The 56,130-nt window shown below is 67.3% G+C and carries 50 protein-coding genes and 1 pseudogene (1 of these 51 only partly in view); 18 read left to right on the forward strand and 33 right to left on the reverse strand.

All coding sequences use genetic code 11. The features are described 5' to 3' along the window. Positions 1 to 105, forward strand: a pseudogene (locus AB4Y92_RS16030) (IS1595 family transposase); the annotation flags it as partial. Between the two features lie 63 nt (positions 106 to 168). Here AB4Y92_RS16030 and AB4Y92_RS16035 read toward each other — a convergent pair. The 14 genes from AB4Y92_RS16035 to AB4Y92_RS16100 all read right to left on the reverse strand — a co-directional run bounded on the left by AB4Y92_RS16035 (position 169) and on the right by AB4Y92_RS16100 (position 15,256). After that, the gene (locus AB4Y92_RS16035; RefSeq protein ID WP_441820567.1) at positions 169 to 804 is read right to left on the reverse strand and encodes a hypothetical protein; all 636 of its coding nucleotides are present in this window, start codon (positions 802 to 804) and stop codon (positions 169 to 171) included. 407 nt (positions 805 to 1,211) lie between these two features. Further along, complete coding sequence (gene rnhB / locus AB4Y92_RS16040; RefSeq protein ID WP_441820568.1) at positions 1,212 to 1,844, reverse strand: ribonuclease HII; 633 nt, start codon at positions 1,842 to 1,844, stop codon at positions 1,212 to 1,214. A 70-nt stretch (positions 1,845 to 1,914) separates the two neighbouring features. Beyond that, the gene (gene lpxB, locus AB4Y92_RS16045) at positions 1,915 to 3,138 is read right to left on the reverse strand and encodes a lipid-A-disaccharide synthase (RefSeq protein WP_441820569.1); all 1,224 of its coding nucleotides are present in this window, start codon (positions 3,136 to 3,138) and stop codon (positions 1,915 to 1,917) included. After that, on the reverse strand, positions 3,135 to 3,620 hold the full coding sequence (locus AB4Y92_RS16050) for a hypothetical protein (RefSeq protein WP_441820570.1): 486 nt from the start codon (positions 3,618 to 3,620) through the stop codon (positions 3,135 to 3,137). Before AB4Y92_RS16050 ends, lpxB begins: the two co-directional genes overlap by 4 nt. Positions 3,621 to 3,630: 10 nt before the next feature. After that, positions 3,631 to 4,413, reverse strand: a complete 783-nt coding sequence (gene lpxA, locus AB4Y92_RS16055; protein WP_441820571.1) for an acyl-ACP--UDP-N-acetylglucosamine O-acyltransferase — start codon at positions 4,411 to 4,413, stop codon at positions 3,631 to 3,633. A gap of 4 nt (positions 4,414 to 4,417) precedes the next feature. After that, the gene (gene fabZ / locus AB4Y92_RS16060) at positions 4,418 to 4,873 is read right to left on the reverse strand and encodes a 3-hydroxyacyl-ACP dehydratase FabZ (protein ID WP_057943556.1); all 456 of its coding nucleotides are present in this window, start codon (positions 4,871 to 4,873) and stop codon (positions 4,418 to 4,420) included. 183 nt (positions 4,874 to 5,056) lie between these two features. Next, the gene (lpxD, locus tag AB4Y92_RS16065; protein WP_441820572.1) at positions 5,057 to 6,085 is read right to left on the reverse strand and encodes a UDP-3-O-(3-hydroxymyristoyl)glucosamine N-acyltransferase; all 1,029 of its coding nucleotides are present in this window, start codon (positions 6,083 to 6,085) and stop codon (positions 5,057 to 5,059) included. 26 nt (positions 6,086 to 6,111) lie between these two features. Further along, the gene (gene bamA, locus AB4Y92_RS16070) at positions 6,112 to 8,583 is read right to left on the reverse strand and encodes an outer membrane protein assembly factor BamA (protein WP_441820573.1); all 2,472 of its coding nucleotides are present in this window, start codon (positions 8,581 to 8,583) and stop codon (positions 6,112 to 6,114) included. Between the two features lie 134 nt (positions 8,584 to 8,717). Beyond that, positions 8,718 to 10,079 (reverse strand): RIP metalloprotease RseP, encoded by a 1,362-nt coding sequence (gene rseP / locus AB4Y92_RS16075; protein ID WP_441820574.1) that lies wholly within the window; start codon positions 10,077 to 10,079, stop codon positions 8,718 to 8,720. 7 nt (positions 10,080 to 10,086) lie between these two features. Then, positions 10,087 to 11,307, reverse strand: coding sequence for a 1-deoxy-D-xylulose-5-phosphate reductoisomerase (locus tag AB4Y92_RS16080; protein WP_441820575.1), 1,221 nt, complete (start codon positions 11,305 to 11,307; stop codon positions 10,087 to 10,089). A gap of 193 nt (positions 11,308 to 11,500) precedes the next feature. Further along, entirely contained in the window at positions 11,501 to 12,370 is an 870-nt protein-coding gene (locus tag AB4Y92_RS16085) for a phosphatidate cytidylyltransferase (protein WP_441820576.1), read from the reverse strand. Then, positions 12,367 to 13,134, reverse strand: a complete 768-nt coding sequence (gene uppS, locus AB4Y92_RS16090; protein WP_441820577.1) for a polyprenyl diphosphate synthase — start codon at positions 13,132 to 13,134, stop codon at positions 12,367 to 12,369. Before uppS ends, AB4Y92_RS16085 begins: the two co-directional genes overlap by 4 nt. Before the next feature lie 193 nt (positions 13,135 to 13,327). Then, complete coding sequence (gene frr / locus AB4Y92_RS16095; RefSeq protein ID WP_441820578.1) at positions 13,328 to 13,885, reverse strand: ribosome recycling factor; 558 nt, start codon at positions 13,883 to 13,885, stop codon at positions 13,328 to 13,330. Positions 13,886 to 14,173: 288 nt separating this feature from the next. Beyond that, a complete protein-coding gene (locus AB4Y92_RS16100; RefSeq protein WP_441820579.1) occupies positions 14,174 to 15,256 on the reverse strand; it encodes a cation diffusion facilitator family transporter in 1,083 nt (360 codons plus the stop codon). Positions 15,257 to 15,820: 564 nt separating this feature from the next. On the opposite strand from AB4Y92_RS16100, the gene AB4Y92_RS16105 reads away from it, so the two are divergent. Together AB4Y92_RS16105 and AB4Y92_RS16110 are read left to right on the forward strand one after the other, a co-directional pair. After that, on the forward strand, positions 15,821 to 16,207 hold the full coding sequence (locus AB4Y92_RS16105; protein ID WP_215055999.1) for a BlaI/MecI/CopY family transcriptional regulator: 387 nt from the start codon (positions 15,821 to 15,823) through the stop codon (positions 16,205 to 16,207). Position 16,208: 1 nt separating this feature from the next. After that, positions 16,209 to 18,299, forward strand: a complete 2,091-nt coding sequence (locus AB4Y92_RS16110; RefSeq protein ID WP_441820580.1) for a M56 family metallopeptidase — start codon at positions 16,209 to 16,211, stop codon at positions 18,297 to 18,299. Between the two features lie 334 nt (positions 18,300 to 18,633). On the opposite strand, the gene pyrH is transcribed toward AB4Y92_RS16110, so the two are convergent. Then, complete coding sequence (gene pyrH / locus AB4Y92_RS16115; protein ID WP_057943548.1) at positions 18,634 to 19,356, reverse strand: UMP kinase; 723 nt, start codon at positions 19,354 to 19,356, stop codon at positions 18,634 to 18,636. A gap of 360 nt (positions 19,357 to 19,716) precedes the next feature. Here pyrH and AB4Y92_RS16120 point away from each other — a divergent pair, with 360 nt between their 5' ends. After that, a complete protein-coding gene (locus tag AB4Y92_RS16120) occupies positions 19,717 to 20,409 on the forward strand; it encodes an AIM24 family protein (RefSeq protein ID WP_441820581.1) in 693 nt (230 codons plus the stop codon). A 433-nt stretch (positions 20,410 to 20,842) separates the two neighbouring features. On the opposite strand, the gene tsf is transcribed toward AB4Y92_RS16120, so the two are convergent. Together tsf and rpsB are read right to left on the reverse strand one after the other, a co-directional pair. Next, entirely contained in the window at positions 20,843 to 21,724 is an 882-nt protein-coding gene (tsf, locus tag AB4Y92_RS16125) for a translation elongation factor Ts (RefSeq protein WP_057943546.1), read from the reverse strand. Between the two features lie 265 nt (positions 21,725 to 21,989). Further along, entirely contained in the window at positions 21,990 to 22,844 is an 855-nt protein-coding gene (gene rpsB, locus AB4Y92_RS16130) for a 30S ribosomal protein S2 (RefSeq protein WP_215059202.1), read from the reverse strand. Between the two features lie 691 nt (positions 22,845 to 23,535). On the opposite strand from rpsB, the gene map reads away from it, so the two are divergent. From map to dapE, 7 genes are all read left to right on the forward strand, one after another. Further along, a complete protein-coding gene (map, locus tag AB4Y92_RS16135; protein WP_057943544.1) occupies positions 23,536 to 24,312 on the forward strand; it encodes a type I methionyl aminopeptidase in 777 nt (258 codons plus the stop codon). 53 nt (positions 24,313 to 24,365) lie between these two features. Next, positions 24,366 to 27,017 (forward strand): [protein-PII] uridylyltransferase, encoded by a 2,652-nt coding sequence (gene glnD / locus AB4Y92_RS16140; protein WP_441820683.1) that lies wholly within the window; start codon positions 24,366 to 24,368, stop codon positions 27,015 to 27,017. Further along, complete coding sequence (dapD, locus tag AB4Y92_RS16145) at positions 27,014 to 27,907, forward strand: 2,3,4,5-tetrahydropyridine-2,6-dicarboxylate N-succinyltransferase (protein WP_441820582.1); 894 nt, start codon at positions 27,014 to 27,016, stop codon at positions 27,905 to 27,907. The genes glnD and dapD overlap by 4 nt, the downstream gene beginning before the upstream one ends. 57 nt (positions 27,908 to 27,964) lie before the next feature. Next, positions 27,965 to 28,387, forward strand: a complete 423-nt coding sequence (locus AB4Y92_RS16150) for a hypothetical protein (RefSeq protein ID WP_441820583.1) — start codon at positions 27,965 to 27,967, stop codon at positions 28,385 to 28,387. 56 nt (positions 28,388 to 28,443) lie between these two features. After that, positions 28,444 to 28,902: a hypothetical protein gene (locus tag AB4Y92_RS16155; protein WP_441820584.1), complete on the forward strand. Its 459-nt coding sequence runs from the start codon at positions 28,444 to 28,446 to the stop codon at positions 28,900 to 28,902. Between the two features lie 112 nt (positions 28,903 to 29,014). Further along, positions 29,015 to 29,374 (forward strand): arsenate reductase, encoded by a 360-nt coding sequence (locus AB4Y92_RS16160; RefSeq protein WP_441820585.1) that lies wholly within the window; start codon positions 29,015 to 29,017, stop codon positions 29,372 to 29,374. After that, positions 29,371 to 30,525, forward strand: a complete 1,155-nt coding sequence (dapE, locus tag AB4Y92_RS16165) for a succinyl-diaminopimelate desuccinylase (RefSeq protein WP_441820586.1) — start codon at positions 29,371 to 29,373, stop codon at positions 30,523 to 30,525. The genes AB4Y92_RS16160 and dapE overlap by 4 nt, the downstream gene beginning before the upstream one ends. 58 nt (positions 30,526 to 30,583) lie before the next feature. On the opposite strand, the gene AB4Y92_RS16170 is transcribed toward dapE, so the two are convergent. Beyond that, positions 30,584 to 32,986 carry a penicillin acylase family protein gene (locus tag AB4Y92_RS16170; RefSeq protein ID WP_441820587.1) on the reverse strand — a complete coding sequence of 801 codons (2,403 nt, stop codon included), beginning with the start codon at positions 32,984 to 32,986 and terminating at the stop codon, positions 30,584 to 30,586. A gap of 335 nt (positions 32,987 to 33,321) precedes the next feature. Between AB4Y92_RS16170 and AB4Y92_RS16175 the strand changes: the two genes are divergently transcribed. Together AB4Y92_RS16175 and asnB are read left to right on the forward strand one after the other, a co-directional pair. Continuing rightward, positions 33,322 to 33,453, forward strand: a complete 132-nt coding sequence (locus AB4Y92_RS16175; RefSeq protein ID WP_441820588.1) for a hypothetical protein — start codon at positions 33,322 to 33,324, stop codon at positions 33,451 to 33,453. 123 nt (positions 33,454 to 33,576) lie between these two features. After that, positions 33,577 to 35,262 carry an asparagine synthase B gene (asnB, locus tag AB4Y92_RS16180; protein ID WP_441820589.1) on the forward strand — a complete coding sequence of 562 codons (1,686 nt, stop codon included), beginning with the start codon at positions 33,577 to 33,579 and terminating at the stop codon, positions 35,260 to 35,262. A gap of 210 nt (positions 35,263 to 35,472) precedes the next feature. Here asnB and AB4Y92_RS16185 read toward each other — a convergent pair whose 3' ends face one another. Next, on the reverse strand, positions 35,473 to 36,699 hold the full coding sequence (locus AB4Y92_RS16185; protein ID WP_441820590.1) for a polysaccharide deacetylase family protein: 1,227 nt from the start codon (positions 36,697 to 36,699) through the stop codon (positions 35,473 to 35,475). Positions 36,700 to 36,712: 13 nt separating this feature from the next. Continuing rightward, positions 36,713 to 37,879: a tetratricopeptide repeat protein gene (locus tag AB4Y92_RS16190; RefSeq protein ID WP_441820591.1), complete on the reverse strand. Its 1,167-nt coding sequence runs from the start codon at positions 37,877 to 37,879 to the stop codon at positions 36,713 to 36,715. A gap of 168 nt (positions 37,880 to 38,047) precedes the next feature. On the opposite strand from AB4Y92_RS16190, the gene AB4Y92_RS16195 reads away from it, so the two are divergent. Then, positions 38,048 to 39,871 carry a monovalent cation:proton antiporter-2 (CPA2) family protein gene (locus tag AB4Y92_RS16195; RefSeq protein WP_441820592.1) on the forward strand — a complete coding sequence of 608 codons (1,824 nt, stop codon included), beginning with the start codon at positions 38,048 to 38,050 and terminating at the stop codon, positions 39,869 to 39,871. A 43-nt stretch (positions 39,872 to 39,914) separates the two neighbouring features. On the opposite strand, the gene AB4Y92_RS16200 is transcribed toward AB4Y92_RS16195, so the two are convergent. From AB4Y92_RS16200 to AB4Y92_RS16210, 3 genes are all read right to left on the reverse strand, one after another. Continuing rightward, the gene (locus AB4Y92_RS16200; RefSeq protein ID WP_441820593.1) at positions 39,915 to 40,853 is read right to left on the reverse strand and encodes a TolB family protein; all 939 of its coding nucleotides are present in this window, start codon (positions 40,851 to 40,853) and stop codon (positions 39,915 to 39,917) included. Between the two features lie 76 nt (positions 40,854 to 40,929). Then, positions 40,930 to 41,547, reverse strand: coding sequence for a CGNR zinc finger domain-containing protein (locus AB4Y92_RS16205; RefSeq protein ID WP_441820594.1), 618 nt, complete (start codon positions 41,545 to 41,547; stop codon positions 40,930 to 40,932). Positions 41,548 to 41,731: 184 nt separating this feature from the next. Beyond that, entirely contained in the window at positions 41,732 to 43,108 is a 1,377-nt protein-coding gene (locus AB4Y92_RS16210) for a trypsin-like serine peptidase (protein ID WP_441820595.1), read from the reverse strand. Between the two features lie 187 nt (positions 43,109 to 43,295). Between AB4Y92_RS16210 and AB4Y92_RS16215 the strand changes: the two genes are divergently transcribed. The 4 genes from AB4Y92_RS16215 (at position 43,296) to sugE (ending at position 47,973) form a co-directional block, all read left to right on the forward strand. Beyond that, positions 43,296 to 43,670 (forward strand): hypothetical protein, encoded by a 375-nt coding sequence (locus tag AB4Y92_RS16215; protein WP_441820596.1) that lies wholly within the window; start codon positions 43,296 to 43,298, stop codon positions 43,668 to 43,670. Further along, complete coding sequence (gene rnr, locus AB4Y92_RS16220) at positions 43,654 to 46,095, forward strand: ribonuclease R (RefSeq protein WP_441820597.1); 2,442 nt, start codon at positions 43,654 to 43,656, stop codon at positions 46,093 to 46,095. Before AB4Y92_RS16215 ends, rnr begins: the two co-directional genes overlap by 17 nt. Before the next feature lie 430 nt (positions 46,096 to 46,525). Then, a complete protein-coding gene (gene rlmB / locus AB4Y92_RS16225; protein WP_441820598.1) occupies positions 46,526 to 47,281 on the forward strand; it encodes a 23S rRNA (guanosine(2251)-2'-O)-methyltransferase RlmB in 756 nt (251 codons plus the stop codon). 380 nt (positions 47,282 to 47,661) lie between these two features. Continuing rightward, a complete protein-coding gene (sugE, locus tag AB4Y92_RS16230) occupies positions 47,662 to 47,973 on the forward strand; it encodes a quaternary ammonium compound efflux SMR transporter SugE (RefSeq protein ID WP_057943530.1) in 312 nt (103 codons plus the stop codon). A 110-nt stretch (positions 47,974 to 48,083) separates the two neighbouring features. Here sugE and AB4Y92_RS16235 read toward each other — a convergent pair whose 3' ends face one another. The 10 genes from AB4Y92_RS16235 to pstA form a co-directional block, all read right to left on the reverse strand. Next, positions 48,084 to 48,695, reverse strand: coding sequence for a glycoside hydrolase family 19 protein (locus AB4Y92_RS16235; RefSeq protein ID WP_441820599.1), 612 nt, complete (start codon positions 48,693 to 48,695; stop codon positions 48,084 to 48,086). 289 nt (positions 48,696 to 48,984) lie between these two features. Next, positions 48,985 to 49,629: a ribonuclease T gene (gene rnt / locus AB4Y92_RS16240; protein WP_057943527.1), complete on the reverse strand. Its 645-nt coding sequence runs from the start codon at positions 49,627 to 49,629 to the stop codon at positions 48,985 to 48,987. Between the two features lie 74 nt (positions 49,630 to 49,703). Beyond that, on the reverse strand, positions 49,704 to 50,405 hold the full coding sequence (locus AB4Y92_RS16245; protein WP_441820600.1) for an HvfX family Cu-binding RiPP maturation protein: 702 nt from the start codon (positions 50,403 to 50,405) through the stop codon (positions 49,704 to 49,706). A gap of 62 nt (positions 50,406 to 50,467) precedes the next feature. Then, a complete protein-coding gene (locus AB4Y92_RS16250) occupies positions 50,468 to 51,256 on the reverse strand; it encodes an HvfC family RiPP maturation protein (protein ID WP_441820601.1) in 789 nt (262 codons plus the stop codon). Between the two features lie 3 nt (positions 51,257 to 51,259). Next, positions 51,260 to 52,144, reverse strand: a complete 885-nt coding sequence (locus AB4Y92_RS16255) for an HvfB family MNIO-type RiPP peptide maturase (protein WP_441820602.1) — start codon at positions 52,142 to 52,144, stop codon at positions 51,260 to 51,262. 28 nt (positions 52,145 to 52,172) lie between these two features. Beyond that, positions 52,173 to 52,643, reverse strand: a complete 471-nt coding sequence (locus tag AB4Y92_RS16260) for an HvfA family oxazolone/thioamide-modified RiPP metallophore (protein WP_441820603.1) — start codon at positions 52,641 to 52,643, stop codon at positions 52,173 to 52,175. Positions 52,644 to 52,854: 211 nt separating this feature from the next. Next, the gene (locus AB4Y92_RS16265) at positions 52,855 to 53,358 is read right to left on the reverse strand and encodes an RNA polymerase sigma factor (RefSeq protein WP_441820604.1); all 504 of its coding nucleotides are present in this window, start codon (positions 53,356 to 53,358) and stop codon (positions 52,855 to 52,857) included. Positions 53,359 to 53,724: 366 nt separating this feature from the next. Beyond that, positions 53,725 to 54,435, reverse strand: a complete 711-nt coding sequence (gene phoU / locus AB4Y92_RS16270; RefSeq protein WP_057943521.1) for a phosphate signaling complex protein PhoU — start codon at positions 54,433 to 54,435, stop codon at positions 53,725 to 53,727. A 163-nt stretch (positions 54,436 to 54,598) separates the two neighbouring features. Further along, positions 54,599 to 55,453 carry a phosphate ABC transporter ATP-binding protein PstB gene (gene pstB / locus AB4Y92_RS16275; protein WP_148648925.1) on the reverse strand — a complete coding sequence of 285 codons (855 nt, stop codon included), beginning with the start codon at positions 55,451 to 55,453 and terminating at the stop codon, positions 54,599 to 54,601. Further along, positions 55,446 to 56,130, reverse strand: partial view of a phosphate ABC transporter permease PstA gene (pstA, locus tag AB4Y92_RS16280; protein ID WP_441820605.1) — the 3' portion only. The gene runs 224 nt beyond the window's last position; the window shows 685 of its 909 coding nt (coding positions 225–909); its start codon lies beyond the right edge, outside the window — the gene reads right to left on this strand; the stop codon is at positions 55,446 to 55,448. The genes pstB and pstA overlap by 8 nt, the downstream gene beginning before the upstream one ends.

Genomic DNA, 56,130 nt, shown 5'->3' on the forward strand with positions numbered 1-56,130 from the left:
ACCACCTTCTACCTGCACCTCAAGGAGTGCGAGTTTCGCTTCAACCATCGCCACGACGACCTCTATCGGGCGACCCTTAAGTTGCTACGATCCAACCCCCTCTGAGGGGCGTTTGCTTCCTAAGACCCTTGAAAAAGGGGGGTAGGGGGATTTGCTTTTCCCCACCACTCAAGCCACCCGAAACACCGCCTCAGGACTGCGCCCATTGGCATAGTGGCTATCGCTGACCCGAGCGTGATGCTGCAACAACGCCAACTCAGCCAGCCGATCGCGAACCCAGGCCGCGCGCTGCTGCGTCACATCACCGTCGGGGTGCTCGACCCGCCGGTACGCGCAGAAATCGCGGAAGTCCTCCGCCTCGGCCGCGAACGCAGGCCAGGTCAGCTCGATCAGCAGCACGTCGTCGAGCAGGCCGAACAAGGGCACGCGGTCGGGAATCAGGTCGTCGTCGCTGTCCACGTAGGCGAACAGCTGATCCAGGCGCCGGCGCATTGCCGGTTCGCAGTCCCAGCCCGGATCGGCGACCATCGAGCGCAGGTCCTGCAGGCATTGCAGGCGCTCGTCGATCGCGCGCCGCGCCTCGCTGGCCGGCAGCGAAGCCAGCCAGCCGGCCAGGCGCTGCAGACGGGTGGCGTCCACGCGCGCGGCATCGGGATGCAGTTCGTGAACGAGCGCGTCGAAGGCGGCGATCGCGGCCGGGCTAATCGTCATCGCCGGCTCGTAGGGTTGAACGTAGTGAGGCAGCGCGCTTTCGCGTTCGAACGGAAACGGTTCGGGCGTGGGCGTGGGATGAGGCAGACGCATGGAACACCTCGCGTCCGGCCGGATCAGGCGGGGGCGGTGCGCGTCGCGGGCCGGTGGCGACGCGTAGCGGTTGCGGTCGATGAACGAACTTTGCGCCTGCCGCAAGTGTGAGCGCGCCGGTATGAAGTCGCTGTGACCTGTGGCACGGGTTACGCGTTCAGCCGACCGGGGGCGGGGTGGTGGGGAACTTTTGCGTTGCGCCGCCTTGCGTGCGCGAAGCCGGATATCCGGAGCGGAGCCTTCAGCGCCATCCTTCCAGTCCGTCATTCCCGCGAACGCGGGAATCCAGTGACTTCAAACGTTCTCGCACGAAAGGCCCTGGATTCCCGCGTTCGCGGGAATGACGAGCAAAAAAATCGCGGGAGTGGCGACAAAACAGCGGCGTTCTAGACCGCGCCGACAGACTCTCAGAACAAACTCAGCGTCTCCAACGCCGTGCGCACCGGCGCGAAGCTGCGCCGATGCTGCGGGCAAGGCCCATGCTGATTCAGCGCGGCCAGGTGCGAAGGCGTGGAATAGCCCTTGTGCTGATCGAAGCCGTAATGCGGGAAGGTTTCGTGCAGGCTGCGCATCATCCGGTCGCGCGCGACCTTGGCCAAGATCGAGGCGGCCATGATCGACGGCTCCAGCGCGTCGCCGCCGATCAGGGCCTCGCCGCCGCAGGGCAGGCCCTTGGGCAGGTGATTGCCGTCCACGCGCACGAATTCCGCCTGCGGCGCCAGCGCCTGCACCGCGCGGCGCATGCCGAGCATGGTCGCCTGGAAGATGTTGACCCGGTCGATTTCCTCGACTTCCACGAACTCGATGCGCCAGGCCACGGCGCGCTCGACGATCAGCGCGTACAGCGCTTCGCGCTTGGGCTCGCTGAGTTTCTTCGAATCGTCCAGGCCGTCGATGCGGCGGCGCGGATTGAGGATCACCGCCGCCACCGACACCGGCCCGGCCAGCGGGCCGCGGCCGGCCTCGTCCACGCCGGCGATCAGGCGCGGTTTCGCGCGCGGCCGGGGCGGGGCGGGGTCGGGGGCGATCAGGCTGTCCACGGTGACGGCGTTCTGTGCGGGTTCGGCGCCAGTGTATGCCGCCGCGGGCTCGCGGTCGCCACCGCCGGGCTCAGGCCGCGGGCCTGGGTTCGGCGATCAACTCGGCGATCGCATCGGCCGCGCGCGCCGAGGCGTCGCGCTTGAGTTCCAGATGGATGCGCTGGAATTTCGGCAGCAGCGCCGCGCTCGCGGTCGGGTCGCGCAGCCAGCGCAGCACCGCGCCGGCCAGATTCTCCGGCGTGCAGTCGTGCTGCATCAGCTCCGGCACCACCACCTCGCCGGCCAGCACGTTGGGCAGGGCGTAGTGATCGACCTTGAGCATGCCCATGCGCTTGACCAGGGTGTAGGTCAGCGGCGCGATCTTGTAGCCGACCACCATCGGCCGCTTGGCCAGCATCGCCTCCAGCGTCGCCGTGCCCGAAGCCAGCAGCACCACGTTGCTGGCGACCATCACCGTGCGCGCGCCGCGATCGACGATGCGCAGGGCGCGGCGCAGGCGCTCGCCGTCGGGATGGGCGGCGAGCACGCGTTCGAACGCCGCGCGCGCGCCGGCGTTGGCCATCGGCGCGACGATGTTGAGCTTGGGCTCGGCGCCGAGCAGGATCGAGGCGGCGGCGATGAAATCGCCGGCCAGGGTTTCGATTTCGCCCACGCGCGAGCCCGGCAGCATCGCCAGCACCGGCGCTTCCTCGTCCAGGCCCAGGTTCATCCGCGCTTCGTCGCGATCGGGATGGATCGGCATCTCGTCGGCCAGCGGATGGCCGACGAAACGCGCGTCCACGCCGTATTCGGCGTAGATCGGCGGCTCCATCGGAAACAGGCACAGCACGCGGTCGGCGCTGCGGCCGATCTTCTGCGCGCGTTTCCTGCGCCAGGCCCAGACCGAGGGGCTGACGTAATGCACGGTGCGCACACCGCGCTGCTTGAGCCAGCGCTCCACGCCCAGATTGAAATCGGGCGCGTCGATGCCGATGAAGGCATCCGGCTTCCAGTCGAGAATGCGCTGGCGCACGTCGCGGCGCAGGCGCAGCAGGCGCGGCAGGTGCTTGAGCACTTCGGCCAGGCCCATCACCGCAAGTTCGGTGGCGTCGAACCAGGTTTCCATGCCGGCCGCGCGCATCTGCTCGCCGCCGATGCCGATGAATTCCGCGCCCGGGTAGCGGCGCTTGAGTTCCTCGATCAATCCCGCCCCGAGCAGATCGCCGGAGGCTTCGCCGGCGATCAGGGCGAAGCGCGGCGGCGTGGGCGCGACAGGGAAGATTTCGTCGATCGGGCGGGGCGTCGCAGCGTTCATGGGGCGCGGTAGCGTTCCAGTTCTTGCTCGTATTGCACGCGGTCGAAGACGAAGCGGGCGACGGGCGTCAGGGTGGGAAGCGAACTGTCCGGCGCATTGTGCCCGGCCACGGGGCCATCGTCGTCTTCGAGCGTCACATCCTGCCAAATCACGTGATCGTCACCCACTTCCAAACGGCAGGAGATCACGCCGCAGTAGTCGCAACCGCAGTGGCAGCGGTATAGCACCAGACGGCCGCTGCCGAACTGATTGTGCGCCTCGACGCGGCTCAGGAACGCCTCGATCCCGCGGTTGCGTATCGGTTCCGGCGAGTCGGGATCGAAATCGGTGCCGTATTGCGACAGATTGCGGTCGATGCCGAGCCATTCGCACAACCGGCGCTCGTCGATGAAGAATTCGGCGAGCGTGACCTTGTAGTCGGCCTCGCCGATCCGGTAGTCCACGACGGTCTGTCCGAAACGAAGCCGATGGACCGTCGTCATCGCGAAGGTCTCAGCGCAACAACGGCCGCTCGCCGTTGCCGATGAAATCCAGCAACGCGCGCACATCGGCGCTGGTGGCGGCCATGTCTTCGAGCTTGACCCGCGCTTCTTCCAACGGCGCGCCGGACACGTACAAGGCGCGGTACGCGCGCTTGATCGCGCCGATGCGCTCGGCGTCGAAGCCGCGGCGCTTGAGGCCCTCGCTGTTGATGCCGCGCGGGCGGCCGTAGCCGTCCTGGGCGACCATCACGAACGGCGGCACGTCGCCGTTGACCAGCGCGCCCATGCCGATGAAGGCGTGCGCGCCGATGCGGCAGAACTGATGGATGCCGGAGAAGCCGCTCATGATCACCTGGTCTTCGACGGTGACATGGCCGGCCAGGGTGGAGTTGTTCGAGAACACGCACAGGTTGCCGATCGCGCAGTCGTGGGCGACATGCGTGTAGGCCAGCAGCCAGTTGCCGTCGCCGATGCGGGTGACGCCGCCGCCGTTGCCGGTGCCGCGGTTGACGGTGACGAACTCGCGGAACACGTTGCCGTCGCCGATGTGCAACTGCGTGCGCTCGCCGGCGAATTTCTTGTCCTGCGGATCGCCGCCGATCGCGCACTGCGCGTAGAAGCGGTTGTCGCGGCCGATCTTGGTCGGGCCGTGGACCACGCAATGCGGTCCGAACACGGTGCCTTCGCCGACTTCGACCTCATCGCCGATGTAGGTGAACGCGCCGACCACGACGCCGTCGGCGAGTCTGGCGCCGGGCTCGACGTAAGCGCTGGGATGGACGCTCGCGCTCATCGGTTCAGTCCTTGGCCTCGGCGCACATGATGTCGGCGCAGGCGGCGATTTCGCCGTCCACGCGCGCAACGCCGGTGTACATGGCCATGTTGCGGATCATGCGCTTGAGGGTGACTTCCAGTTCCAGCTTGTCGCCCGGGGTGACCATGCGCGAGAAGCGCGCGCCGTCGATCTTGACCAGGTAGAAGGAACGGCCGGCGGCGACGCCGCCGTGCGAGATCTGGGTCAGCAGGCCGCCGGCCTGGGCCAGCGCCTCGACCACCAGCACGCCGGGCATGACCGGGTTGCCGGGAAAGTGGCCGTTGAAGAAGGGCTCGTTGCAGCTCACGTTCTTGTAGGCGAGCACGCGCTTGTTGGGCTCGAGCTCCACCACCCGGTCGATCAGCAGAAACGGATAGCGGTGCGGCAACAGCTTCTGGATCGCCGGAATGTCGAGCGGGAGTTGCAGGGTCTGGCTCATCTTCGTGTTCGTCCTGTGTCCATCTGTGTCGCGCCGACGGCGGTCGCTTCCTGCGTTGCGGTCCGCAGTCCGTTGCGGCCTATCGAGGGTGGCGCGTGTTCGCGTGTATTGTCCCGCAGTTTCCCGCGCGGGTGTGGCGCCACCGTATGGAAACGGCCGGGACCGGGCCCGGCCGCCGGCCGCTCAGGCGTCGTCGCCGTCGCCCCCGCGGGCGCGCGTGCGCCGCGCGATCGCGTCGAGCTGCTTGAAACGCGCGGCGTTCTTGCGCCAGCTGCGATTGTCCATCAACGGGGTGCCCGAGGAGTATTCGCCCGGCTCGCGGATCGAGCTGGTGACCAGGCTCATCGCGGTGATGGTGACCTTGTCGCAGACCTCCAGGTGGCCGAGCACGCCGGCGCCGCCGCCGATCAGGCAGTAGCGGCCGATCCGGGCGCTGCCGGCCGCGGCCGAGCAGCCGGCCATGGCGCTGTGCGCGCCGATGTGGACGTTGTGGCCGATCTGGATCTGGTTATCCAGGCGCACGTCCTCTTCCAGCACCGTGTCCTCGATCGCGCCGCGGTCGATGCAGGTGTTGGCGCCGATCTCGCAATCGTCGCCGATAGACACCCCGCCCAGCTGCGGCACCTTGAGCCAGCGGCCGGCTTCCATCGCCAGGCCGAAGCCGTCCGCGCCGAGCACCGCGCCGGGATGGATCAGCACGCGCCGGCCCAGGCGCACGCGGGTCACCAGGGTCACCCGTGCGATCAGTTCGCAGCCTTCGCCGACCACGCAGTCTTCGCCGATCACGCAGCCCGGGCCGATCATCGCCCCGGCCTCGACGCGGCTGCGCGCGCCGATGCTGACGAACGGGCCGACGTGCGCATCGGCCGAGACCTGCGCGCTGGGATCGACCACCGCCAGGGCGTGGATGCCCGGCTCGCGCACCGGCTTGGGCTCGAACAGCGCCGACATCTTGGCGAAGGCGGAGTAGGGGTCGCGCGCGATCAAGGCGGTGCCGGCGTGAGCGGCGGCGTCGTCCTCGCGCATCACCACCACGCCCGCGTGGCTTTCGGCCAGCTGCGCGCGGTATTTGGGATTGGCGAGGAAAGCCAGTTGGCCGGGACCGGCCTTGGCGAGCGTGCCGACGCCGCTTACGCGGACGTCGGCATCGCCGTGCAGGCCGAGCGAGAAACGCTCGGCCAATTCGCGTGCGGTATAGGCGGGCGCGTCCACCGGGCCGTGCGGCTGGGACGCCGCGCTCAGAACGTGCCGCCGAAGGTGAACTGCAGACGCTCCAACTCGTCGCCGCGGTCCAGCTGGGTCTTGCCGTCCGCGCTGTAGATCGGGCCCTTCTTCTTGAACGGGAACGCGTAGCTGATCGAGATCGGGCCCATCGGCGAGCGCCACATCATCGCGATACCGGCCGAAGCGCGCAGGTCGCCGGCGTCGAAGGCGTCGTAATCCTTGTAGACGTTGCCGAAGTCCACGAACGCCGAAACACGCGCGGCCGGAGTGTCGAGCAGGGTCGGGAAGTACATTTCCAGCGAGCCGGTGGTCTTGAACGAACCGCCCAGCGGCTGGGTGTAGCTGCCGGCGACCGCGGATTCGCGCGGGCCCAGGGTGTTGTCGGTGAAGCCGCGTACCGAGCGCACGCCGCCGGCGTAGAAGTTTTCGAAGAACGGCAGACCGGTGGCGGTGACCTTTTCCGCCGGCAACGGGCCGTCGGGACCGTCGCGATCGATGATGCGGCTGACGTCCTTGCCGTAGCTGTCGCCGTAGCCCAGTTCGGCGCGGGTGTTGAGCACCAGGTGGCGCGACAGCGGCCAGAACTTGGAGAAGCTGTAGTTGAGCTTGTAGTACTCGACGGTGGAGCCGGGCAGGGTCGCTTCCAGCCACAGGCGCTGCTGGGTGCCGGCGGTCGGCGTCAGCGCGTGGTTGAGGCTGTTGCGGCCCCAGCCGATCTGCGCGCGCCACGCGTGGAAGGTGCGGTGACCCAGCGCGTCGAGGTAATCGACGATGCTCTTGGGCGTGTAGCCGTAGCCGGCGATGATTTCGTTGCTGTCGATGCCGATCAGGCCGGTGATCGAGTCGGTCTCGGTCAACGGCACGCCCAGCACGACTTGCGCGGTGCCGTTGGTGGTCGAGTACTGCGCGGTGTTGAAGTCGGAGTAGTCCAACTTGCGCCACGACAGGTTGTAGCCCAGCGACACGCCGTCGTCGGTGAAATACGGGTTGGTGTAGGAGAAGTCGAAGCGCTCTTGGTAATAGCTGCGCTGCGCCTGCACCGACACGCGGTTGCCGCTGCCGAGGAAGTTGTTCTGCGACAGCTGCACCTGCGTGGTCAGCTTGCCCAGCTGCGAATAACCCAGGCCGAACACGAAGCTGCCCGAGGTGGTTTCCTTGAGGTTGTAGATCACATCGACCTGATCGCTGGTGCCGGGAACCGGCTTGCTCTCGACGTCGACGGTTTCGAAGAAACCCAGGCCCTGCAGACGGATCTTGGAGCGGTCGATCGCGGCCTGCGAGTACCAACTGCCTTCGAACTGGCGCATTTCGCGGCGCAGGACTTCATCGCCGGTGCGCGTGTTGCCCTTGAAGATCACCCGGCGCACGTTGACGCGCGGACCGGGCACCACCTGCATGTTGATGCCGACGGTCTTGTTCTCGCGATTGACGTCCGGGATCGGATTGACCTGGGCGAAGGCGTAGCCGACGTTGCCTAGCGATGCGGTGATCGCCTCGGAGCTGATTTCCAGCAGTCGGCGCGAGAAGATCTGCTCGGGCTTGACGATGACCAGCTTCTCGACCTGCTCCTTGGGCAGGATCGTGTCGCCGGTGACCACCACGGTGGAGACCTTGTACTGCTCGCCTTCGCTCAGGCCGGCGCTCAGGAACATGTCCTGGCGGTCCTGGCTGATCGAGACCTGGGTCGAGTCGATGCTGAAATCGACGTAGCCGCGGTCCAGGTAATACGAGTTGAGCTTTTCCAGATCGCCGGAGAGCTTTTCGCGCGAGTACTGGTCGTCGCGGCGGTACCAGCTGAGCCAGTTGTGCTCGCGCGATTCCCAGCCGTTGAGGATGTCTTTCTGCTCGAACTTGTCGTTGCCGATCAGGTTGATGTGGCGGATCTTGGCCGCCTTGCCTTCCTTGACGTTGATCGTGATATCGACGCGGTTGCGATCCAGGCGGGCGACGGTCGGGGTGATCTCGACGTTGTACTTGCCGCGGTTGTTGTACTGGCGCGCCAAGTCCTGCGTGACCTTGTCCAGCGCCAGGCGGTCGAAGGTTTCGCCTTCGGCCAGGCCGATTTCCTTCAGGCCCTTGAGCAGGTCCTCGGACTTGATGTCCTTGTTGCCGCTCAGGGTGAGCTTGTTGATGGCCGGACGCTCGGTCACGGTCACCACCAGGATGTTGCCCTGGCGGTCGAGCTGCACGTCTTCGAAGAAGCCGGTCTTGTACAGCGCGCGGATGGCTTCGCCGGCCTTGGCCGCGTCCATCGTGTCGCCGCGCTCGATCGGCAGGTAGGTGAAGACGGTACCGGCCGAGATGCGCTGCAGGCCGTCGATGCGGATGTCGCCGACGGTGAACGAGCCCGGGCCGGGCGTGTTCGGGGTGGCGCCTTTGAGGGCGAACGGATCGGCGGACTGCGCCAACGCCGGAATCGCCGGGGCCGAGGTCATTGCCGTGGCAAGGGCGAGGGCGAGCAGGCGGCGATTAGGAATTCGCGTCATCATTACGTCCGTTGGGGGCTGGTCTGCCAGCGCTCGCGGAGCGGGCTGGCGGGGGTCAAGGCGGCAGGTTTCGGGCGGCTGGTTTGAAGCAGGCCAGGTGGAGCTAAAGCGTTCGATCGAGCGTCAGGCCGGCATCAGCGCACCAGGTTGTTCAAAATGTCGTTGTAGAACGCCAGGCCCATGAGGCTCGCGATCAACGCCAGGCCGACGAAATGCCCGGCCGCCATCACGCGCTCGCTGACCGGGCTGCCTTTGACAAGCTCGATAAGGTAATACAGCAGGTGTCCGCCGTCCAAGATCGGGATCGGCAGCAGGTTCAGAATTCCCAGGCTGAGCGACAGCATCGCCAGCAGCTGCAGATACCAGGCCGGGCCGTTGCTGGCGTAGGCGTTGGCGGCGCGGCCGATGGTCACCGGGCCGGCCACGGTGTTCTGCAGCGAGACCCGGCCGGTGAATGCGCGGCCGATCATGGCGAACAGCTCGCGGGCCTGATGCACGCTTTCGCCCAGCGCCGCCGGCAGCGCCTGGATCGGGCCGTAGCGCAGCACCGCGTCGCGGCGCGGCGGCTGCGGGGCCGCGGCCAGCACGCCCAGACCCCAGAATTTCTCCCCGGTTTCGCGCTGCATGCGCTTGGGCGCGATCTCCAGCGCCAGCCGGTCGCCGTTGCGGATGACCTCGATCATGGCCTTGCCGCCGCGCTCGCCCAGGCGGGCCACGGCCGGCGGCAGGTCGTTCCAGCTCGGGATCAGTTCGCCGTCCAGGGCGGTGATGCGGTCGCCTTCGGCCAGCACGCCCCAGGCCGCGGTGCCCGGCTCGATCCGGCCGATCACCGGCGGCACCAGCTCATGGCGCGCGCCCAGGCCGATGACCTGGACTGCGCGGCGCTCGTCGAAAGCGGCCGGCAGGCGCGAAAGCTGCAGTTCGCGGTTCAGTTCGGTGCCGTTGTCGGTGCGCACCTTGACCTGCACGTCCTCGCGGTCCAGAGCGTAGGGAATCAACGCCATCTGCACCTCGCTCCAGGTCGGAGTGGGGCGCTCGCCGATCTGCACCAGGGTGTCGCCGCGGCGCAGGCCGGACTCGGCGGCGATGCCGCTGGCGCTGCCGACCACCGGCGCGAAGTCCGGACGGCCGATCACGAACATGCCCCACAAGAACGCCACGCACAGGATCAGGTTGGCGACCGGGCCGGCGGCGACGATGGCGATGCGCTGCCACACCGGCTTGCGGTTGAAGGCCTGCGGCGCCAGCGCCTGCGTGATTTCGTACTCGCGCTCGTCGAGCATCTTGACGTAGCCGCCCAGCGGGATCATGCCGATCGCGTAGACGGTGCCGTCCTTGCCGGTGCGCTCGTACAAGGCCTTGCCGAAGCCTATCGAGAAGCGCAGCACCTTCACCCCACAGCGGCGGGCGACCCAGAAATGGCCGAATTCGTGGAAGGTCACCAGCACGCCGATGCTGATGATTAGCCACCACAACGAGCCCAGGATTTCGCTCATGGCTGTATCAGGCTCTGTAGGCTTGGGCTGCGTGACCGATCGCCTGCTCGGCATGGCGTCGGGCCTGGGTATCGGCCTCGCGCAACGCCGCCAGCGAACTGGCCGGGGTGGGCGGGAGCGCGGCGAGGGTGTCCTCGACCAGCGCGGGTATGGCTAGGAAACCCACGCGCCGCTGAAGAAAGGCTGAAACGGCCACTTCATTGGCGGCGTTGAGCACCGCCGGAGCGGTGCCGCCGGCGGCCAGGGCCTCGAAGGCCAGGCGCAGGCAGGGGAAGGCTTCCAGGTCGGGACGTTCGAAATCCAGGCGGCCGTGGGCCAGCAGGTCCAGTCCGGCCACCCCCGATTCGATCCGCTGCGGCCAGCCGAAGCCCACCGCCAGCGCGGTGCGCATGTCCGGCAGGCCCAGCTGGGCCAGGGTCGAGCCATCGACGAATTCGACCAGCGAATGCACCAGGCTTTGCGGATGCACCAAAACCTCGATGCGCTCGCCTTCCACGCCGAACAGGTGGTGGGCCTCGATGACTTCCAGGCCCTTGTTCATGAGCGTGGCCGAATCGACGGAGATCTTCGGGCCCATGGACCATTTCGGGTGGGCGACGGCCTGCTCGGGTGTGACCTGGGTCAGGTCCGAACGTGTACGGCCGCGGAACGGCCCGCCCGAGGCGGTCAGCAGAATCCGCTTCAAACCGGCGTGGGCGCGGGTATCGGCGCGTTCGCCGCCGGTCTGCGCGGTGGGCAGGCACTGGAAGATCGCGTTGTGTTCGCTGTCGATCGGCACGATGCAGGCGCCGGCCTCGTGCGCGGCCTGCATCAGCAGCTCGCCGGCCAGCACCAGGGATTCCTTGTTCGCCAGCAGCAGGCGTTTGCCGGCGCGGGCCGCGGCCAGCGTGGAGGCCAGCCCGGCGGCGCCGACGATGGCGGCCACGACCGTGTCGCAGACGTCCGAGGACACCAGTTCGACCAAGGCCTGGTCGCCGCAATGCGCCTGGGTGGCCAGGCCGCGTTCGCGCAGGCCTTCGCGCAGGGCGGGGAAGCCGGCTTCGTCGGCGATGACCGCGTGTTCGGGGCGATGGCGCTCGCACAGCGCGAGCAGCGCATCGACCTTGCCGCCGGCGGCGAGCACCGTGGCGCGCAGGTTCTCGCCGTGGCGGGCGATGACGTCGAGCGCGGAGGTGCCGATCGAACCGGTGGCGCCGAGCACGGCGATGTTGCGCGCGGGGGCGCTCATGCGAGGGCTCCGTTCGCGCTTGTCGCGGCGATGTGCGCAGAGGCAAGAGCGAATCCCCCCTGCCCCCCTTTTTCAAAGGGGGGAACGGCAACAGTCCACGCTGCGGCATTGCCGGCGCGATCGGCTTTTCCCCCCTTTGAAAAAGGGGGGCAGGGGGGATTTGCTTCTACCAGGCGAACCGGCGTACTCATCATCAGAATCCGAAAATCGCCTTGCCCAGCGCGAACACCGGCAACGCGGCGAGGACGCCGTCGATGCGGTCGAGAATGCCGCCGTGGCCGGGAATCAGATGGCCCGAATCCTTCACCCCGACATGGCGCTTGAGCAGGCTTTCGAACAGATCGCCGACCACCGAGAACAGCACCGCGACGAAGGACACCAGCGCCACCCACGGCAGCTGATCGTTGGTCGCGCCGGCCAGCAGCGAGAAACCCACGCCCGCCGCGACGCCGGCGAACGCGCCGCCGATCAGGCCTTCGACGGTCTTGTTCGGGCTGACCCGCGGGGCCAGCTTGAGCATGCCGAACTTGCGTCCGGCGAAGTACGCGCCCGAATCGGCCGCCCACACCACCGCCAGCGCGGTCAGCAGCCACCAGTGGCCGTCCGGCAGCCCCAACAGGCCGACCGGGCCTTCGGCATGAATCCAGACCAGCGCGGCCCAGGCCGGGATCACGCTCAGCGCGGCCGCAGCGAGCTTGAACATGCGCGCATAAGTGCGGTGATCGCTGGCGAAGTTGAAGCGCTGCAGCCACAGGAAGGCCAGCAGCCACCAGATCACGCCGACCAGCGAAGCGATCTTGAACAACACCATCGGCGCCTGCGTCGCGCCGAGCCCGCCGGTGCGCGAGGCCCACACGATCGCCACCATCAGCGCCGCATGCACCACCAGCAGCACGGTGCGCGACAGGGTGTCGTCGATTTCGGCCAGATCGAACCATTCCCACAGACCGATCAGGAAGATCACCGCGGCCAGCGCGGTGATCCATGGCGTGGACAGCAGCAAGATCGCCGAGATCGCGACAGGTGCCATGACCAGCGCGGCGAGCAGGCGGGTTCGGGTCATTCAACGATCTCGTTGGTCTGGGCCGCGACCTGCGCCCCGGTCAGGCCGAAGCGGCGTTCGCGGCTGGCGAAATCGTCCAGCGCGTTCTGCAGCAGCTCGGCGTCGACTTCCGGCCACAGCGCTTCGGTGAACCACAGTTCGGTATAGGCCAGCTGCCACAGCAGGAAGTTGCTGATGCGGGTGTCGCCGCCGGTACGGATGAACAGATCCGGCGCCGGCAGGTCGGCCAGCGACATGCGCGAGGCGAGCAGGGTTTCGTCGATGTCGCCCGGGTCCAGGCGGCCGGCGGCCACGTCCTGGGCCAGCCCGCGCGCGGCCTGGGCGATGTCCCAGCGGCCGCCGTAGCTGGCGGCGATGCTCAGATGCAGGACGTCGTTGTCCTGGGTCTGGCGTTCGGCCGCGGCCATGCGTTCGCGGATCGGTTCGGCGAAACGGTCGCGTTCGCCGATGAAGCGCACGCGCACGCCGCGGCGGTCGAGTTCCTCGACCTCGCGTTCCAGGGCATTGAGGAAAAGCTTCATCAACGCGCCGACCTCGTCCTCGGGCCGGCCCCAGTTTTCGCTGGAGAAGGCGAACAGGGTCAGCGCGCGGATGCCGCGGTTGATGCAGAAATCGATGCAGACATTGACCGCGCGCGCGCCTGCGCGGTGGCCGATGATGCGCGGCCGGCGCCGGCGCTGCGCCCAGCGGCCGTTGCCGTCCATGATGACGGCCAGATGGCGCGGGATGCGTGCGGGCGCGGCGTTGGCGGGCTCGGAAGGCATGGCGCCGATGATGTGGACCTCAGGCAACGGATGGGGCGATGGACGAGGGTGGAAGCCGCTGTGTCCATCGTGCGGCGCGGCGGTGTCGGCGAGTCGGCCTGGGACACTGCCCGTTGTGGACCTGCACGATACGCAGAAGTTCAGCGCGGCTGCGACCGATGAACCAGTCGCCGTTCGCCGCGATGGTCTGCGTTCAGACCGCCATCAATTCCTGTTCCTTGGCCTTGACCACGCCGTCCACGTCCTTGATCGCGCTGTCGGTGACCTTCTGGATGTCGCCTTCGAAGCCGCGCATCTCGTCCTCGGTGACCTTCTTGTCCTTGAGCAGCTCTTTGGCCTGATGGTTGGCGTCGCGGCGGATATTGCGGATCGCGACCTTGGCGTCCTCGCTCTGGCTGTGGACGACCTTGGTCAGTTCCTTGCGGCGTTCTTCGGTCAGCGCCGGCAGGTTGATGCGGATCACGGTGCCGGCGGTGTTGGGAGTCAGGCCCAGGTCGGAGGCGAGGATGGCCTTCTCGACCGCGCCGACGATCTGCTTTTCCCACGGGGTGATGGTGAGCGTGCGCGCATCGCTGACCTGCACGCTGGCGACCTGGCCCAGCGGCATCTCGGAGCCGTGGTAGTTGACCTTCAGATGATCGACCAGCGCAGTGGAGGCGCGCCCGGTGCGGATCTTGGTCAGGTCGTGGCGAAAGGCTTCGACGCTCTTGGCCATGCGGTTCTGTGCGTCTTTCTTGATTTCATTGAGCATCGCCGGCTCCGTTCCAGTGGCGGTAATCGCGGGATTATATGGGCTCGGGCGGGTTTTGCGGACGGCGACCGGCGCCTCGGCCCCGCCCTGACCGCCGCCGCGCGCGCGATCGCCGCTGTTTTGCGCGTGCCGCGGCGCGATCGAGGGGATGGACCGATGCCCGGGTTTGCGATGGCATCGGTCACGTTTTGCGCGCGTTCGCGGCCGATTCGGCCGGCCGCGGACGGGCGGGGCGATCAGGCAGCGGCGGTTTCGCTGCGTTGCAGCATGGCGGCCCCGGCGCGCGGGTCAGTGCCGGTGCGTGGAGCCGTGCGGGTGCGGGTGCGCCGGTTCGTCGGCTTCGTGGCCGTCGGTGCAGTCGGCGGCGGCGTGCCCGTGGGCGTGGTCGGCGTGATCGTGATCGTCGTGGCTGTGATCGCCGTGATCGTGGCCGTGGTGATGCCCGCCCGCATGCGCAGGGTCGCCGTGCGGCGCGCGATCGTGGCGGTCGTGCTCGCAGGCGCGGCCGTGCTCGACCTGCAGGGTCGGGTGATTGATGCCGAAGCGGCGGTCGAGTTCGCGATTGAGCTTGTCGATGAAGGCGTCGTGGTCGCTGTCATCGGGCCGCACGATATGCGCGGTCATGGCGATCTCGCCCGCGCCCAGCGACCAGATGTGCAGATGATGGATCGCGATCACCCCGGGCTGCCCGCGCAGCAGCGCTTCGACTTCGCCGCGATCTACACCGCGCGGCACCGCGTCCATCGCCGCGTTGAACGCCTCGCGCAGCAGCCCGAACGCGCCGACCGCGACCACCACGCCGATCAGCAGCGCGATCGCCGGGTCCAGCCATTCCCAGCTGGTCAGCCACATGCCGGCGCCGGCCAGCACCGCCGCCAGCGACACCGCGGCGTCGGCCATCAGATGCAGGAACGCGCCGCGGCGGTTGAGATCGTGATCGTGGCCGTCGCGCACCAGCCACGCGGCGCCCAGATTCACCGCGATACCGAGCGCGGCGACGATGATCACCGGCAAGGCCGGAATCTCCGGCGGCGCGCTGAAACGGCGGATCGCCTCCCAGCCCAGCGCGCCGGAGAAGCCGACCAGCAGCAGCGCGTTGGCCAGCGGCGACAGCAAGGTCGCGCGGCGCCAGCCGTAGGTGTGGCGATCGGTCGGCGCGCGCTTGGCCAGCGCCGCCGCGCCCCAGGCCAGGCCCAGGCCGAGCACGTCGCCGAAGTTGTGCAGCGCGTCCGACAGCAGCGCCAGCGAATTGGTCATGAAGCCGTAGCCGGCTTCCAGCGCGGTGTAGGCGAGATTGATCAAAGTCACCGCGGCGAACGCGCGGGTGCCGCTGAGGCCGTGGTGGTGACCGTGGTGGTTGTGCGAGTGCATGCGCACATGCTGTCACGGGCGCCGGCGTGAACACTATTACAGCGCTGCGGCGGCGGCCGTTAAGCGCGCCTCGCGTCGCAGATCGGGCTTTTTCTTCGGGGTTTGCGATTTGAGTTATGCGACGGCGCGGCGTTGGTACGGCATAACATTTCATTGCCGCGTCGCGCGGCGATATGCGCATCGCGGCGTGAGTCGCGCAGCCGTGGCATCGATGACAACCTCTCGGCCACGCAGCGAAATCCGAGATCGTTTGCGAGCGCCGTTCGACCGCGCGCGAGTGCGTCGACGTGCACGGACATCGCAAGCTGTCGCGATGCTGTCGTCGAAAGCGCTTCGCGCGAGGCGATGCCGACTTCGCATCCATGAGTGCAGCGAGGCGCCGCCGCAGTCATCCCCAGCGAGGCCGCCCGAGCCCTGGTCCGCCGTCGCCCCTTAAACCTTTCCCGCCGCCCCGACATCGATACCTGTCTCTGCCCCTGGGGACCCGGCCTATGACTTTCTGCACGCTTGACTACGCCTGTAGTCACACGCACCCTTGGCTACAGCTGTAGTCAAGGAACGGCCATGACGCAAAAATCCATCGGCGACCAGGAACTGGCGCTGCTGCAATACCTCTCCGAACAGGGCGAGGCCTCGGTCGGCGATGTCGCCGCCGGCTATGGCGAGCCGCGCGGGCTGGCGCGTTCGACCGTGCTGACCATGATGGAACGCCTGCGCGCCAAGTCCTATCTGCGCCGGCGCAAGGCCGGCGGGGTGTACCGCTATTCCACCGCGACCGAACCCGACGACGTGATGCGCTCGGCGGTGGCCAAGTTTGTCGCCAACACGCTGCAGGGATCGGTCTCGCCGTTCGTGGCCTGGATGTCGCAGCGCGCGCAGGTCAGCGACGACGAACTGGCCGAACTGGAAAGCCTGGTCGCCGATCTGCAGTCGCGCCGCAAGGAGAACTGAGATGAGTCTGGACTGGATTGGCGAGACCCTGCTGCCGCGCCTGGTCGCGGCCGGATTGCAATCGTTGCTGGTGGTCGCGGCGGTGTGGCTGCTGTGCCGCTACCTGCGCCTGAGCGCGGCGATGCGCTGCTGGTTGTGGTGGAGTGCGGCCTTGCAACTGTTGCTCGGCGCGCTGTGGCCGACGCCGTTGAGCCTGCCGTTGCTGCCGGCGTCGTGGAGCGACGCGGCGCTCACGGCGCAGCCCGCGCCGCCGCTGTCCTCGGCCGCGCAACTGCCGTATTTCGTGACCCGCGCCGACCTCACCGCGGCACCGGCCGTCGGCGAACAGATGGCCGGCGCGGACTGGTTGTCGTGGCCGCTGGTGTTCGCCGCGCTGTGGCTGTCGGGCTTCGTCCTGGTCGCGATCGCCAGTGCGCGCGGCTATGCCGCCGCGCGCCGCCGCGTCGCCGAGTCGCAGCCGTGCGAACAAGCGCACGTGCTGCGGGCTTATCGCGCACTCGGCGACAGCCTCGGCCTGCGCCGCCTGCCGCCGCTGCGTCTGTCGGCGCAGATCCATTCGCCGCAGCTGATCGGTCCGTGGCCGGCCGCGGTGCTGCTCCCCGATGCGCGAACGCCGCAATTGAACAGCGAAGAATTGTCGATGGCCCTGCATCACGAACTGGTCCACGTGCGCCGCCGCGATCTGTGGTGGGGCTGGGTGCCGGCGATGGTGCAGCACCTGTTCTTCTTTCATCCGCTCGCGCACGTCATCGCGCGGGAATACTCGATCGCGCGCGAAGCCGCCTGCGACGCCGCCGTGCTCGAAAGCCAGCGTTATGCGGCGCACGACTACGGCCGTCTGCTGCTGCGCCTGGGCGTCGCGCCGCGGCCCGCGGCCGGCGTGGCCAGCGCGTCGCCCACTTATGTTGTTCTGAAGAGGAGACTGACCATGTTGCAGAACGCGACTTCGTCCTCGCACATCGGAGGGCTGGTCCTGACCGCCGCCGTGGTGCTGTTGGGACTGGTGCCTTACCGCGTGACCGCCGCCGCCGGCGAGCGCGCGCCGAAAACCCAATCGCAGACCGTGTCGATCCATTCCGATTCGCGCGACGGCGAAACCCGCATCACCGAACTCAAGGGCGGCGGCAAGCCCGAAATCTGGGCGGTGAAGGGCGGGGAGTACTACCGCGTCGGCGACGACGGCCGCTACGAAATCGTGCGCGACCCGGCCACCCGTGCGCGCCTGCAACAACGCATGAGCGATGCCAAGCAGGCCGGCGTCGATGCCGAACGCGCGAGCCGCGAGGCCGCCAAGGCGATGCGCGAGGCCGAGCAGGCCGGACGCGAAGCCGAGCAGGCCGGCCGCGACGCCGAACGCGCGGGCCGCCAGGCCGAGCGCGACGCCGAGGCCGCCAGCCGCGAAGCCCAGCGCGCCGCGGCCAACGCCCGACGCGAAGCGCTCGACGCCCAGCGCGAAGCGCGCGATGCCGCGCGACAGGCGCAGGAAGAAGGCCAGCGCGCGCGCGAACAGGGCCACCGCGACGCCGAACAGGCGCAGCGCGACGCCGCCCAGGCCCGCCGCGATGCCGAGCAGGCGCGCCGCGAAGCGCAACGCGAAGGCGAGCGCGCCCGGATCGACGCGCAACGCGAGGCGCAGCAAGCCAGGCAGAGCGCGCAGCGCGATGCGCAACAGGCCCGACAGCAGGCGCAACGCGACGGCGAACAAGCCCGGCGCGAGGCGCAGCTCGACCACGACCAAGCCCTGCGCGAGGCCGCGCAAGCGCGCCGCGACGCGCAGCAGCAGATACGCGATGCCGAACGCGTCCGCCGCGACGCGACGCGCTACGTGCCAGACAGCGCGCAAATCCGCAGCATCGCCGAACAGGCCCGTCGCGATGCGCAGCGGCAGACGGCCGACAGCGCGCAGATCCGTCGCGATGCCCTGCGCGCCGGCAACGAAGCGCGGCAGCAAGTGGATGTCGAGAAGATTCGCCGCGATGCGCTGCAGCAGCGGGTGGACGTCGAAAAGATCCGTCGCGATGCGATACGTGCCGCGCGCGAGGCGGTGGAACAGTCGGAGCGCGATTTGAGCGACGCGAACGCGTCGTTGTAAGGGCTGATAGGTCGTCATTCCCGCGAACGCGGGAATCCAGCGACTTCAAACGTTCTCGCACGAAAGGCACTGGATGTTCGGCTTCGCCGAAGTAAAGCGGAGCCCGCGTTCGCGGGAATGACGAGCAAAAAACAGATTCCGCGAAACCCTAAGCAGAGATATTGAACGGGTAAGGCAGGGCAGGGCGGTTGGCGATCGGGCCCGATCGCCGCCTATCGCGCGCGCCGCAGCACAGACTCGCCGAGCGGCTAGCCTTCAAGAATCTTCAATATCGTTCGTTCGGATCGAAACCACCGGCGCGACGTAAGCCGCCGGCCGATACGCAGGCCAGGACTCAGCCGCGCCCCTGCACCAGAGTGCCGATGTTCTCGCCGCGCAGGATCTTCAGCAGCACGCCCGGGTGGCCCATGTCGAAGATGCGCAGCGGCAGTTCGCTGTCGCGGCACAGGGCGAAGGCGGCGGTGTCCATCACCTGCAGATCGCGGCTGATGACGTCGTCGTAGGTCAGCTTGTCGAAGCGCACCGCGTCGCTGTGCTTCTTGGGGTCCTTGTCGTACACGCCATCGACCTTGGTCGCCTTGAGCAGCAGGTCGGCGCCGATCTCGATCGCGCGCAGCGCCGCGCCCGAGTCGGTGGTGAAGAACGGGCTGCCCACGCCGGCGGCGAAGATCGCCAGACGGCCTTTTTCCAGGTGGCGGATGGCACGGCGGCGGATGTAGTCCTCGCACACGTCGTTGATCTTGATCGCGCTCATCACCCGCACCTTGGCGCCGAGCTTTTCGAGCGAATCCTGCATCGCCAAGGCGTTGATCACCGTGGCCAGCATGCCCATCTGGTCGCCGGTGACCCGGTCCATGCCGCCGGCCGCCAGGCCCGCGCCGCGGAAGATGTTGCCGCCGCCGATCACCAGCGCGATTTCGGCGCCGGCCTGCTGGACTTCGATGACCTCGCGCGCCAGCCGGCCGATGACCTTGGGGTCGATGCCGTAGTCCTCATCGCCCATCAATGCCTCGCCGGAGAGTTTCAACAGGACACGGCGATAGGCGAGCTGGGACATGGGGGATCTCGGGGGAGGCGGAAAACGGGGCGAATTGTAGCTCAAGCGCACTGTGCTTAGGCGTGCGCGAACGGGCTGGGAGCACATCGGTGGTGGCGCGGGCGCACCTGTCCAGGCCGTCGCGCGCCGCGTATCGGCCATGCCGGCGCGGGCGCCGACGTGTTCGCGCGCCCTCGGCCAGCTTGCCTCTGCCCGACCGGCGGCGGGGTGGGGACGTTGCCGCATCGATCCGAAACCGTGACGCGGCAAGCAGACGCGATCCAAGCGGGTATGATCCGGCCGCCGGTCCAAGCACTGGAACCGCCGCCGCGGCCGCGCCGTCCTGACAGCGCCGCCGCGCACCACCCAAGGAGATGGAAAGTGTCGATCAAGAACCTCAACGAATTCGTCGAAGCGTCCAAGCAGAAGGATCTGAGCCAGGACGCGTTCGAACTGGAAAGCTCGCATCTGCTGGAAGTCAAACTCAACGGCCGGGTCTGGGCCAAGTCCGGCTCGATGGTCGCCTACCGCGGCGGCGTCAAGTTCGTGCGCCAGGGGCTGATGGAGCAGGGCCTGGGCAATCTGCTCAAGAAGGCCATCAGCGGCGAAGGCACCCAGCTGATGAAGATGGAAGGCCAGGGCCGGGTCTACATCGCCGATGCGGGCAAGAAGATCACCCTGCTGCGCCTCAACGGCGAATCGATCTTCGTCAACGGCAACGACGTGCTGGCCTATGAAGACGGCGTGCAGTCGGACATCAAGATGATGCGCAAGGTCTCCGGGATGATGTCCGGCGGCCTGTTCAACATCAAACTCAGCGGCAACGGCGTGGTCGCGATCACCTCGCACTACGAGCCGCTGACCCTGGCGGTGACCCCGGACCAGCCGGTGTTCACCGATCCGAACGCGACCGTGGCCTGGTCGGGCGGGCTGAGCCCGGACATCGTCACCGACATCTCGCTGGGCACGCTGTTCGGCCGCGGCTCGGGCGAGAGCATCCAGCTCAAGTTCGCCGGCACCGGTTGGGTGGTGGTGCAGCCGTATGAAGAGGTTTATTTCCAGCAGACCAGCTGATCGCCGTGTGTTCCGGCGCGGTCGCGCCGGGGCGGGGCGGTTGTTTGCGGTGCGAAGGCCGGGGTGATTCCCGGCCTTTGTTTTTCTGGGGCGTGGGGATCGGGGTTTCTTCCCAGGGCCGTCATTTCTCAGCGCCGTCATTCCCGCGAACGCGGGAATCCAGTGACTTCAGGCGTTCTCGCACGAAAGGCCCTGGATTCCCGCGTCCGCGGGAATGACGGTAGGTGAGTGTGCGGTTTCCGAGTTTCCGGTCCCGAATGAAAATCCCGATTCCCGATTCCCGATTCCCGATTCCCGACTCCCGACTCCCGATTCCCGATTCCCGATTCCCGAATCCCGAATCCCGAATCCCGAATCCCGAATCCCGAATCCCCAAAGAAAAAGGCCGCGGAATCCGCGGCCTTTCTCACATCGCAACTGAAGCGCGGAAGGCTTACGCCAGACCCGCCTGCTTCATGACTTCGGCGGCGAAATCGTCCACCTGCTTCTCGATGCCTTCGCCCACAGCCAGGCGACGCATGGTCACCACGTCCGCGCCGGCGGCCTTGACCACCTGCTCGACGGTCTGATCGCCGTTGAGCACGTAGGGCTGGCCGTACAGGGTGACTTCGTTGACGATCTTGGCGATCTTGCCGCCGATGATCTTCTCCAGGATGTCGGCCGGCTTGGACTTGTCCTTGTCGGACATCTTCGCCAGTTCGATTTCCTTTTCCTTCGCCACGAACTCGGCCGGCACGTCGCTGGCCTTGATGTGCGGCGGGTTCATCGCCGCCACGTGCATGGCCAGGCCGCGCGCCAGGTCGGCGTCGCCGCCCTTGAGCTCGATCAGCACGCCGATGCGGCCGCCGTGGACGTAGGCCGCGACGTTGTTGGCGCTGTCGATGCTGACCATGCGACGGATCTGGATGTTCTCGCCGATCTTGGAAATGACCGCGGCGCGGGTTTCCTCGATGGTCTCGCCCGAAGCCAGCTTGGTGGCCTTGAGCGCTTCCACGTCGGCGGCGCCCGAAGCCAGCGCGGTCTGCGCGACGGTTTCGGTGAAGCCGACGAAGTTGGCGTCCTTGGCGACGAAGTCGGTCTCGGAGTTGATCTCGACCAGCACGGCCTTGCCGCCGTTCTGGGCGACCGCGATGCGGCCTTCGGCGGTGACGCGGTCGGCCTTTTTGCCGACCTTGATGATGCCGGCCTTGCGCAGCCACTCGGCCGAAGCGTCGAGGTCGCCGTTGTTTTCGGTCAGGGCCTTCTTGCACTCCATCATGCCGGCGCCGGTGCGCTCGCGGAGTTCCTTGACCAGGGAAGCGGTGATATCAGCCATTGGAATTACCTCAGGTATACGTGTTGCCGTGCAGGAGCGGCGCAAGCCGCGACGGGGCGCGGGCGGGGCGGCGGCAGAATCGGCCTGACCGGTCGGGGGCGCAGGCTCTGGCTTGCGGTCCGGGCGGTGCTGGCTTCGGATTGCGGCGCTTGCGGACGTCGCTTCGGTTGATCGCGGCTTGCGCCGCTCCTGCAGGGTCGGATGGTGCGTGTCGCAGCCGCGCACTATGGCGCGGCTGCGTTACCGGGCGCTGACGGCCGCGCGATTACTCGGCAGCCGGAGCTTCGCCGTCGGCCTTCTTGGCGGCCGGGGCGGCAGCCGGAGCCGGGCCCTTCTTGGCCGGCGCGCGACCGCGCGGAGCGGACTTGCGGTCTTCCTTGCCTTCGCCTTCGGCTTCGGCGGCGAAGTCTTCTTCGCGCACGCCGCCGACCTGCGGAGCCGCCGCCTTGCCTTCCAGCACGGCATCGGCCGCGGCGCGGGCGTACAGCTGCACGGCGCGGATGGCGTCGTCGTTGCCCGGGATGGCGTAATCGACCAGGGCCGGATCGTAGTTGGTATCGACCACGGCGATGACCGGGATGCCGAGCTTCTTGGCTTCCTTGATCGCGATGTCTTCATGGCCGATATCGATCACGAACAGCGCGTCGGGCAGACGGTTCATGTCCTTGATGCCGCCCAGCGAGGCTTCCAGCTTGTCGCGCTCGCGGCGCAGGCCCAGCACTTCGTGCTTGACCATCTTCTGGAAGGTGCCGTCGGTTTCGCCGGCTTCCAGTTCCTTCAGGCGCGAGACCGACTGCTTGACGGTGCGGAAGTTGGTCAGCGTGCCGCCCAGCCAGCGCTGGGTCATGTACGGCATGTTGCAACGCTCGGCCTCTTCCTTGATCGACTCGCGCGCCGAGCGCTTGGTGCCGATGAACAGGATGGTGCCGCGCTTTTGCGCGATGCCCGAGATGAAGTTCATCGCGTCGTTGAACAGCGGAACGGTCTTCTCGAGGTTGATGATGTGGATCTTGCCGCGGGCGCCGAAGATGTACGGGCCCATCTTGGGATTCCAGTAGCGCGTCTGGTGGCCGAAATGGACGCCGGCTTCCAGCATCTGACGCATGGTGATCTGAGGCATTGCGAAACTCCGAAGGCAGGGAACCGACGCCGAATGAGTGAGGGCGTTTTGTCCGAAGCGAATCAGCTTCGGACAAGTGGTTCCGGGGTTGGGCCTCCCTGTCGCTTCCGTGTCCGAACCTGCATCGACGATCTTGCGATCGAGGACTCAGGCACCCCGGCACGGGTTGTGGCGACAGGTGTGAATTCGCCGGTGACGCCCGGCGTGGGCGGCTGCGGTCGGGGTCCGAAAGACGGACGTACCGGCCGCAAAGCCGCGAAAGTGTAGCCGGGACCGGGGTTTGGGGCAACTGGATGGGGGGTGAGGCCTTCCCGGGGGCGAATTGCGCGAGGTCTTTTGTAGGAGGGCCTTCAGGCCCGATGCTTTTCTTTCCGCCGCGATGATCCACAGGCCTGATCGAAGAGCATCGGGCCTGAAGGCCCTCCCACAAAAGACCTTCGAGGGTTCGCGAGGGCTGGGGCGCCTGACCGGGCCGCGCACTTCAGCAAATGCGTCGCGCAACGCCTTGAGACTGGCCGGGCCGCCGATCAGTTCCCGACGCTGAAGCCCCCGGGCCGGCACCACCACCCACCCCAGCCCCGACCAGGACTGAACCCAAGTTCACACACCTCGTCCACAAGAGGCCGCCATCGGCACGCAGCGGACCGCGCGGCGCGATGATAGGCGAACGTGAATGAGCGATAATGCGGGCATGGCCATCTCCATCAAAACCCCCGAAGACATCGAAAAGATGCGCGTCGCCGGCCGCCTGGCCGCCGAGGTGCTGCAGGTCGTCGCTCCCTACGTGAAGCCGGGCGTGAGCACCGGCGAGCTGGACCGCATCTGCAACGAGCACATCGTCAACGTGCAGAAGGCGATTCCCGCCAACGTCGGCTACAAAGGCTTTCCCAAGACCGTGTGCACCTCGGTCAACAACGTGATCTGCCACGGCATTCCCAGCGACAGCAAAATCCTCAAGGAAGGCGACATCGTCAATATCGATGTCACCGTCATCAAGGACGGCTGGCACGGCGACACCAGCCGCATGTATTACGCCGGCACGCCGTCGGTCATGGCCAAGCGCCTGGTCGAGGTCACCCGCGAAGCCATGTTCCGCGCGATCCGCCTGGTCAAGCCCGGCGCGACCCTCGGCGACATCGGCCACGCCATCCAGACCTACGCCGAAGCCGAGCGCTTCAGCGTGGTGCGCGATTACTGCGGCCACGGCATCGGCCGCATCTATCACGAAGAACCGCAGGTGCTGCACGTCGGCCGTCCGGGCGAGGGCGTCAAGCTGGTTCCCGGCATGACCTTCACCATCGAGCCGATGATCAACGAAGGCACGTATCGCCATAAGACCCTGCCCGACGGCTGGACCGTGGTGACCAAGGACCGCAAGCTGTCCGCGCAGTGGGAGCACACCATCGCGGTCACCGAAGACGGCGTGGAAATCCTGACCCGCGTGCCGGGCGACGACAACGATCTATGACCGCTACCGGTGCCGGCGAACGGCCGGTCGATCGATCGGCCGCCGCTTCGTCGGTGTCCGCCGCCCCGGCGGCCGATGAAGCGCCGCTTCCCGGCACCCCCGCGGCCATCCGCGCCGCGCTGAGCGCGGTCGATGCTGCGCTCGCGCAGCGCTTCGACCAGGACGCCAACGCCGACATCGATCGCCTGCTGCGCGCCCGCGCCGACGCGGTCGATGCTCAGGTCCGCGCGGCCTGGCAGCTGTGCATCGACACCGACGCGCCGCTGGCCCTGTTCGCGGTCGGCGGTTACGGCCGCGGCGAACTGTTTCCGCAATCCGACATCGACCTGCTGGTGCTGGCCGAACCCGAGGCCCAGACCGCGCAGGCCGAGCAACTGGGCTGTTTCTTCGCCTCGCTGTGGGACGCCGGCGTGCCGGTCGGGCACGCGGTGCGTTCGGCCGCGCAATGCACCGAGGCCGCCGCCGACCTGACCGTGCTGACCGCGATGCTGGAAGCGCGGCCGATCGTCGCCGGCGCGGTCGCGCAGATGGCGTTGCAGGCGGCGGTGTCGCCCTCGCAGGTGTGGCCGGCGCGCGAATTCTTCATCGCCAAGCGCGACGAGCTGCGCCAGCGCCACGCCCGCTACGGCGATACCGCGGACAACCTGGAGCCCAATCTCAAGGAAGGCCCCGGCGGCATGCGCGACGTGCAGACGCTGCACTGGATGGCGCTGCGCATCATCGGCACCTCGGACCTGGAATCGCTGGTGTCCATCGGCCAGTTGGGCCCGGACGAACTGACCACGCTGGAGCGCGAGCGCCGCACGCTGTCGCGTTTGCGATTCGGGCTGCATCTGGTCGCGCGCAAACGCGAAGAGCGCCTGCGCTTCGATTACCAGAAACTGCTGGCCGAGCGCCTGGGTCACGTCGATAACGCCGACAACCTGGCGGTCGAACAGATGATGCAGGGCTTCTACTGCAGCGCCGCGCTGGTGCTGCGGATCGGCGAGCGCCTGCTGCAGCGCTTCGAAGAACAGATCGAAGGCGAAGCCGTGCCGGTGCCGCTGAGCGGCCTGTACGAAGCCTTCGAACTGCGCCGCGACTACATCGCCGCGCGCGATCCCGAGTGGCCGCGCGACGCGTTCGAAGTGTTCGCGCTGTTCGGCGCCTGGGCCGCGCACGACGAAATCCGCGGCCTGCATTCGCAGACCGCGCGCGCGCTGGCCGAAGCGCTGTCGAAGGTGCCCAGCTTCGATCGCGCCGAACCGGCGCTGCGCGAGCGTTTCCTCAAGATCCTGCGCGGCCCGCATCCGGTGCACGCGCTGGAACGCATGGCGCGCCTGGGCGTGCTGGGGCGCTGGATTCCGGCGTTCTCGAAAGTCTCCGGGCGCATGCAGTTCGACCTGTTCCACGTTTACACGGTCGATCAGCACACCCTGGCGGTGCTGCGCAATCTGGCGCGCTTCGCGTCCGGCGTGGCCGATGAGCGTTTCAGCATCGCGCACGAAGTCTGGCCGCGCCTGCGCAAGCCCGAACTGCTGCTGCTCGCCGGCCTGTTCCACGACATCGCCAAGGGCCGCGGCGGCGATCACTCCGAACTCGGCGGCGACGACGCGCGCGTGTTCGGCACGACCATGGGCCTGAGCGAGTCCGACACCGCTCTGGTCGAATGGCTGGTGCGCCAGCATCTGCTGATGTCGGTGACCGCGCAGAAGCAGGACATCGCCGATCCGGAAGTGATCCACCGCTTCTCGGCCAAGGTCGCCGATCGCGAGCATCTGGATCACCTGTACCTGCTGACCTGCGCCGACATCGCCGGCACCTCGCCGAAGCTGTGGAACGCGTGGAAAGACCGGCTGCTGGCCGATCTGTACACGGCCACGCGCCTGGCCCTGCGCCGCGGCCTGGAGCATCCGGTCGCCGGCGACGAGCGCGCGGCGGAAACCCGCGAAGCCGCGCAGGCCATGCTGGCCGCGTTCGGCGTGCGCGACGAAGAGATCGCCGCGTTGTTCGCGCGCATGCCGCAGATCGCGTTCCAGCGCGGACGCCCCGACCAGATCGCCTGGCAAGCCTCGACCCTGCGCGGCGTGGCCATCGGCGACACGCGCGTGCGTGCGCGTCCGGTCAGCGCTCACGGCGGCACGCATGCCGGCGCGCTGGAAGTGTTCGTGCATTCGCCCGATCGCGACGGCTTGTTCGCCGCGATCGTCGCCACGCTCGATCGCCTGGGCCTGGCGATCCAGCAGGCGCGCGTGCTCGACGGCCCGTTCGGAGCGATCTTCGATACCTTCGAAGTGGTGCCGACCGATCCGCGCCAGTCGCCCAGCGCGGAAGATGTGGAACGCCGCCTGGAATCGACGCTGGCCGGTCCGCTGGAGCGGATCAAGCCGGCGCGCCGCGCCCAGCCGCGCCATCTGCGTCATTTCCGCATCGCGCCGCAGATCGAATTCTCCGATTACCGCAAGGGCGAGAGCGCGAGCCCGCGCACCACCCTCAGCCTGGTCTGCACCGACCGTCCCGGCCTGCTCGCCGACGTCGCGCAAACCCTGCGAAAACAAGGGCTGCGCGTGTACGACGCGCGCATCGCCACCTTCGGCGAGCGCGCCGAAGACGTGTTCCAGATCACCAGTGTGAATGCCGACGGGCGCGACAACGCGCTCGATCAAACGCAACAGCAGGCCCTGCGCGACGCGTTGCTGGCCTGCCTCGAAGGAGATAGTCGATGAGCCCCGCGAAGAAGACCACCAAGAAGGCCGTGAAGAAGAAGAGTGTCGAGTCGCCGGGCGTGGACGAACTGAAATTCATGATCGACAGCGCGTTCGAGCGCCGCAGCATGCTGACGCCGGACGAGATCGAAGGCTCGACCCGGCCGACGGTGGAGCGCGTGATCGACGGCCTGGAGCAGGGCGAGTTCCGCGTCGCCGAGCCCGACGGCAAGGGCGGCTGGACCGTCAACGAATGGCTGAAGAAAGCGGTGCTGCTGTATTTCCGGGTCAACGACATGCAGGTCGTGGAAGCCGACCCGGCGCCGTTCTGGGACAAGGTGCCGGCGCGTTTCGAAGGCTACGGCGAAGCCGATTTCCGCAAACTCGGCGCGCGCGTTGTGCCCGGCGCGATCGCCCGCCGCGGCGCCTATATCGGCAAGGACGTGGTGCTGATGCCGAGCTTCGTCAACATCGGCGCGCACGTCGGCGAAAGCACGATGGTCGACACCTGGGCCACGGTCGGTTCGTGCGCGCAGATCGGCAAGCACTGCCACCTGTCCGGCGGCGCCGGCATCGGCGGCGTGCTCGAACCGCTGCAGGCCTCGCCGACCATCATCGAAGACCACTGCTTCATCGGCGCGCGTTCGGAAGTGGTGGAAGGCTTCGTCGTCGGCCACCACAGCGTGATCGGCATGGGCGTGTTCCTGGGCCAGAGCACCCGCGTCTACAACCGCGCCACCGGCGAGATCAGCTACGGCTCGGTGCCGCCGTACAGCGTGGTCGTGTCCGGCCAGCTGCCGGCGAAGGACGGATCGCATTCGCTGTATTGCGCGGTGATCGTCAAGCAGGTGGATGCCAAGACTCGGTCGAAGACCAGTATCAATGAGTTGTTGCGCGGGTTGGCGGACTGAGGCGTTCCGGTCATGCAGCGTATCTCGGCCGGCATGATGCCGTTGTACAAATGGGTCATGCCGGCCCTGAGTCTGCTGATCGTCGCGTACGCTTCTTGGGGCTTGTATGACCCGAACGGCGCGCAGCCCATTTGGTGGGGCATGGCTTTGGTCGTGGTCGCCTATCTGGCCCAGGTCGTCATGTCGTGGACTCTGGCCGACGAAGTCGTCGATTGCGGAGATCGGCTGAAGGTGCGCCGTGGCGGTATCGAGGAAATCATCGATATCGCCGACATCGAAAGCGTGTCGGTCAACTATGCGATGCGGTCGCATCGCGCGACTTTGTATCTGCGAAAGGCCGGCCGGTTCGGCAAGCGCATCGTGTTCCTCCCGCGAGCGAATTCGCCATTCGGCACGTTCGGCGCGAGCAAAGTCATCGAGGACCTCAAGCAGCGAATACTGCTGGCGAGCGCGAACTCTTCGCATCAACAGTCGCCTTAATTCGGAACGTATACCTTTAAGAAGACGTCATTGCGAAGGGGGCCACGGAGATCGGCATGAGAGAAATTTCGTCCAGCCAGACGTACTTCACCAAGAAGATATTCCCGGTCATATGGTTCGGCGGGGTCGCCTGGATATTTGCAAGAGGCGTCGTTTACGAAGCTTGGAAAATAGAGCCGATTGCCTTGATCGCGCCGCTGTTCATGCTATTGATCGGCGTTTTCGCCTTCCGGGCGTATGTGTGGAGTCTTGCCGACAAAGTGTTCGACGACGGAGATTGTCTGGTCGTCAGAAAAGGGTCGGAAGAAGTGCGGATCGCGTTGCGGGACATCGTAGAAGTCGAGAACAAGCGCATGGAAAGGACGCCTCGCGTGACGCTGCACTTACGGACGCCGGGGAAATTCGGGGAGAAGATCGACTTCCTTCCGAAAGGAATTGCTTTCAATCCGTTTGCCAAGCATCCGCTGGCTGTCGAACTCGCCGAGCGAGTCCAACGCGCCCGGAGCGGTAAATGAAGTGAGGCTCCGGGACGTGGCGGTGCGGGGTTTCAACCGCGTATTCGTTTTTCGCAACCGTCGCCGGCCGCAAGCCGATCGACGAAAAGATCCAGTGATAGGTGGCTAAGTCATGACTACGCTCTACGGATTGAACAACTGCGACACCTGCAAGAAAGCCCGCAAGTGGCTCGACCGCTTCGGCGTCGCGCACAGCTTCGTCGATTACCGAGATAACAGGCAGTCGCCGGAGACGCTGGTCGAGTGGAAGACTCAGCTCGGCGGCTGGGAGTCGCTGATCAACAAGTCTTCGACCACCTGGCGCACCTTGCCGCCCAATCGCAAGGAACCGGCGTCGGACGCGGAGTGGAAGCTGTTGCTCAAGGAGTATCCGCAGTTGATCCGGCGGCCGGTCGTGGTGACCGACGACGGCAAGGTCTCGCAGGGCTTCAGCGACAACGGTTTCAAGCAGCGTTTCGGGATCGGTTCGTGAGCGCGGCCGGCGCCGGTCGCAGCGCGGTGCTGGAGCTGACCTGCGATCTGATCGCGCGGCCGTCGGTGACGCCGGACGACCTGGGCTGCCAGGCGCTGATCGCCGGGCGCCTGACCCGCGCGGGTTTCGCCTGCGAGCATCTGCGCTTCGGCGAGGTCGATAACCTGTGGGCCGTGCATGGCGACGGCGACGGCCCGACCCTGGTTCTGCTGGGTCACACCGATGTGGTGCCGTCGGGTCCGGTGGACAGTTGGAGCAGCGAACCGTTCCTGCCGCAAATCCGCGACGGCGTGCTGTACGGGCGCGGCGCGGCCGACATGAAGGGCAGCGTGGCGGCGTTCGTGATCGCGCTGGAGCAGTTCGCGGCGCGGCATCCGCATCATCGCGGCCGCGTCGCGCTGTTGCTGACCTCCGATGAGGAAGGCGATGCGATCGACGGCGTGCGCCGGGTCGCGGACAGTTTCCGCGCGCGCGGCGAGCGCATCGACTGGTGCATCACCGGCGAGCCGTCTTCGACCGTGCGGCTGGGCGATCTGCTGCGGGTCGGGCGCCGCGGCACCTTGTCGGCGACCTTGAAGGTGATCGGCGTGCAAGGCCACGTCGCCTATCCGGAGAAGGCGCGCAATCCGATCCATCAGGCGATGCCGGCCTTGTCCGAACTCGCGGCGAAGCGTTGGGACGAGGGTTACGAAACCTTTCCGCCGACCTCGCTGCAGATCAGCAATATCCACGCCGGCACCGGCGCCAACAACGTGATTCCCGGCGAGCTGCAGGTGTTGTTCAACCTGCGCTTCAACCCGAGTTGGAACGCCGAGCGTCTGGAGCGCGAATGCGAAGCGGTGTTGCAGGCGCACGGCTTGGAATACGAGCTGCGCTGGTTCCGCGGCGGCGAACCGTTCTACACGCCGGAAGGGCCGCTGCGCGCGGCCGCGCGCGCGGTGTTGACTCAGTTCGCTGGCGCCGCGCCGCTGGAGAGCACCGGCGGCGGCACCTCGGACGCGCGTTTCATCGCGCCGCTGGGCGCGCAGTGCATCGAGATCGGGCCGGTCAACGCGAGCATCCACAAGGTCGATGAAAACGTCGCGGTGGCCGACCTGGAAGCGCTGCCGGGCTTGTACCTGGCCTTGATCGAGCGTTTGTTGATCGTCTGACCGGCGCCGCTCGCGACACGGCGGCAAGCGCGAAGCTTGCCGCCGCGATCCGCGCGCCTTACTGCGGCGTCAACTTCAAGGTGTAGCGCGTCGCCCCCGGCAGGAACGGCGTCGGGCGCCCGTGCACCCAATCCTCATGGCCCGCGCCCCAGAACGGCGACAACGGATTGCCGCTCTGGCCGCCGGGCATATGGATGATGCCGTCGGCTTCGTGACCGGGCGAGACCACCATGCGTTCGGACGCGCCGAAGCCGGGGCGCTGCACCCGCGGCATCGCCGCGTCGCCGGCCAGTTCGTCCGGCGGCATGCACAGTGCGCTCTTGGCGAAACCGGGCAGGGCGGAGGCCAGCGGATGGCAGATCGCGGCGGTGTTGTGTTCGCCCCAACGATGCCTGGACAACTTCGCCACCGCGTCCGGGCCGGGCGCGATGTTCAGATCGGTGAGCACGTCGAGCGCGGCATGTTCGAGCAGGCTGTCCCAGGTCTGCTCGTTGCGCGGCAGCAGGTGCGCGGGGCGCTGGGTCAGCAGCGGCCATACCACGCCTTCGAGTTGCTTCAAGTCGGGCATCTCGAACTGCGGGCCGATCGCAACCTGCGCCGGCGCGGTCAGGCCGTTGGCGATACGGGTGAACACCGCGCGGCGCCAGTTGCGCACCATGCGATAGCTCACCGAGCCCGGTTCGGCGCGGCCTTCCCAGCGCTTGGAGGCTTCGGCCAATGCGCTCAGCGCCGGGCTTTGCCCGCTCTTGCTCACGCGCGCGGCTTCGTCCTGCAGCAGCTTCCACCAGCGTTGCAGGAACAGCGAGCGGTCGTCGAGCTGGATCGCCAGCAGATCGCGTTCGGTGAAACGCTGCTTGGCGAACAGGCCGTCGCGAATCTGGCCGGCGCGCGCGCCCAGGACGTAGTCGCCGTCGCCGATGCGCTCCAGGTCCAGGCCGTCGAGCGTGCGCGCATTGGCCGTCCACAGCCGCCCCGACGGCGGCGCGATCAGGCTCGGCGCGTCGGCGGTCTGGATCGTCCACGGCGGGCAGGCCGGCGGCTGGGCGATGTTCTGATTCTCGACCAACGCCGCGGCGGAGCAATCGCCTTCGCGCTCGGGCAGCGGGCCGAGCAGGCGCCAGGCGATCTTGCCCTTGCTGTCGCCGACCACCAGGTTCTGCACCGGCATCGCGACCTTGCGCGCGATCACCATCGCATCGTCCACCGATTGCGCGTGCAACAGGTCGGACAGTCCCATGTTGAGCGAGCCGGGCAGATGCGCGCTCCAGCGCAAGGCCAGCGCGCTGCCGTCGGCGTTGTCGTGCAGCAGCGGTCCCCACGCGGTTTCGCGCACCACCAGGGTTTGCGGCGCGCCGTCTTTGACCGCGATGGTTTCCTTGTGCACGGTCAGGCCGGCGCAGGTCTGCGCCGTCGCCTCGCCGGCGCAACCGGGTTGCAGCGACCAGTCGGCCCAGTCGCCGTAGCTGTTGGTGAAAGCCCAGGCGATGTGGGTATTGCTGCCGACCACGATCGCCGGCAATCCGGGCAGGGTGAAGCCGTTGGCGTCGATGCGGCCGCCGGCCGCGCGCGCGTCGGCGTAGCGCAATCGCGCGCGGAACCAGATGTTGGGCGCGCGCAAACCCAGGTGCATGTCGTCGGCGACGATCGCGCGGCGGTCGGCGGTAAGGCTGCCGGCGACGGCGAAATTATTGCTGCCGATTTCGTCCAGGAACGGCAGCGGCGCCAGCGGTCCCGGCGGCGGCGAGGGCAGCTTGCGCAGATCGACTTCCTCCGCGCTCGGCAGCGCGGCATCGCCGACCGGAGCGCCGAACAGCGGCGCGTCCCAACTGCTGCCCTGATGCGCCAGCAATCGGTACAGCGGCGCCGGCAACTGCGAGCTGAGCCGCCACTGCGCGTACTCGCGCGCGTTGCTGGCGTCCTGCAGATCGAAATACATCGCGTAGCCGACCAGGGCCGAGTCCGGCACGGTCCACGGCTCGGGCTCGCTGCGCAGCAGCAGATACGGCCAGGGCTTGCGCGACAAGCCGTTCAAGCCGGCGTTGACGCCGTCGGCATAGGCCTGCAGCAAGGCGGTCTTGTCCTGGGCGAAGGACGCCACTTGCGCCTGCACGCGGCTGCGCAGGCGGTGCACGCGATGCTGGCGGTCGTAGTCGAGCGCGCGTTCGCCGAACAGTGCCGACAACTCGCCGGCAGCGGTGCGCCGCAGCAGGTCCATTTCGAAATAGCGTTCCTGGCCGTGCACGTAACCCAGCGCGCGCATGGCGTCGGCTTCGTTGGCAGCATCGACGGTGATCACGCCCAGCGCATCGCGCTGGATCGTCGCCGGCGCCGACAGCCCGGGCAGGGCGAGTTCGCCTTCCAGGCGGGGCAGGCTGCCGCGAAGCAGCCACCAGGCGGTCAGACCGCCGATCGCGAACAGGCAAAGCAGCGCGAGCAGGCCGCGCTTGATCCATTTGGCCATGGGAATCCTCCGTGAGCGAGCTTAGCCGAAGTCTGCGATGGCCCGGCGAAGCGGCGATGAAGCGGTGCCGCTAATCGCCGGGAGTCTCGATGACAGGACCGTTTCAGACCCGGCCCAAAGTTTTGTGGCAGACCCATTTCAGGCCCGACCCGAGTTTTGTGGGAGGGCCCTTCAGGCCCGACGCTCTTCGTTCCGCCGAGGCATGACCAACCCCCGACCCGGCAAACCCCGGTCTCACACGATTCCCACCCCCAATGGCCGGACCGCGACGGCGGTCGCGTTGGACCAATCACCGGACGCTTGCATCCGGCGCCGTCCTCAAGCAGGATCGACCCATGAGCCTCGCCTCCGCCATCGCCTCGATCCGCAGCGCCGCCGTAACCGGCCGCTCGCATTCGGCCGTGAACGGCGCGCGCGTCAACAACAATAATCGCAATAACGCCAGCCTCCAGCGGGCCGACGATTAGCGCGCAGCAAAACGCTCAATCGATCACAAGCCCGCACTGCGAAGTGCGGGCTTTTTCGTTTCTGGCTCCGGCAAAACCCCTCAACCCCGTCCCCAGCGCTGTAAACCTTCAGGAGATTGTCCGATGTGTTCGATCCTAGGCTTGTTCGACCTGCGCCCCGGCGCCGATCTGCGCCCGCTCAGGCCGCTGGCCCTGTCCTTGTCGGCGAAACAGCGCCATCGCGGCCCGGACTGGTCCGGCGTCAGCGTCGAGCCGCGCGCGATCTTGGTGCATGAGCGGCTGGCGATCGTCGATCCCACCGGCGGCTCGCAGCCGCTGCGCTCGGCCGACGGCGAACTGGCGCTGGCGGTCAACGGCGAGATCTACAACCACCGCGAGCTCGAACAGCAGCTCGGCGCGCCATACGAATTCCAGACCAAATCCGACTGCGAAGTCATCAACGCGCTGTACCGCGAAGGCGGCGACCTGGGCGAACTGCTGAACCGCCTCAACGGCATCTTCGCCTTCGCCCTGTGGGACGCCGCGCGCGGCCGCTACGTGATCGCGCGCGATCCCATCGGCGTGTGCCCGCTGTATTGGGGCCACGACGCCGACGGCCGCTTGTGGGTGGCTTCGGAAATGAAAGCGCTGGCGCGGCTGTGCGACGACGTCGCTCCGTTCCCGGCCGGGCACTACTACGACAGCGAAGTCGGCGCGCCGGTGAAGTACTACCAAAAGCCCTGGCGCGATTACGACGCTACCAAAGGCGTGGAAGTGTCGAAGCAGGAATTGCGCGAAGCCTTCGAGCGCGCGGTGCACCGGCAGATGATGAGCGACGTGCCCTACGGCGTGCTGCTGTCGGGCGGTCTGGATTCGTCGCTGGTCGCCGCCTGCGCCGCGCGCTTCGCCCGCCGCCGGGTGGAAGAAGACGATCAGGCCGAGGCCTGGTGGCCGCGGCTGCATTCCTTCGCCATCGGCCTGCAGGGCTCGCCGGACCTGGCCGCGGCCGAGATCGCCGCGCAAGCGCTGGGCACGGTCCATCACGGCTTCACCTACACCTTCGAAGAAGGCCTGGACGTGCTGCCGGATGTGATCCAGCACATCGAGACCTACGACGTCACCACCATCCGCGCTTCCACGCCGATGTTCCTGCTGGCGCGGCGGATCAAGGCGATGGGCGTGAAGATGGTGCTGTCGGGCGAGGGCTCGGACGAAATCTTCGGCGGCTATCTGTATTTCCACAAAGCGCCGAACGCGCGCGAATTCCACGAGGAACTGGTGCGCAAGCTCGACGCGCTGCACAGCTTCGACTGCCTGCGCGCGAACAAGTCGATGATGGCCTGGGGCGTGGAGCCGCGGGTGCCGTTCCTGGATGTTGAATTCCTGGACGTGGCCATGCGCATGGATGCGCAGGCCAAGATGGTGGACAAGGCCGCCGGCAAGATCGAGAAGTCGATCCTGCGCGAAGCCTTCGAAGGCTATTTGCCCGATTCGATCCTGTGGCGGCAGAAAGAGCAGTTCAGCGATGGCGTGGGTTATGGCTGGATCGATGGTTTGAAGCTGCACGCGGAAACGCACGTCAACGATCGTGAGCTCGCTGCGGCAGCAGTTCGCTTCCCGATCAACACGCCGCTGACCAAGGAAGCGTATTACTACCGCAGTATTTTCGATCGCTATTTCCCGGGCACGGCTTGCGCCGAGACGGTGCCGGGCGGCAAGTCGATCGCCTGTTCTTCGCCGGCGGCGATCGCATGGGACGCGGCGTTCGCGAATGCGGCCGATCCGTCGGGGCGCGCGGTGGCGGGGGTGCATCAGGCGGCGTTGGTTTGAGGGGACGGGTTAAGAGCAAATCCCCCCTGGCCCCCCTTTTTCAAAGGGGGGAACGCGGGTTGGGGGAGAGTGCGGTGACGTGGTGAATCCGTCGCGATGATGGCACGCGGAAATTCGCCCCCTTTGAAAAAGGGGGCTGGCGCCTGCGAAACATGTTGGAGCGAGAACACCAAGCGCGCCGGGGGATTTGCTCCACCCCGGCGCAGCCGTTCAATCCGCTCCCGGATAATCCTTGCAGTCCATCCAATCCACCCGCGCACCCTGCGTCTGCTTCAACAACCAAGGCACCGCCACCCGCGCCTTGTCGTGCACGTCGTGAAACAAAATCGTCCCGTGCCGCCACAACAGCATCAGGCTGAGCAGGCGGCCCTGGACATCGGCCGGCGACATCTTGGCGTTCCAGTCCTGCGAGTCGATGCTCCACAGCACCACGCGCACACCCTGCTGACGGAAGAACTCGCCGCTGTCGGCGCGGCGTTGCCCGTACGGCGGCCGGAACAGCGGGACATAGGCATCGCCGGTCTGCGCCTTGATCAGCGCGCTGCTGCGGATCACCGAATCCTGCCACTGCGGCCAGCGCGCATGCGACTGATGCTCCCAACCGTGCGAGGCGACGCACATGCCGGCGTAGGTCTGCGCGGGCGACGCGGCCTTCATCCGTTGCTGCAGCGACTGGCCGAGCACGAAGAAGGTCGCATCCAGCTTGTGCGCGCGCAACGTCTGCAACAATTTGTCGGTGCTGCCGCCGGCCGCGCTGGGACCGTCGTCGAAGGTCAGCAGGAAGCGCCGGTCGGGCAGCTCGCTGCCGTCGAGTTCGTCGCTGCCGTAGGTGTCGATCTCGCTGCTGACGCGGGCGAACAATGCGGCCAGGCGCAGTTGTTCGTCGAGGTAGATGCGATGAAAACGCGCCGCGTCGGCGTACCAGGCCGCAAAGGCCGGTTCCGGTGCGGCGTCGAAGGCCAGCGCCAGCCGGCGCAAAGCCGCGGCATCGGCGGCGGGCGCGCAGAAGACTTCGCGCGCGCCGCAGCCGCGCGAGGCGAGGCGGTAGTTGCCGCTCAGCCGTTGCCAGTAACGCGCGCGGATCCGATCGACTCCGGCGCGATCGATCTGCTTGAGATTCAAGCGCTGCGCCAGCGCGGCATCGTCCAGCGATTCGCTCAGCGCCAACTCGTGCGAGAAGGCGAGGATTTCCGCGCGCGAGGCGCGATCGAATCCGGCCGGTGTGTTCAGCGGCTGCGGCCAGGTCGCGCGATCGGCGGTGGCGACGACCGCAGGGCCGGCGGCGTTGGCGAGATTGGCAAACAACAGCACGGCAGCGCCGATCAGCGCGGCCCAACCCGCGGCCGGCGATGTTGCGCACGGCCCGCGCCATGCGCGGCTCGCGCTGGTGCGCACCCGGGTCGAATACCTGCCGCCGCGATCGCTGCTGCCCTGCATGGATTACCGCTCCTCAATACGCGCTGACGCGCTCCAGGGCCTGATCGTAGGTCTTGTCCGGCCTCTCGCGCTTGGCCGCGAGATAGTTCGACATCGCCCGCTCGTACTGGCCGTCTTCTTCGTACAGCTTGCCGATGTTGTAGTAAGCGTTGGCGCGGATGGTCGCGGCATTGCCGCCCTTGGCCAGCGCTATCGCCGTGCGCGAGGCCCAGATCGCTTCCGCGGCGCGGCCTTGCTTCACATAGGCCAGGCCGAGGTTGCTGTAGGCCAGCGCATGGCCGGGATCGAGTTCCACCGCTTGCTGATACGCCGCGATCGCGGCCGGAAGATCGCCGGCGCGATACGCCGCTTCGCCGCGTTGATTGGCCTGGGCCGCGTCGCTGTCGTCCTGCGCGTCGCCCAGGCCGGTGTCGCCGCCGCTGATCTGCGCGATCTCCGCGCCGATGCGATCGGCGGCGGCGCGGCTGGCGCCGATGCGGTTGATGTCCTCGAAGCGGCCTTCGCCGTCGATGCGCAACACCGTCCACAGATTGCCGGGCTGCGAAGGCACGGTGTAAGTGCGCACCAGGGTCTGGCCGACATAGACGTAGACCCGGGCCTGACTGCGCGCCAGCGCATCGGCGGCCGGGTCCTGGCGATGGCCGAAATCGTGCACGGCGTAGGTGTAGACCTCGCCGGAATGCTTGCGCTGCACGGTGATGGTTTCCGGACCGTGGCGCTCGGTGTCGTCCAGATCCAGGCTGGCGTCGGCGCCGTTCTTGCGTTCGAAGTAAACGTGGTTGCCGGGGAAGCTGAGATGCGAGTCGAGATCGACCGGCGCCTCGCCCCAGCTGAGCACCACGCGCAGGCCGTCCAGACTTTGCATGGCCGCGCTGAGCGCGTAGCGCGAGCCTTCGCAAGGGCATTGCGCGAGCAACTCCGCGTAGCCGGCGCGGCGGATGCTCAGGCGCGCGGCCGGATCGCGCAGCGCGGCGGCGTCGAGCGCTGCGCGGCCCTGGGCGTCGGTGGTCGCGGCGAGCGCGGGCTGGCCGTCGCGGCGCAAGCTGACCGCGGCGCCTTCGATGGGGTGATCGGCCACCGTCGCGCTCAGCACGGTGATGCCGCCGTCGTCCGCGCGGGCCGTGCCGGCGCAGGCGAGGGCGAACAGGACGCAGGCGGATGCGGCCGCGCGGCGGAGCATGGGCGTTCCAGGGCGGGTTCGGATGCCGGCGATGATACGCAAAGGCACGGGCGGATTCGCCTGCCGGATGCGCCTGTTAGTCTGTAGCGCAAGGGTCCGGCGCGCTCGCCGCGCCGGCCCGGAACCAAGGCAGAAGCGATACGCGGACGCAATAACCGGAGAAGCGCGATGGCAGCCGAGGCGCAAGGCAGCGAACTGGTCAAGGTGGTGGTGCTGCTGGCGGCCGGCGTGGTCGCAGTGCCGATCTTCAAGCGCATCGGCCTGGGCTCGGTGCTGGGCTATCTGGCCGCCGGCCTGCTGATCGGCCCGTTCGGGCTGGGCTTCTTCAACGACTCGCAGGCGATCCTGCACGTGGCCGAGCTGGGCGTGGTGATGTTCTTGTTCATCATCGGCCTGGAGATGCGGCCCTCGCATTTGTGGAGCCTGCGCCGCGAAATTTTCGGCTTGGGCACCGCGCAGATCGCGCTGTGTTCGCTGGCGATGACCGGCGTCGGCCTGGCGTTCGGCTTGCCGCTGATGGTGGCCTTCATCGGCGCGATGGGCTTCGTGCTGACCTCCACCGCGATCGTCATGCAGATCCTCGGCGAGCGCAGCGATCTGGCCTTGCCGCGCGGACAGCGCATCGTCTCGATCCTGTTGTTCGAAGATCTGCTGATCGTGCCGCTGCTGGCGCTGGTCGCGCTGATGGCGCCGCCGGAAGCGAATCCGAGCGCGGCCGCGCATTCGCGCTGGGCCGATATCGGCATCGCCATGGCTTCGCTGGCGACGCTGCTGGCCGCCGGCATCTGGCTGTTGAATCCGCTGTTCCGGGTGCTGGCCGCGGCCAAGGCGCGCGAGGTGATGACCGCCGCGGCCCTGCTGGTGGTGCTGGGCGCGGCCCTGCTGATGCAGATCGGCGGCCTGTCGATGGCGATGGGCGCGTTCCTGGCCGGCGTGTTGCTGTCGGAATCGACCTTCCGCCATCAGTTGGAAGCCGATATCGAACCGTTCCGCGGCATTCTGCTCGGCCTGTTCTTCCTCAGCGTCGGCATGTCCCTGAACCTGACCGTGGTCGCGGCCAACTGGCCGATGATCGTCGGCGGCGTGCTCGCGCTGATGCTGGTCAAGTCGCTGTGCATCTACATCGTGGCTCGGCTGATGAAGTCGTGCCACACCGAGGCGCTGGACCGCGCGGTGCTGATGGCGCAGGGCGGCGAGTTCGCCTTCGTGCTGTTCTCGGCGGCGGCTAACGCCAAGCTGATCGATGCCGCCGTCAGCGCCAATCTTACCGCGATCGTGGTGCTGTCGATGGCGCTCACGCCGCTGGCGATCATCGCGCTGCGCAAGTTCTCGCCGAAGATGGCGCTGTCGCTGGAAGGCGTGGACGAGCCCAACGGCTTGAGCGGCAGCGTGCTGTTGATCGGCTTCGGCCGTTTCGGCCAGGTGGTGTCGCAATCGCTGTTGGCGCGTGGGGTGGAGGTGGCGATCATCGACACCGATGTTGAGATGATCGAAAGCGCGCAGACCTTCGGCTTCAAGGTGTACTACGGCGACGGCACCCGCCTGGACGTGCTGCGCGCCTCCGGCGCCGGCAACGCGCAGCTGATCGCCATCTGCATCGACGACCGCGCCGCCGCCACCGTCACCGCGCAGCTGATCCGTCACGAGTTCCCGCAGGCGCGGTTGCTGGCGCGCAGTTTCGATCGCGAACATGCGCTGGAACTGGTGCATGCCGGGGTCGATCTGCAGGTGCGCGAGACCTTCGAATCGGCGATGCGCTTCGGCGAGGCGGCGCTGGTGGAACTGGGCGTGTCGGCGGACGATGCGGCCGAAGTCGTGGCCGATATCCGCAAACGCGATGCGGAGCGTTTCGAGCTGGAACTGGTCGGCGGCGTGCGCGCCGGCGTGTCGCTGCTGTACGGCAATATGCAGCAGACGCCGTTGATTCCGCCCAAGCCGCGTTCGACGCAGCCGCGCGAGGACGAAGAACACGCGCCCGGGATTTCCGCCTGAGAGCGCCGCCGGCCTTCCGGATGCCTCGGCGGCAAGCGCGCGATTAGCTGGCCGCCGGGCCGCACGACGGCGGCCAACTGCGATCGGGTTCGGCGACCAGATCGATCAGGAACAATTCGCCGGAGCGCTCGCCGTCGGCCTGCGCGAACAGCAGGCGGTCGCCGCGCGGCGACAGCAGCGGGCCGACCTGGAACACATCCGCGCGCGCGGCGATCCGTCCGCGTTCGCGCCATTGCTGGCCGCGGCGCTCGAAGCGGTACAGATGCGAGCGGTCGCCGCGATCGATCACCGCGATCAGGCCGCGGCCGTCGCGGGCGATGTCGGCTTCGTATTCGTTGGCCGCGCTGCTCAGCGGCGCGCCGAGATTGTGCACGCTCCAGCGTCCGTCCGCGTTTGGCGTGGCGGCGTACAGATCGCCCTGGCCGTGGCCGCCCGCGCGGCTGGAACCGAAATACAGGCGGCCGTCGGCGCTCAACCGCGGCAGCAGTTCGGCGGCGGGGGAGTTGACCGGTTCCGGTAACCGCTGCGGTTCGCCCCAGGCGCCATCGGCATCGCGCTGCACGTAGTAGATATCCAGATCCTCGCCCTTGGGATCGTGGCGGGCGGATACGAAGTACAGGCGGCGGCCGTCGGCGGTCACGAACGGATCGGCGTCCAGGCCGGCTTTGGAAGCGGCGAACGACGGCGGTTCGGGCTTCGACCATGCGCCGGCTTGACAACGCGAGCGCAGGATGCGCCAGTTCGCGAACTGGGTATCGCTGCGCATGAAGTAGATCTCGCGGCCATCGGGCGTGAACGTCGGCGAGGATTCGTATTGATCGCTGGCGATGCCCGGCGGCGTCCAGCGTTGCGGCTCGGCGGCGTGCGGGGCGGGGCGTTGGTAAGCCATCGCGCAAGCGCTCGCGCAGACAGCGGCGAGCATCGCGGTGGACAGCCATTGCACCGGCGGGGCGGTGGGGCGCGGCGGGTCGGGACGGTTCACGGGGCCTCCGCGATAGAACGTGTGGACGATCGAATCGGAATGCATAAAACGCGCGTCGCGACGGCCCGTATTCGGCTTACTCGCGCTGACGTTGCTGGAAGCGCCTGGCCTTCGCCACGTTTCCGCAGGTCGCCATATCGCACCAGCGCCGGCGTCCGTTCTTCGATGTGTCGATGAACACCCAGCCGCAATCGTTGCCGTCGCAAACGCGCAGGCGCTCCACGCGCGCGTCCTTGAGCAGTTCGATCGCATAGGCGGTGATGACGTGGGCGATGAGGTCCAGCCCCGAGCGTTCGGCCGTCCACTGGGTCTGCAGGCGCGAATCGCGCGAGACCAGACGCGCGGCTTTCGAAGCGGCCAGACGCGCCTGATCGATCGTGTCCAGGTCCAGCGGCGTCGGCGCGCGCTCGTGGGCGAGGGCGTAGAGCGCATCGCACAAGGCTTCGCGCAGGGCCTTGCAACGCGTCAGCGCGGCGGCGGCCTTGGCCGGCGCAGCCTGCGCCTGCGTTTCCAGCGTCGCCAGATCGGCGCGGGCGAAGCATTCGGTCTGGCGCGCCCAGCGCAGCAGCGCGAAGTAGTCGTCGAGCCAGTCGCGCGGCTGGGTGTCGCGCGCGGTCACGGTATTGACCAGATCCAGCGCGGGATCGCCGCCGACCAGATCGGCGCTGCGGAAATCGTGATGCTCCAGTCGCATGGCTTACCCTTTAAAGTCGTTTTAAAGGTTATAGCGGTTCGTGTCCTGGCCGCAATGCGGGCGCGAGCGGTTTCCGACAGGCGGCGCCATCGGGGCCATCGCGACAGCCATCGCCGGCCATGAAAAACGGGCCGCTGCGTGAGCAGCGACCCGTTCGTATCAACCTTGAATCCGCCAGCGGCGATCAGGGATTGAAATAGCTCGACACGCTGGAATAGATGTCGGCGAAGCGCGAGTAGTAGTCCGGATCGCGCGGCGCGCTGCAGTACGAGGTGCCGCCGTACAAGCCGCCGCGCAGCTGATAGCCGCCGCTGCTGGTCACGGTGAACAGGCCCGAACCCGAGGAGCCGCCTTCGGTCACGCCGGTGCTCCACTGCACCTTGTACAGCGGCGACTTGCCGTCGATCGACGAAGACAGCGCGGTGATCTTGCCCAGCGAATACTTCTTGACGTCACCGGCCGGGTGATGGATGCCTTCGATCGCGGTGCCGTTAGCGCTGATCAACGCGTTCGACCAGCCCGCATACACCGCGCCCGACGGCGGCGCGGTCTTGAGTTCGAGCAGCGAGGTGTCGCGGGTGGTGTTGGCGTGACGCAGGTACGCGCCGCCGCTGAGCGTGGTGTAGGCCGAATTCACCACCGAGCCGTTGCAGGTGGTGGCGTCGTAGAACCAGTAGGTCTGCAGGGTGTTGGCGACGGTCTGGGTGCTGATGCAGTGCGCGGCGGTCCAGAACAGGCGCTTCTTCGGCGAGTAGTTGTTATTGAGCAGAGTGCCGGTGCACAGGTAGGTGCCGCCGCCGGTGGTGAAGGTCATGCGCGCGACCGACTTGGCCGTGGACACGAAGCCCGACGGCGGGCTGACGCGACAGACGATGTCCTTCTCGCACGAATCGCTGTCGCCGATGGCTTTCTGGATGGCCTTCTCGCTCGCCGCCGGGCTGACGTCCAGGTGCGAGAGCTGCGGAATCTTCAGCGACAACGATTTGGCATTGACGCCCTTGGGCAGGACCAGTTCGACCGTGACCGTGTCGCCGGCGAGCACCGGCGACCAGCCCAGTTCGTTGCCGGCGAAATCCGCGCCGCTTTGCTCGAACACGCGGCCGTCGTTGCCGGCGAAGTGCAGCTTGACCGACTTGGCGCCGGCGCCGCGCAGCGCCAGACCGGCGCGCAGCGCGACCGCGCCGGAGGACGACACTTCGAAGCGCGCGGCCTGGCCGCCATCGGCCAGCGGCAGCCAGTTGAGGGTCTTCAGATCGACGTTGCTGCGGGCGATGTTGCGGGCAAAGCCGATTTCCAGCGGTTCGCCGTTCTTGTCCTGGCGCACGCGGCGGTCTTTCAGCGTGGACACGTCCAGGCTGGTGGGTTGGCCCAGGCTGAACACTCGCGGCGCGGAGGATTTCGCCGAGATCGCGAAATTGGCGGCGCCCATGGCGCCGGCCGAGGGCGTTTCGGCGACGGGCGCGGAATCCATTTCGGCGGTGGGGGATTTGGCGACAGCACTAATCGAGAAGCCAGACAGCCCGGCGACTAGCGCCAAGTAGAGCGCGTTCTTGCGAATCATCGTGCGTTTCCTTGTTTTTTTGAGTGAGCGACGGGTGGCGTCGTTGTAACTCGCGCGGTGGCGAGCGACTCCAAGCTAAGCTGCGGAAATCATGGGTTTTGTGCGCTCACGCGGGCTTCGCGGAAGCCGTCGAAGTACAAGCCGTCGCCGCTGAAACCGTCGCGGCTAAGTGTGGGTGGGATCACAGATGCGCATCGCGATGGGATTCGGTACAGGTACGGCGCGAGTTCGTGCGACAGGCGCCGGTTTGCAGGCGTGGGCGCGAGTGCGAACGCGGGGACGCGCAAGGCGGCGATTCAGCGGTTTTCGCTGCGATCCGCACCGGGCCGGCGATGCGCTCGCGATCATCGGCGCGCGATGGTTCGCGATCGTTTCGACGCTTCCGGAGGCGACGCCGGGCGAACGCGCCGCGCAATCGGCCCTGTCGCATGTTGCGCCGCACACGGCCCGCCGCCCGCCCGGCGCGCGTATCCGCCGCCGGTCCCGCCGACCGGCGGCGCCGGCCGCAGACGCCGTATTCATGCCGATGTGCGACCATAGAGGACATGACAAAAAAACCTAAGAGCAAGAAGACCGGAGCCACCGGCAGCAAGACTCCTTCCCGCAACACGCCCGGCGGCGCCGGCAAACCCCGCAAGGCCGCCGCTTCGCGCCCGCCCTGGCTGCCGGAGAATCTCCAGCACGGCCCGCCCGCCAAGGGCTCGCGCGGCAAATCCGCCGCCGCCCCGGCCCCCGGCCCGGCGCGCGCTCCGGCCCCGTATCACGATCCCTACGCCGAGCGCGAAGCCTCGCGCTACGCCCAGCCGATCGCCAGCCGCGAGCTGATCCTGCAGACCCTGGCCGCGGCCGACGGCCCGCTGCGCGCCGAAGACCTGGCCCAGCGCCTGGAACTGACCGAAGACGATCGCGCCGACGCGCTGGGCAAGCGCCTGGGCGCGATGCTGCGCGACGGCCAGCTGATCCAGAACCGCAAGGGCGAATTCGCCCCGGCCGCGCAGATGGACCTGATCTCCGGCTCGGTGATCGCCAATCCGGACGGCTTCGGCTTCCTGCGCCCGGAGGCCGGCGGCGACGATCTGTTCCTGCCGCCGTATGAAATGCGCAAGGCCATGCACGGCGACCGCGTGTTGGTCAGCGTCACCGGCGTGGACCGCCGCGGCCGCCGCGAAGGCGCGATCGTGGAAGTGCTAGAACGCCGCCTCAATCGCCTGATCGGCCGCTTCACGGTCGAGCAGGGCATCAGCTACGTCGTGCCCGACGACCGCCGCATCCAGCGCAACGTGCAGATTCCGCCGGACGCGCGCATGGACGCGCAGAACGGCCAGCTGGTGGTGTGCGAACTGGTGCAGGCGCCCGATCACAAGCGTCCGCCGATCGGCCGTGTGCTGGCCGTGCTCGGCGACAAACTCACCGCCTCGCTGGCGGTGCAGGCGGCGATCCACGGCCACGAAATTCCCGACGTGTTCCCGCAGGAAACCCTCGACGAAGCCGCGGCGGTGCCGCTGACGGTGCCTGAGTCGGTCGCCGCGCAACGCGTGGACCTGCGCCAGATGCCGCTGGTCACCATCGACGGCGAGGACGCGAAGGACTTCGACGACGCGGTGTACTGCGAAAGCAACCGCGACGGTTTCCGTCTGGTGGTCGCCATCGCCGACGTCTCGCACTACGTCCGTCCCGGCACGCCGCTGGACGATGAGGCGCAAAAGCGCGCGACCTCGGTGTACTTCCCCGGTTTCGTCGTGCCGATGCTGCCGGAGACGCTGTCCAACGGTATTTGTTCGTTGAACCCGAAGGTGGACCGGCTGTGCTTCGTCTGCGATATGCAGGTCGATCGTGAAGGCCAGGTCAGCGAGTCCAGGTTCTACGAAGCGGTGATGAATTCGCATGCGCGCCTGACCTACACCACGGTCTGGAACGCGGTCGGCGAAGTGCCGGAAGAACTGCGCAGCGAAGCGCGCGCGCAGGTCGGCTCGCTGCTGCCGCATATCGAGCGTCTGCATCAGTTGTTCCAGGTGCTGCTGAAGGCGCGGCAGAAGCGCGGCGCGATCGAGTTCGAATCCAGCGAAGTGCGTTTCGTGCTGGGCAAGGACGGCGAAGTGGTCCAGGCCGGCATGCTTCAACGCAACGATGCGCACAAGCTGATCGAGGAATGCATGATCGCGGCCAATGTCGAGGCCGCCAAGTTCCTGATCGCCCAGCAGGTGCCGGCGCCGTATCGCATCCACGACCGTCCGCCTGAGCAGAAGTACGCCGATCTGCAGGAGTTCCTGAAGGAATTCAAGCTGCGCATGCCGGCCTGGAACCAGGTTGAGCCGCGCGACTTCACCCAACTGCTGAAGAAAATCCGCGAGCGCCCCGATGCGGCGTTGATCGAGTCGGTGCTGCTGCGCAGCCAGAGCCTGGCGGTGTACGCGCCGGAGAACGTCGGCCATTTCGGTCTGGCGTTGGAGGCGTACGCGCACTTCACTTCGCCGATCCGGCGTTATCCGGATCTGCTCGTGCATCGTGCGATCAAGCACGCGCTCAGCGGCGCCAAGCCGACCGCATACGGATATTCGCCGACGCAGATGGCGGCGCTGGCGTTGCAGTGTTCCGAACGCGAACGCCGTGCCGACGAGGCCGAGCGCGAGGTCGATGAGCGTTACCGCGCGGCGTGGATGGAACAGCACGTCGGCGGCGAATTCGAGGGCACCATCAGCGGTGTGACCAGCTTCGGCTTGTTCATCGAGCTGGACGAATCCAAGGTCAACGGTCTGGTTCACGTGACCCAGTTGCCGCACGACTACTACCACTTCGATCCGATCCGCAAGACGCTCAAGGGCGAGCGCACCGCGCGCGAGTTCCGGCTCGGCGACCGGGTCCAGATCGTGGTGCTCAAGGCCAGCGTCGAGGACCGCAAGATCGACTTCCGTCTGGTCGAGGAGCGCGGCGCCAAGCCCTTGCCGCCGCGCGGCACGCCGGCGAAGCGGCCTAAGCAGAAGTATTGAGTCGCGGCGGGCCGGCGGCTGGCCCGGTTCCCGATTCCGATCCAAGCGCGTCAATTAGCCCCCTTTGAAAAAGGGGGCCAGCGCCCGGCGCTGCTTCGATTTTGTGGAGTCGCCGCAGCGCGGGGGATTTGCTTTTGCTTTGGCGGCCTCCGGGCTTCGGCAGGCAAAAGCAAATCCCCCCTAACCCTCCGGCCCACAGGCATAGCCTGTGGGCGTTCAGTGCCGCGCGAACCTGCGGTTCGCAAGCGCGGCCCTTCACCCTTTTTCAAAGGGGGGAACTCATCGGGCGGTTTTTTGGGTGATTGGGCGGCGGCACGGCAAAAAAGCCGAAAACCCGCGGGTAGCTTAGAATCGCACCCCCAAGCCCCGCCGCCCCGGCCGCGCCCCGGCGCCCGCAGCGGCCCGGCCACGACAGCCCCACGGAACCCCCATGAGCCAGAAACAATGGATCGCCGGCATCAACGCCGTCTCCGCCTCGATCGAGCACGACGCCGCCAACGTGCGCGAGGTGCTGATCGAAGCCGGCGCCAAGAACCCGCGCCTGACCGAGATCGAGACCGCCGCGCGCCGCGCCGATATCGACGTGCGTCGGGTCGCGACCAATGCGCTGGAAGGCGTGGTCGGCAATCTGCGCCATCAGGGCGTGGTCGCGCGCTACGCCGCGGCCAAGACCTGGAACGAGAACGAGCTCGAAGCGCTGGTCGAAGCAGCGCAGGGCAAGGCGCTGATCCTGATCCTCGACGGCGTCCAGGACCCGCACAACCTCGGCGCCTGCCTGCGCAGCGCCGCGGCCGCCAACGCTACCGCGGTGATCATCCCGAAAGACAAGTCGGTGCAGGTCAACGCGACCGTGCGCAAGACCTCCGCCGGCGCCGCCGACAGCATTCCGGTGATCCCGGTGACCAACCTGGCCCGCGCGATGCGCGATCTGCAGCAGTTGGGCGTGTGGATCTACGGCCTGGCGGGCGAGGCCGAGGCTTCGCTGTATTCGATCGACTTGAAAGGCAATGTCGCGCTGGCCCTGGGCGGCGAAGCCGACGGTCTGCGTCGCCTGACTCGCGAGAACTGCGATCAGCTGGTCAAGATTCCGATGCCCGGCGGCAACGCGGCCGGCGGCGTGGAAAGCCTCAATGTGTCGGTGGCTTCGGGCGTGACCTTGTTCGAAGCGGTGCGTCAGCGCGGTTGATGCGTGCGGCGGCGCTCGCGCCGCCTGTGGGAGCATGAAGTCTTTTGTGGGAGGGGCTTCAGCCCCGATGCTTTCCGATCAGTTGTCAGGAAGCCTCACCGCAGCGGATCGAGGAGCATCGGGGCTGAAGCCCCTCCCACAAAAGACTTCGCGCAGCGAAGTCATCGGGTAGGGCGGATATCAGTACGGCGCTCTCCGCACGACTCAGCGCTATGTAACCCCCCGCTGACCCCGCCGACCGCCTCGCCGCCCATCGCGCATCCGCGCCGATATAATTCGCTGCGAACCGGGACGACCCGGTTCCGCGCAGCCACGCGGCGTTATCCGTACATCGCGCGACGTTTATCCGGGGACGGCCCCATCCTCATGGGAGCACTGTCATGCCTTGGGTCTTGCTCGTATTCGCCGGCCTGTTCGAAGTGGGTTGGGCGATCGGTCTGAAATACACGGAAGGGTTCAGCAAACTGTGGCCGTCGGTCGGCACCATCGCGGCGATGATCGTCAGCCTGGGGCTGCTCGGCGTGGCGATGAAGTCGCTGCCGGTCGGCACCGCGTATGCGGTCTGGGTCGGCGTAGGCGCGGTCGGCACGGTCATTCTCGGCATGGTGCTGTTCAACGAACCGGCCAATGCCTTGCGCATCGTCAGCGTGTTGTTGATCGTCGCCGGGCTGGTGGGTTTGAAGCTGGCTTGAGGTTTTGCGGTTGTGTTCTAGGCGTTGCGCTGGGGCAAAAGCAAAAGCGAATCCCCCCTAACCCCCCTTTTTCAAAGGGGGGAAGAGGTGTGGTGGAGTATCGGTGTTTGTTATTCCAGAGCGTTTAAGAGCAGCTCGTCGAAGCGGCGCGCGATATCGGCGATGGTCTGCGCCTTGTCCTGGCCGTTGATGATGCGCCGGGCTTCTTCGTAATTCGGCAGCTGTCCGGACTTGAAGTAGTTGTCCAGTTTCTTGCCGGTGAACCAGCCTTTCTTCATGCCTTCCAGCGCGATCGCGTAGGCGACCTCGGGCTTCTTCGCGTCCTCGGGCTTGCTGAGCAGATCGATGCCCAGCACTTTGCCGGCGCGATCGTAGTTGGCGCGGCCGGTCAGTTGCACATAGCCGCGGCCGTGGAAGCGCGCGCCGTCGCCGGCCTTGGTGTTGCCGAGCATCTTGCCCACGCGCGTGTCCGGACCGTACAGGCGGTTGAAGCGCGCGTCGTCGCCGAACTCGTCGATCGGCCGCAGCGTATGCGCGGTTTCCCATTTGAACGTCGCCAGGCAGTAGGCAATCTGATTGCGATGCACCGGGTTCTGGGTGAAGCTCGCGTCCTGCTCGATGCGCCCGATCAGAAAACGCAGCGCCTGCGCCAGCTGATCGTTCAGCGGGCCGAAACGACGGCGGTAACCGTCGAGAAATTGCTCGTCGTCGAAAGCGAACATCCTGTCCTCCCGTCCATGATCCACGGCCCGCGCGCGCCGCGCAGGGACCGGGCGAGGCGGCGCGATGCCGCTCGATGTCTCATTGAACGCGTGTGCTTTGCCGGGAAGGCCAGACCGCGATGTTGCAGCGGTGAAACACGCCTCGGCGGCGTGCCGCCGAGCGATTCAGCTCAAGCCGTAAAAGCGGACTGTGGCATCCGCGTCGGGGCCTTGGCCGCGGGAGTCCAAAGATACGCCGGCTGCGGCGACGACATTCCCGCGCAGGTCGATTACGCGATCGGCACTGCGATCAGCCCCGCGGCCACGCATTGACGATCTTGCAAAACAACTCAGCCGTGCGCTGAGTGTCGTACACCGCCGAATGCGCTTCCTGCGCGTTCCAGTCCAGCCCGGCGGCCTGCACGGCGCGGGCGAGCACGGTCTGGCCGTAGGCGACGCCGGCCAGGGTCACGGTGTCGAACACGCTGAAGGGGTGGAACGGGTTGCGCTTGTGGCCGCTGCGGGCGACCGCGGCGTTGAGGAAGTTGAGATCGAAATGGGCGTTGTGGCCGACCAGGATCGCGCGCTGGCAGCCGTGGCGCTTCACCGCGTCGCGCACCGGCGCGAACACCGCTTCCAGCGCCTGGCGCTCGGGCTTGGCGTCGCGGAACGGGTGGTCGATGTCGATGCCGGTGATTTCCAGCGACTTGGGGTCGATCTGCATGCCGGCGGCGGGGACGACGTGGGCGCTGGCGATCTCGCCCGGCACGATCCGGCCCTGCGCGTCCAGCTCCAACGGTTGCACGGCGATTTCCAGCAGCGCGTGCTTGTTCCAGTCGAAGCCGCCGGTTTCCACGTCGACCACGACCGGCAGGTAGCCGCGGAAACGGTTGGCGAGGGTGGTGGGGAAGGGCGCCGCGGCGGTCGCGGTCTGAAGGGGGCCGGTTTCGGTCATCGCGAAAGCCTAGCAGGTTGTCGCGCGGGCTTCGTCCGCGCGGCCGCCGCGACGGCCGTGAATCGGCGGCGAGGTCAGCGACGGTTCTCGCCCGCGCCCCGCGCTTGGAGGTGAGGCAGGCGCAAACGGCCGGTGCGCGGCCGCGCCGCGATCAGCAGCGCCGCCGCGCCGAGCCCGGCCAGGGTCAGGCCCGGCGCCGGCAGCAGCATCGCCACGACCCCGCCGAACGGCAACAGGACCAGACCCCAGCCAAGCAGATCGTTGCGCGCCGATGCGGCCGGCAACGCGCGCGCCAGCGCCGCGTCCAGGCTCAGGCGGCCGGCGCCGCCCAGGATCAGCGGCCACAGCATCACCAGGAACAGCAGCGGCAGCTTGTAGTTGCCTGCGCCGTCGTCGCTGATCGCATAGCCCTGCGCGAGTTGGCTCAGGCCCATCCAGTCGCGCGGCCAGTGCACCGCCGCGATCGCGACCACGGTGAGCACGAACAACGAGGCGGCGACCGCGCGCGTGGCCAATCCGAGCAGCAGGGCCAGGCCACCGAGCAATTCGAACCAGGTCGCCATGCCCCAGCTTAGGCCGGCGGGCACGCGGTCGAAGGGAAACGGGAAGTTCGACATGACCGCGCCGAACCAGTTTTCGCCGTGCAGTTTTTCGCGCCCGGATTCGTAGAACTCCCAGGCCAGCACCGCGCGCAGGCCCAACGGCGCGAGCCAGGCCCCGACGCCGTCGAGGCGATCGCGCAGGGCGCCGAAGCAGGCGAGGCAGGGGATGGCCATGGTGGACTCCGTACAGAACTGCGCCGGAAACGCCGGCGCTTGCTCTGACTAAGAGTCCGCGATCAGGCGGAAGGATTCGCCACGCGGGAAAAAAAGATCACGCCGCTGGCGCGCATCTGTCGCAGCAGGCCCTGGCCGAGTTCGAGGAAGGCGGCGACGTCATCGCTGCCGGCTTCCTGCGCCAGCGCTTGCAGCTGCTCGCGCGCGGACAACTGCGGCGATTCGCCGATGCGTTCGACCAGGCGATAGGCCAGCGGGCTGAGTTCGGAGAAACGCACTTCGCCGTCGGCTTCGCGGCGCAGCAGCACCAGGGTCGGCGTGGGCGGCGGCGCATCGGGCTGGAAATCCGGGCCCAGCCGGTGCACCGGCCAGGCATAGGCCAGCGGCCACGCCAGCGGCGACAGCTGCGGCGCGTGCGCGAGCAGTTCGCTATCGCCGATATCGGCATCGTCGGATGGCGCCTGCGCGTCGCTGAGTTGCAGCGCCAGTTCCACCCATTCGTAATGTGCCAGCTCGGGCAGGAACGGCGCCGGCAGCGGCGTGTCGGCGGCTTCGAGTTCCTGCAGATAGCGCAGGAATTCGCGCGCGATCTCGGCGAACAACGGCGTGTGGCAGCGGTAGTCGCGATAGAAATCGCGCACCAGCCGCTCCCAGCGCTCTTCGCCGAGCAACTTGCGGATGACCGGGAAATTTCCCGACAACAAACCTTCGATATTGTTGAACAGCAGATCGCGATAAATCCCCAGCCGCCGGTCTTCCAGGCCGGCAGGCGCCGGGCTGGCATTGGGATCGCGCAGATGGCGGGTGAGTTCGAACTGTTGCGCGCGCAGGCGCGAGGGGGCGTCGTTCATGGCTCAGGCGCGCTGGGCGCGGCGCGCGGCGTCGCGTTCGGGCGCGGCGGCGTGGGCCGATTCGCTCAGCACGCGGCGCACGATGTCCAGCTCATCGACCAGTTCCTGGTACGGCGGGAAATTGAAGTCGCGCTCCAGCAGCGTCGGGCGCGCGCCGAACATGCGGTAGGCGTCGCCGAGCAGCGACCAGACCTCGTTCTTGACCGGCGCGCCGTGGGTGTCGACCTTCAGATCGTCGGCTTCGTCGTAGTGCCCGGCCACATGGATGTAGGCGATGCGTTCGTGCGGCATTGCGCGGATGAATTCGCGTGCGTCGTAGCGGTGATTGATCGAGTTGACGTAGACGTTGTTGACGTCCAGCAGCAGATCGCAGTCGGCTTCGGTCAGGATCGCGCGAGTGAACTCGATTTCGCTCATTTCCTGGTGCGGCGCGGCGTAGTAGGAGGCGTTCTCCACCGCGATGCGGCGGCCGACGATGTCCTGGGTGCGGCGGATGCGCGCGGCGACGTGGTGCACGGCTTCTTCCGTGAACGGAATCGGCAGCAGGTCGTACAGATGGCCGTCGTCGCTGCAGTAGCTCAGATGTTCGCTGTAGCGGGCGACATGGTGTTCGTCGAGAAAACGGCGCACCCGGGCCAGGAAGGTTTCGTCCAGCGGCGCGGTGCCGCCCAGCGACAGCGACAGGCCGTGGCAGACCAGCGGATAACGCGAGGACAACTCGCGCAGCGCTTCGCCGTAGACGCCGCCGATGCCGATCCAGTTTTCCGGAGCGCATTCGAGGAAGTCGAAATCCCGGCGTGCGCCGGCGCCGAACGGCGCGGACTGCAGCGGGCCCAGCAGGGCCCGCCGCAGGCCGAGGCCGACGGCATCCGAAGACAGTGGATGCATGCCGTCCATCGTCAGTCGTGCTGCGCGATCAGATCGAACCGCCGCACTTGCCTTCGCCGCACTTGCCTTCACCGGCCTTCTTGGCGGCGCCTTCGCCGGTCTTCACGGCCTTGGCAGCGCCCGCCTTCTTGTCGGCGCCGCACTTGCCTTCGCCGCACTTGCCTTCGGCGTGCTTCTTGTCGGCGCCGCAGCTGCCTTCTTTGCCGGCTTTCTTGTCGGCGCCACAGCTGCCTTCCTTGCCGGCCTTCTTGTCGGCGCCGCAGCTGCCTTCCTTACCGGCCTTCTTGTCGGCGCCGCAGGTGCCTTCGGCGTGCTTGGCGGTGTCGGCGGCGGCCTTGGCGTCGGCGGCCTTCTCGGCGGCCGGCGGAGCCTGCTGGGCGCCGAGCAGATAGCCCTGCGACAGATCGCTCATCGCGAACGCGGAAGCCGACAGGCTCAGACCACCGATGAGGGTGGCGCCGAGAGCGAGGGCGAGGGGCTTCTTGATTTGCTTGGACATGGATGACTCCTGTGTGGCGATGAGGGCGGGTATCCCGCCGTTGGATTGACGGCCCGGAGTGCCGGGGCCGTTTGTAAGGGTCTTGCATTGTTGCCAGGGCGAATCGTAAGCAGCCACATGTTGCGGGTGTTGCGTGCAGCGGGTTTGTTGCGGTGGGGTATAGCGAATGTCGGTGCGAATGGATACGGGGGCGATCGCGGCGTGGATGCAGTCAGGCGTCCAGGTACTCGCGCGCCAGCGCGCGCGCCCGGTGCAGGCGCGACTTCACCGCTTCGCGGGTGGTGCCCAGCCGGTCGCCGATCTCGGCGATGCTCAGGCCTTCAAGATCGCGCAGGAGAATGATCTGGCGATAGTGCACGGGTAACGATTCCAATGCCGCGGCGACATCATGGCGCCATTCGGCGGGCTCGGGCGTGACGACGGGCAGGATGTCGTCGGTGATCATGTCGCCGCTGAGCATGCGGCGGCCGCGTTTGAAGCGATTGCACTCGCGCTTGACGATGCGGAAGGTCCAGGAGACGAAGCACTCGAGCACGCGCAGGTCGCGCAGCTTGCGCGAGATCGTGATCAGGCTTTCCTGCACCGCGTCCTCGATGTCGTTGATGACGCAGTGGTACTCGGCGTAACGGCGCAGATCCTGGCGCGAGTGGATCAGCACCCGCTCCAAAGCGGCCGGGTCGCCCGAGCGGGCGGCGGCCAAATCTCCGTTAGCCATCAATACCGTCATCCGGGTCTCCTCCCAGTCCAGTAAAAATACACCGCGACACGGTGTCGCGTGTACGTACCAAGAGTTGGGTAGGAAGCGATCGGATTCGCGGAATCGCGTCGAAGTGACAGCCGCGTTTAGAACGGGTTCATCGAGATCGGCATGTAACCGTTTGCAGTCCTTGCGTGGCAAGGACTTGGCCGCGACCGGATCGGCGCGCGCGGCGACGGCCGGGGCAGGGATGCGGCGCGAAGGGTACGGCGAGGGATGGGGCGAGCGGGCGCTCGCCGAAGCTTGCTGCAGTGCAACGTGCGCCGCGATGCTTGGCGGCGGCGCCGATGAACGCGCCCGCGATGGCCGCGGGCGCTGGGCGGATCAGATCGCGCCGGTGGTGTTGGTGTCGTCGCGCTTCTCGCGCGGCGGCAGCAGCTCTTCGCCCTTGACCAGGAACCAGACGTTCTCGGCGATGTTGGTGGCGTGGTCGCCGACCCGCTCGATGTTCTTGGCCATGAACAGCAGATGGGTGCAGGCGGTGATGCTGCGCGCGTCTTCCATCATGTAGGTCAGCAGTTCGCGGAACAGACCGGTGTAGGCGGTGTCGATCTCGGCGTCGCGCTCGCGCACGCGCTGGGCCAGTTCGATGTCGTTGTCGCGATAGGCCGACAGCACGTCGCGCAGTTGCTTGACCGCCAGCGTGCCCAGGGCATGCAGCCCGGCCACGTGCGGCAGCGGCGGCGACAGGTTCAGCGCGGTGGAGCGCTTGGCGACGTTGGCGGCGTAATCGCCGACGCGCTCGATGTCAGCGGCGATGCGGATCGCGGCCAGAATCTCGCGCAGATCGCGCGCCATCGGCCCGCGCAGGGCCAGCTTCATGACGTCGTGGCTGATTTCCTGCTCCAGCGCATCGATGGCCTCATCGTTGGCGATGATGCGCTCGGCGGCCTTGTCGTCGCGGCGCTGGACCACGTCGAGCGCGGATTCGAGCTGGGAGGCGGCCATCTCGCCCATGCGCAGGGTTTCGTCGAGCAGGCGGCGCTGCTCGTCGTCGTAGCTCTTGACGATGTGGTCGTGCATTTGGGTGCTCATGGCGGTACCGCCGGGAATGGGGAGTGAATGGAGAATCGGGAATCGGGAATCGGAAAAGCAACGGCAGGATCAACGGCTGCGGTCGTGGGACTGGAGTCGGGAGGCGGGTTCGTCGCTTTTTTACGATTCCCGATTCCCCATTCCCGATTCCCGCCCCACCGAATCAACCAAAGCGACCGGTAATGTAATCCTCGGTCTGCTGCTTGGTCGGCTTGGAGAAAATCTGTTCGGTCGGGCCGTGCTCGATCAGGTCGCCCAGGTACATGAAGGCGGTGAAGTCGGACACGCGCGCGGCCTGCTGCATGTTGTGGGTCACGATCGCGATCGTGTAGTCCTTCTTGAGCTCTTCGACCAGCTGCTCGATGCGACTGGTGGAGATCGGGTCCAGCGCCGAGGTCGGTTCGTCCAGCAGCAGCACCGAGGGCTTGAGCGCCACCGCGCGGGCGATGCACAGACGCTGCTGCTGGCCGCCGGACAGGCCCAGCGCGCTCTGGCCCAGCTTGTCCTTGACCTCGTCCCACAGCGCGCCCTGGCGCAGCGCGTGCTCGACGCGGTCGTTCATCTCAGACTTCGACAGCTTCTCGTGATGGCGGATGCCGTAAGCCACGTTCTCGAAGATGGTCATCGGGAACGGCACCGGCTTTTGGAACACCATGCCAACCTTGCTGCGCAGGCGGTTCATCGGGTACTTCGGGTCGAGGATGTTCTCGCCGTCCAGCACCACTTCGCCGCGCGCTTCCAGCTTGGGATACAGCGCGTAGATGCGGTTGAAGATGCGCAGCAGGGTGGACTTGCCGCAACCCGACGGCCCGATCAGCGCGGTGACCTGCTTCTCCGGGATTTCCAGGTTGATCGACTTGAGGGCGTGGAACTTGTCGTAATAGAAGTCCAGGCCGCGCGCGGCGAGCTTGACCGGATTGGCGCCGACGACCGCGTCGCGGTCGGGTGCGGCGACGGTGAGACGTGCGTCTTTCATGGCCGGGGTTCGCTCGGTGTTCACGGTTGAGAGGTCAGTCATGGCTGATTTTGTTTCGTAGCAGAAGCGCGCGGGCGACCAGGCTGACCAGCAGCACGAACGCAGTCAGGACCAGGGCACCGGCCCAGGCGATGTGTTCCCAGTTCTCGTAGCCCTTGCCGGCGAAGTTGAACATCACGATCGAGACCGCGGCCATCGGCCCGGTCACGTCCACGGTCCAGAACGAATTGCCGAAGGCGGTGAACAGCAGCGGCGCGGTTTCGCCGGAGATTCGCGCCAGCGCCAGCAGCACGCCGGTGACGATGCCCGGCAGCGCCGACTTGTACAGCACCTGCACGATCACTTTCCATTGCGGTACGCCCAGCGACAGCGCCGCTTCGCGCATCTGCCCCGGCACCAGCCGCAGCATTTCGTCGGTAGTGCGCACCACCACCGGCAGCACGATGAAGGCCAGCGCGATCGCGCCCGACAGCGCCGAGAAGCCCAGCAGCGCGTTGCTGTCCGGGGTCGGCTTGGCGACGAACACCGCGTACACGAACAGGCCCAGCACGATCGACGGCGCCGACAGCAGGATGTCGTTGACGAAACGCACCACGGTGCCGAACTTGCGCTTGTTGCCGTATTCGGCGAGCCAGGTGCCGGCGGCGATGCCGAGCGGGGTGCCGATCAGCAGGCCCATCGTGCACATGGCGATGCTGCCGAAGATGGCGTTGCGCAGG

It is taken from the genome of Lysobacter sp. TAB13, from assembly GCF_052113885.1.
GTDB lineage: Bacteria > Pseudomonadota > Gammaproteobacteria > Xanthomonadales > Xanthomonadaceae > Lysobacter > Lysobacter gummosus.

Excerpts from the sequence above, each read along its gene's own strand:
- uppS (WP_441820577.1), bottom strand. The coding sequence starts at position 13,134 with ATGCCTTCCGAGCCCGCCAACGCCGCGCCCGCACGCATCCCGCGCCAT.
- AB4Y92_RS16160 (WP_441820585.1), top strand. The coding sequence starts at position 29,015 with ATGACTACGCTCTACGGATTGAACAACTGCGACACCTGCAAGAAAGCC.
- AB4Y92_RS16190 (WP_441820591.1), bottom strand. The coding sequence starts at position 37,879 with ATGCTCCGCCGCGCGGCCGCATCCGCCTGCGTCCTGTTCGCCCTCGCC.
- AB4Y92_RS16155 (WP_441820584.1), top strand. The coding sequence starts at position 28,444 with ATGAGAGAAATTTCGTCCAGCCAGACGTACTTCACCAAGAAGATATTC.
- AB4Y92_RS16265 (WP_441820604.1), bottom strand. The coding sequence starts at position 53,358 with ATGGCTAACGGAGATTTGGCCGCCGCCCGCTCGGGCGACCCGGCCGCT.
- sugE (WP_057943530.1), top strand. The coding sequence starts at position 47,662 with ATGCCTTGGGTCTTGCTCGTATTCGCCGGCCTGTTCGAAGTGGGTTGG.
- AB4Y92_RS16255 (WP_441820602.1), bottom strand. The coding sequence starts at position 52,144 with ATGCATCCACTGTCTTCGGATGCCGTCGGCCTCGGCCTGCGGCGGGCC.
- pstB (WP_148648925.1), bottom strand. The coding sequence starts at position 55,453 with ATGACTGACCTCTCAACCGTGAACACCGAGCGAACCCCGGCCATGAAA.
- AB4Y92_RS16215 (WP_441820596.1), top strand. The coding sequence starts at position 43,296 with ATGCGCATCGCGATGGGATTCGGTACAGGTACGGCGCGAGTTCGTGCG.
- frr (WP_441820578.1), bottom strand. The coding sequence starts at position 13,885 with ATGCTCAATGAAATCAAGAAAGACGCACAGAACCGCATGGCCAAGAGC.
- AB4Y92_RS16080 (WP_441820575.1), bottom strand. The coding sequence starts at position 11,307 with ATGAGCGCCCCCGCGCGCAACATCGCCGTGCTCGGCGCCACCGGTTCG.
- AB4Y92_RS16170 (WP_441820587.1), bottom strand. The coding sequence starts at position 32,986 with ATGGCCAAATGGATCAAGCGCGGCCTGCTCGCGCTGCTTTGCCTGTTC.
- rlmB (WP_441820598.1), top strand. The coding sequence starts at position 46,526 with ATGAGCCAGAAACAATGGATCGCCGGCATCAACGCCGTCTCCGCCTCG.
- bamA (WP_441820573.1), bottom strand. The coding sequence starts at position 8,583 with ATGACGCGAATTCCTAATCGCCGCCTGCTCGCCCTCGCCCTTGCCACG.
- AB4Y92_RS16260 (WP_441820603.1), bottom strand. The coding sequence starts at position 52,643 with ATGTCCAAGCAAATCAAGAAGCCCCTCGCCCTCGCTCTCGGCGCCACC.
- AB4Y92_RS16085 (WP_441820576.1), bottom strand. The coding sequence starts at position 12,370 with ATGACCCGAACCCGCCTGCTCGCCGCGCTGGTCATGGCACCTGTCGCG.
- AB4Y92_RS16235 (WP_441820599.1), bottom strand. The coding sequence starts at position 48,695 with ATGTTCGCTTTCGACGACGAGCAATTTCTCGACGGTTACCGCCGTCGT.
- lpxA (WP_441820571.1), bottom strand. The coding sequence starts at position 4,413 with ATGAGCGCGAGCGTCCATCCCAGCGCTTACGTCGAGCCCGGCGCCAGA.
- AB4Y92_RS16175 (WP_441820588.1), top strand. The coding sequence starts at position 33,322 with ATGAGCCTCGCCTCCGCCATCGCCTCGATCCGCAGCGCCGCCGTAACC.
- AB4Y92_RS16110 (WP_441820580.1), top strand. The coding sequence starts at position 16,209 with ATGAGTCTGGACTGGATTGGCGAGACCCTGCTGCCGCGCCTGGTCGCG.
- rseP (WP_441820574.1), bottom strand. The coding sequence starts at position 10,079 with ATGAGCGAAATCCTGGGCTCGTTGTGGTGGCTAATCATCAGCATCGGC.
- AB4Y92_RS16150 (WP_441820583.1), top strand. The coding sequence starts at position 27,965 with ATGCCGGCCCTGAGTCTGCTGATCGTCGCGTACGCTTCTTGGGGCTTG.
- AB4Y92_RS16195 (WP_441820592.1), top strand. The coding sequence starts at position 38,048 with ATGGCAGCCGAGGCGCAAGGCAGCGAACTGGTCAAGGTGGTGGTGCTG.
- AB4Y92_RS16100 (WP_441820579.1), bottom strand. The coding sequence starts at position 15,256 with ATGCACTCGCACAACCACCACGGTCACCACCACGGCCTCAGCGGCACC.
- AB4Y92_RS16105 (WP_215055999.1), top strand. The coding sequence starts at position 15,821 with ATGACGCAAAAATCCATCGGCGACCAGGAACTGGCGCTGCTGCAATAC.
- phoU (WP_057943521.1), bottom strand. The coding sequence starts at position 54,435 with ATGAGCACCCAAATGCACGACCACATCGTCAAGAGCTACGACGACGAG.
- rpsB (WP_215059202.1), bottom strand. The coding sequence starts at position 22,844 with ATGCCTCAGATCACCATGCGTCAGATGCTGGAAGCCGGCGTCCATTTC.
- AB4Y92_RS16250 (WP_441820601.1), bottom strand. The coding sequence starts at position 51,256 with ATGAACGACGCCCCCTCGCGCCTGCGCGCGCAACAGTTCGAACTCACC.
- AB4Y92_RS16050 (WP_441820570.1), bottom strand. The coding sequence starts at position 3,620 with ATGACGACGGTCCATCGGCTTCGTTTCGGACAGACCGTCGTGGACTAC.
- AB4Y92_RS16245 (WP_441820600.1), bottom strand. The coding sequence starts at position 50,405 with ATGGCCATCCCCTGCCTCGCCTGCTTCGGCGCCCTGCGCGATCGCCTC.
- fabZ (WP_057943556.1), bottom strand. The coding sequence starts at position 4,873 with ATGAGCCAGACCCTGCAACTCCCGCTCGACATTCCGGCGATCCAGAAG.
- map (WP_057943544.1), top strand. The coding sequence starts at position 23,536 with ATGGCCATCTCCATCAAAACCCCCGAAGACATCGAAAAGATGCGCGTC.
- rnt (WP_057943527.1), bottom strand. The coding sequence starts at position 49,629 with ATGACCGAAACCGGCCCCCTTCAGACCGCGACCGCCGCGGCGCCCTTC.
- tsf (WP_057943546.1), bottom strand. The coding sequence starts at position 21,724 with ATGGCTGATATCACCGCTTCCCTGGTCAAGGAACTCCGCGAGCGCACC.
- AB4Y92_RS16210 (WP_441820595.1), bottom strand. The coding sequence starts at position 43,108 with ATGATTCGCAAGAACGCGCTCTACTTGGCGCTAGTCGCCGGGCTGTCT.
- pyrH (WP_057943548.1), bottom strand. The coding sequence starts at position 19,356 with ATGTCCCAGCTCGCCTATCGCCGTGTCCTGTTGAAACTCTCCGGCGAG.
- lpxB (WP_441820569.1), bottom strand. The coding sequence starts at position 3,138 with ATGAACGCTGCGACGCCCCGCCCGATCGACGAAATCTTCCCTGTCGCG.
- AB4Y92_RS16205 (WP_441820594.1), bottom strand. The coding sequence starts at position 41,547 with ATGCGACTGGAGCATCACGATTTCCGCAGCGCCGATCTGGTCGGCGGC.
- dapD (WP_441820582.1), top strand. The coding sequence starts at position 27,014 with ATGAGCCCCGCGAAGAAGACCACCAAGAAGGCCGTGAAGAAGAAGAGT.
- AB4Y92_RS16035 (WP_441820567.1), bottom strand. The coding sequence starts at position 804 with ATGCGTCTGCCTCATCCCACGCCCACGCCCGAACCGTTTCCGTTCGAA.
- AB4Y92_RS16185 (WP_441820590.1), bottom strand. The coding sequence starts at position 36,699 with ATGCAGGGCAGCAGCGATCGCGGCGGCAGGTATTCGACCCGGGTGCGC.
- asnB (WP_441820589.1), top strand. The coding sequence starts at position 33,577 with ATGTGTTCGATCCTAGGCTTGTTCGACCTGCGCCCCGGCGCCGATCTG.
- rnr (WP_441820597.1), top strand. The coding sequence starts at position 43,654 with ATGACAAAAAAACCTAAGAGCAAGAAGACCGGAGCCACCGGCAGCAAG.